The sequence below is a fragment of the Caballeronia sp. LZ034LL genome, assembly GCF_031451215.1.
In the GTDB taxonomy this organism is placed as follows: domain Bacteria; phylum Pseudomonadota; class Gammaproteobacteria; order Burkholderiales; family Burkholderiaceae; genus Caballeronia.
Window position 1 is genome coordinate 2,997,107 of the sequence record NZ_JARUXR010000001.1, and the last position, 56,780, is coordinate 3,053,886.

Below are 56,780 nucleotides of genomic sequence, written 5' to 3' on the forward strand. Positions count from 1 at the left end.
TGCATGCGGAACAGGCGCTCAGTTCACGCGATCCCGCCAAGGCCGTGGAAGCGGTCAAGGAACTGCGCGCATCGGCTGACCGGGCGGTGCGGCTGTCGAATCAATTGCTGTCGCTGGCGCGGGCAGAACCGGGCGAACAGGCCGCGCGCTTCACCGATTTCGACTTTGCCGCGCTCGCCTTCGAGACGGGTGCCGAATGGGTGCCGCGGGCGCTGGCATCGAACGTCGATCTCGGCTTCCAGCGCCTCGACGATCCCGAGAACGAACATGCGCTGATCGTGCGCGGCAATATCGTGCTGACGCGCGAGGTGATTGCGAATCTGATCGACAACGCGCTCAAGTACATTCCGCCGTTCCGCGCGGAAGGCGCGCGCATCACGCTGACAGTCACCGAATGGCATGACGGTGACCGGCGTGCTTTCGCCGAAGTCGTGGTGGAAGACAATGGACCGGGCGTACCGCCCGACCAGCAAGCCGACCTCTTCAAGCGCTTCTTCCGTGGCGATGGCCAGAACGTCGAAGGCGGCGCCGGCCTGGGTCTGGCGATCGTGCATGACATCGTCGTGCTGCACGGCGGCTCGGTGCATTACGAGGATGCGCCCGAAGGCGGCGCGCGCTTCATCGTGCGCATTCCGCTCAAGCAGGAACCCGTAGCGCAGTCGTGAAAAGAGCCACGGTAAGATCACCGTGGCTCTTCTCGAAGACGACCGTCGTTGCCAGACCGGCTACTTCTTTTTCTTTTCCTTCTTCACGGCCAGCATCGTGCCGCGGCATTTCTTCGCGCCGCACCGGCACTCGTATTCCTTCTTGAGCTTCTTCGTGATGCGGCCTTCGATGACGAGGCCGTAGTCGTAATTCAGCTCTTCTTCCGCCTCGATATCGCGCAGCGCGTGAATGAAGACACGCCCTTCGATTTCCTCGGCTTCGCAGTTCGGCGCGCACGAATGGTTGATGTACTTCGCGCTGTTGCCTTCGATCTTGCCGTCGATCACGCGGCCGTCGTCGAGTGCGAAATAAAAGGTGTGATTGGGCTCGTCGGGATTGTGCGGATGGCGTCGCAGCGCTTCCTTCCACGAGATGCGCTCGCCCTTGTATTCCATCACCTTCTCGCCGGCGGCGATCGGCTTGACAGCAAACACGCCCTTGCCGTGCACGCCTGAGCGGCGAACGGTGACCCTGCGTGAACTCATCGACTGAATCCTTGAATGACGCTTCGCTCCCGCGCGCTCGGGATGAACATCGGGGATAAAAAAAACGCGGTGGCCTTCGAGGCGCCGCGTTAGCTTGGTTGAACGCTCACAGGTCCAACACACCGGTATCCTACACTCCCGGCGCGCGAATGCTCAACCGTCTCGACGATGCTCGATACTTTTCAACGTTGTCCGATCGTGATCTCGCCGAACAGGTTCTTCTGGTCGCGCGGCTGCGAGCGCCAGTATTGCGGCGGCGCCGTGACGGCCGCGCCGAGCTCGGCGGCGGCGTGCCATGGCCAGCGCGGATCATAGAGCATGCCGCGCGCGATCGCGACGAAGTCCGCCTGGCCGCCGGCCACGATCTTCTCCGCGTCCTTTGCTTCGGTGATGAGGCCGACCGCGATGGTCGTCACGCCCGTCGCTTCCTTCACGGCCTGCGCGAACGGCACCTGATAACCGGTGGCAAGCGGGATCTTCTGCAAGGGCGACACCCCGCCCGACGAGACATCGATCCAGTCGACGCCGCGCTTCTGCAACTCGGATGCGAACGCAATCGTGTCCTCGATGCCCCAGCCGCCGTCGACCCAGTCGGTCGCGGACACGCGCACGCCGACCGGCTTGTCGGCGGGAAACGCGGCGCGCACCGCGTCGAAGATTTCGAGCGGATAACGCATGCGGTTCTCGCGCGAGCCGCCGTATTCGTCGGTGCGGTGGTTGGCGAGCGGCGAGAGAAACTGATGCAGCAGATAACCGTGCGCGCAATGCAGCTCAATCCCGTCGATGCCGAGCCGCGCCGCCCGTCGCGCCGATGCTGCGAAGGCTTCCTTCACGCGCATGAGTCCCGCGGTGTCGAGCGCGAGCGGCGGCGTTTCCTCGGGCTTGTGCGGCACCGCCGACGGCGCGTAGGTCATCCAGCCGCCCTCCGCGACCGGGATCAGCTGGCCGCCGTCCCAGGGCGCGTGACTCGATGCCTTGCGGCCCGCATGCGCGAGCTGCATCGTCACGGCGATGTCCGAATACTGGCGGATCGCGGCGAGCACCGGACGCAAGGCGGCTTCGGTGACGTCGTCCCACAGGCCGAGATCGCCAGGCGTGATACGGCCGTCAGGCTCGACCGCCGTGGCCTCGATGAACAGCATCCCTGCGCCGGACAGCGCGAGCTGCCCCAGGTGGATCATGTGCCACGCCGTGGCCTCGCCGCGCTCGGCCGAGTACTGGCACATCGGCGAAACCATGATGCGATTGGGAAGCTGCAGGCTGCGCAGGGTCGCGGGTGTGAACAACGCGCTCATGTCGTGGGCTCGGGGAAGGAAGGATGCGGTCGAGAATAGCATCGCGTTTTGTTCGATGCAGAACGTGCCGCGAATGCTTGCGCCACGCTCAGGCGTGCGGGTCCTTGCGGGCAAAACGGTCGAGCCATTCGCCGAACATCGCACGCGCGGCGCGTTCGAGAGCGGGTCCGTGCCGCGCGGTGTCCTCGCGCAACGCAGTGACGGTCGTGCCGCTGCGCGCGACATCGCCCGGATAGGCAACCAGCCAGCTTTCGAAGCGGCTGGCCAGGACTTCGGGATGGCACTGTAGCGCCAGCACATGCTCGCCCCAGGCGAAGGCCTGATGCGCGCACTGCGCAGTCGATGCGAGCAGTGTGGCGCCGGCGGGAAGATCGAAGGTATCGCCGTGCCAGTGGAACACGGGAACGGGCGCGCCGTCGGCTTCGAGATGGCGCAGCGCGGACGCACGTCCCGCGTCGGTCAGCGTGAGCGGCGACCAGCCCAGTTCGGGCGAGCCGGATGGATAGACCCGTGCGCCGAGCGCGCGGGCAATCAGTTGCGAACCGAGACAGATGCCGATGGTCGGCAAGCCCGCCGCAATGCGCTTTTCGAGCATCGCGAGCAAGGGAGAAAGATGGGGATACGCGGCGTCCTCATAGGCGCCGATCGGCCCGCCGAGCACGACGAGCAGTGAAGGATCGAGCGGATTGGGCGCATCGATGCGACCGCGTCCGACATCCAGATAGCGCACGAGATGGCCGCGATCGCCCAGCACGAGTTCGAGGCTGCCCAGATCTTCGAAATAGACGTGGCGAATCGCCAGGACTTCATCTTTCATCGGCGGCTTCCGTGAGCGGGCTGTGCGTGTCGGGCAAGTGATGACGAGCCGCGCCTCGCGGGGAGGCGCGACGGGCACAGTCTAACCGACTCGCCGCGGCCTCACAGCGTTGCTGCCGCCGGATGAATCACTCTCCTTGCCCGATGTCAGGCAAGCTGAGCGAAGACCTTCCAGCTCTTCTTCTGCGTCGCGGGATCGGCTTCTTCGTAGACCGAGCAGTCGAGACGCAGATCGGTATCCGCCATGTCGATCTGCAACAGCGCGCAATGATGCGGCGCCTTCTTCGGATTCTTGCTGGCCTGGAAGTGCGAGCAGGACAGGCACATGCGGTGCGCCGGCATCTGCTGCTGCGATTCGAGATGGCGGATGGTCTTCAGCAGCGTGCGATAGAACGCCACCTGCTCTTCCTCGCGCAGCGTGCCGACCGCCTTCGCCAGGAAGTCCGGCCATTGCACCGCCTTCTTCGCCGCCGTGCGGCCACGTGCGGTCAGGCGCACGGCCAGCGCGCGGCCGTCGTCGAGCGCGCGGCGCTTCTCGACCAGCCCCTTGCCTTCGAGCGTGCTCACCGCATCGCTCGTCGTGGCCGCCGTCAATGCCGTTTCACGTGCGATCTCGCCAAGGCGCATCGGCCCCCTGCGCTGCATCAGCAAAACGAGAATTTCACCCTGGGTCGGCGTCAGCCCCGCGCCTTCTGCCCATTCCCAAGCCTGGCTGCGCATCGCCGTGCTCAGCCGCAGCAGACCGTGGGTCACCCGCCCCGTCGCCTGCTCTCCGTAAACGCCTTCATTCATAGTCTTTCGCTTGTTGTTCCGCTTATGTGTTTTGACGGCACGTTCGCGTGACCACGCGAACACCGTTCCCGAAACGCTTCCGCAGAAAACGACTTGCAACCCCTTGCGGAACACGCTCGTTCCCGGTCCCCGCCGTCTCAAAATTCAGGCGTGCCAAGCCTCACGGCGACACCTGAATGGGGACACTGCTACCCTCTTGTTTATGCGCCCTCTTATGGTCTGCTTTGCGGCGCTACGTATTTGCCGACTATAACGCCCCGCCAGCAAAGTCGCCATTCTAAGCGACATGGAACAAACGTACACCTTAATTGTCCGTGCGAGACTGTGGATAACTCTCGAAATCGCCTCACTCGCTGATTGCCGACTCGTTTTGATTAACTCTATACGAGTCGTAAGTCGTCTTCACGTCACTGAAAGTTCCGCCAGAGGTTGCTTGCGTAGCCCAAGGCACGCCCATGAAGTGCGTGCAACCATTACGCCCGTATCCGGTTTGTTTGAGGCAAACCTTAGAAGCGGAAGTTTGAACCTGCTTCAAACGATGGCATGAGACAGTTATTCCCGATTCACGCTCACGTCCTTGTTTCATAAAGCGCAAAAGAAAAAGGCTGCATGCATATTCAAGCAGCAGCCTTTCCTGTTCATTGAATGCCGATTACCAAGGCAAGCCTTACGGTAAGCAACATGCTACGCGTCGCGTCATTGGCGCCATTGCAAGCATTGCTGCCTGACGGCTTCGTGCAGCGATTTTTCCTTGTCGAATACGCTGCGCAGCCAGGTGGCGTCGTTCATGCCGCGCGCGATGTCGGCGACCTGCGCCAGCGCCGCCTGCGAGCCGAGCGCTTCGGCGTGCGGTGCGAGCACGTCGAGCGTCGCCAGGATGTCTTCGCCGATGGTCCTGCGTTCGCCCGTCTGCGGATGGATGCAGGTTCCCTCCAGTCCGAAGCGGCACGCCTCGAAGCGATTGAACGTGTAGACGAGGTAGTCGTCCTCGTGGGGCGTGAGCGGCTTGTCCAGCAACAGGTAGCGCGACAGCGTCTGGATATAGCACGCGATCGCGGCCGCCCGATCCACCGACAGCGGCGTATCCATCACGCGGACTTCGATCGTGCCGAAACCCGGCTTCGGCCGGATGTCCCAGTAGAAGTCCTTCATGCTGTTGACGACGCCGGTATGCACCATCTTCGAGAAATACTCCTCGAAGCTGTCCCAGGTCAGCACGAACGGCGCGCGGCCCGACAGCGGGAACGCAAACACCGAGTTCAGGCGTGCCGAATGAAAGCCGGTATCCACGCCCTGAATGTACGGCGACGAAGCCGACAGCGCGATGAAATGCGGAATGTAGCGCGACATCGAATGCAGCAGGAACAGCGCGCTGTTCGGATCGGGGCAGCCGATATGCACGTGCTGGCCGAACACCGTGAACTGCTTGGCGAGATAGCCGTACAGCTCGGAGATGTACTGGAAACGCGGCGCATCGTAGATCTGCCGGTCGCTCCATTGCTGGAATGCATGCGTGCCGCCGCCCGCCAGGCCCACGTTCAGCTGGTCTGCCGCAGCGACCAACGTGTCGCGGATGGTGCGCAGATCGGTGACGGCCTGTTCGTGCGTCGTGCAGATGCCGGTCGACAGCTCGATCATGCTTTCGGTGATTTCGGGCGTGATGTTGCCCGGAATCTTCTCGTCCTTGATGAGACGCATGAGGTCCGACGCCGCGCGGGTCAGATCGTAGTCGTGCGTATTGACGACCTGGATCTCAAGCTCGACGCCGAACGTAAAGGGTTCGGAGTTGATGAAGGGTTCGAGTGCCATGGCGCCTCTGGAAAAATCGATTACTCGCGCCGCTCGCCGACCGCCGACAGGCTGCGGTACACCACGAACGGCGACACGATCTGCAGCACCACGATGGAGCACATGACGATCGCGCGCAAGGTGGGATCGTAGTTGGGATAGAGCACGTACATGTCGTCGACCAGCAAGTACGCGAGCGCGGACATCGGCGACAGCGCGACGCCCAGCGCCGCACCCTGCTTCCAGTTCAGGCCGCTCGGCTTCGCGAAGATCAGCACGCCGGCAAGCTTGCCGATGAAGCGCGCGACAATCAGTCCCAGTGCCGCGATGCCGCCCAGCGCGATGTCGCGCCAGTGAAACGACGTCAGCGTGAGCGCGAACAGGATGACGGTAAGCAGCCACCCGGCGGAGCCGAAGTGCGACGGCCATAGCTGCGGACGTTCGTCGGCGTTCTTCACGATGATGCCGGCCGCGAGCAGCGCGAGGATGGTCGACAGCTTGAAGATGTGGGCAATGGCGATCGCCAGCAGCACGAGACCGAACAGCGCGACGAACGAATGCTCGTCGTTGGCGGGCAGGCGCCGGACCAGCAGGTTGCAGGCGCGCGCGAGCAGGAACGCCAGCACCAGCGAGCCGATCAGCAGATACAGCGGCTGCAGGATGGTGGCGAGCGTATTGCCGTAGATCTCCTGATGCAGCACGCCGGCCGCGAGCTTCTCGACGATCACCGCATACATGCTGTTGAGCGCGGTCAGCGTGAGCAGCCGCTGCGTGACCTGGCCTTCCGAACGCAGCTCCATCTTGAGCTGGATGACCATCGCGGGCGAAGTGGCCATGGCGATGGCGGCGACGACGACCGAAGGCATGGTCGGTACGTTGAGCAGGGTCAGCGCGATCAGCACGAGGCCAAAGGTCAGCGTGGCTTCCGCGATGCTCGACAGGATCAGATACGGATTGCGGCGGATCCAGCGCAGATCGAGCCGGCCGCCGAGTTCGAACAGCAGCAGGCCGAGCGCGACATCCAGCAGCGGCCGCGACAGGCCGGCTGCGCTCGAGTCGATCACGCCGAGCCCCGCATTCCCCGCGATCAGCCCGATCACCGCGTAGCCGGTGATGCGCGGCAGGCGCCAGGCGCGCCACAGCAGTTCACCGGCCAGGCCCGCCGTGACGAGCGCGAGACCTGCCCAGAGAATGGCGTCGGGTTCGAGCGGCCACGCGGGCAGAAATGAAAACGCCGAGTTCATCGTATTGGCTTCTCCTTCGTTGCTGCTATCTGTTCTTGCTATCCGGGCACGCGCGTCCGTAGCGTGACCTCGCCTGAGGGCGCCGCGCTCGCAGGCGGCGCGCGTCCCTCACGTGAGCGGACGTCAGTTCATTCAGGCGAAACGAAATACGAACGAACACGGTGTCACGGTCTGGCCGTGCACGAGTTAGTCGACGTGTCCGGTGTGAGGCTGCATGCCGCGGCGGTTCAGCGAAACACCGAGCCTACATGCGGCACTCATTCGATGGCCGGCCGGACACAGAAAACGACGACGCGGCTTCGTTGATCAGATTCTTGGCGCGCGGCCATCGTTCCGTTGAAAGCGCTCGCCGCATGCACGGCGCGACGCAGGAAGAAGCGCGATTGTGCCATACCTGGATGTCCCTGACAGAAAGACCAAGCTCATGATTCCTTTGAGGTAAAAGCGACTGCCATGCATTGGAGCGGATTGGCAATGCTGACCGGCTGCATGCAGCGGCAGGGTGAAATGGTCCGGCTGGCTGCCGCCTGACGCCTCCGCCTTCAGGTGTTTACAGGTTTACTGTATATACAAGTAGTAGTAGTTAACAAGCGCTGCCGCGCACTGTGGATAACCGCGATTTTGTCTTTCCAAACAACGAATTGAGAGAAGCACAAAGGCACGGTAAACATGTTCGTCCGCGGCGGTTAACCTGGAACAACTTTGGGCGGGTAAACCGGAGTCCGCGGGTTGTCCCGTTTACATGCACAACGAGTTCACACGCGTTTCACCGGCAATCGGCCGCGTTATCCACAGACCGGTGGGGACAACTCATCAGGGCCGATCTCGCCATGGCGCAGCTGCCGCAACAGGAAGCGAGCGGGATCGACGGCCTCGGCGAGGTCGCGCTCGATGGGCCAGGGCTCGCCTTCGATCTGCGCCGCCACGAGTTCAGCGGCGAGGCTCGCCCAGATCAGTCCGCGCGATCCGAACGCGAACGCGCCGTACAGACCCGGCATGCGCGGCAGGTCCAGCGGCCACGCGCCGGACAGCCGTCGCGCATCGCGGCGGGCGGCGGCTTCATCGGCGAGCTGGCCAATCATCGGCATGCGGTCGCTGGTCACGCAACGGAACGCGACGCGCCCGCCGCGAACCGTGTCTTCGGTGAACGCCATGCCGGGCAACATGCCGGCGACGCGCTCGCGGTTCTCGACATCTCCTTCGGCACGCATCTCGGGATCGGGATCGTCGATGTCGTAGGTCGCGCCGATCAGCGTGCTGCCCGCGCCCAGCGGCACCGCGTAGCCTTCCCCGATTACCGGCACACGCAGCGCATCGAAGCCGGGTGACTCGAGCATGCTGAGCTGGCCGCGCACGATGCGCGTCGGCTGCCCGTAGAGACCGGCCAGGCGCGCGGCATCGCGCGCATTGGCGAGGATCATTGCCGGCGCGCGGGCGATCTCGTTGCCGCTGCTATCGAAGGCTCGCCACAGCCCGTCTTCACGAGCGATGCTCGCCACTTCGGTATTCATGCGCATCGCGGTTCGTGTGGCAGAGCCGGCCAGTTGCGCGGCGCATAACGCAGCGGGCGAAATCGCGCCGCCTTGCGGGAAGAACCAGCCGCCGCGCGCAACCTCGACGCCTGCTACGCGCGAAGCGTCGCTTCGCGTCATCGGCTGCACATACTCGGATGGATACGCAAAGCGCGCGATGGCAGCCGCGAGGGCATCGGCGTCTTCGGGCGTATCGGCGATCTGGAGCAGGCCGGCGTTGCTTCGACGCAAGTCGTGACCGGCCTGTTCGAGCGGGCGCCATCGCTGCAGCGCGCTGAGAAAGCCGGCGCGGGTGAGGCGAGCGGCGACGCTGTCGTCGCGCCAGACGATCGGATGGAACACGCCTGCCGGATTGCCCGATGCATCGCGCGCCGGCTGTTCGTGGCGGTCGATGAGCGTCACGCGGAAGCCGCGCGCGGTCAGCCGCGATGTCACCGCACAGCCGGCCAGTCCCGCGCCGATGACGATGGCGTCGCGCGTGCCGTCGCCGTCGGGCCGCGGCGGTTCATGCCGACGCACGCGCCAGCGCGGCGCGAAACGTCCCGTGACTTGCTTGCTGGCACCCGACGAGTGGCATGTGAAACCGGCGGCTTCTAGCGCGCCTTGGAACGTTGCATGGGTGTCGGCGGGTGCGTTGATGCAGGCGGTCGCATCGTCGCCGGCAAGACGCGCGAGCGACTTGCACAGCGTGCGTGGATCGCCTGGATCCGCTTTGGTCACATCGACGTTGAAGGCATCCGCGCGCAGCCATAGCTTCGACAGCATCTCCTGGCGATCGCCGACCGCGAGCGTCAACACGACCCGTCCGTCCGCGAACTCCAGGCGATGCAGGCCCGTTACGCGCATCGGCCACGCGCGCTGCAGCTCGGCTTCGAGCGGCGAGCCCGTGTTCGCCGGGGGATGATCGAGTGCGGCGAGCGGTGCGACGGCAACGACATGGAGCCGCTCGCAACGCGCGTCGTCGTCCAGCCAGCCTTGCCACGCGGCAAGAAAGCTTTCGGCAGGCGTGAAGGTCAGATCGACGATCGTAAAGACGCGCCGGTTGCGCCAGCGTGCGGGCAGATCGTGCGACGCGAGAAGCAAAGGCTCAGTCATGGGGATGGAGGAAGGCCCGTTGGCGAACCAGGGATTCGACGAAGATCAAGTGCGGCATGGGTTGTGCGGCTCGCCCTGGGCTTGCGACGCGCTTGCACCTTCCCGAAGACTGGGACCGACCGACGGCCGGGCTCATGGCCTTGGTGAAAGTGCTTGCAAGAGCACTGCATGGACCCGGGCCACAGCCGTCAAACCCAATGTGGGCAAGGCTGAGAGCGGGAGCAGGGGCAGTGGGCGGGAACGTTGGCAAAAACCAACGGCACCTTGTGATGAGGGATTCGTCCTTGCCACAAGCATCGAAAGTCGATGTCCCACGCTGAAAAACCCCGCCGGAAGCCCGAAAAATATAAGGGTAAATCTTTGAAACCCTTATCCTGATTGGGTTTGCGCTGCGCTATCATACCAAGCGCTGCCTACAGAGGCGGCGTGAAGGCGACGAAGTGGAGCAACGTCCGTGAAGTGGCGCCGGAGAACGTCAAATCGTCGGGCGGGCCTGTCAGAAGGCCGTCCCTACTCGACGGCACGGCTTGCGCACGTATAATCGGCGCGTTCGCGCTGTTCGTGTCAACCTAAACTGATAAAGGAACCTTAATGAACAAACAGGAATTGATCGACGCCGTAGCCGCTCAGACCGGCGCCAGCAAGGCTCAAACCGGCGAAACGCTGGACACGTTGCTCGAAGTGATCAAGAAGGCTGTCTCGAAAGGTGACGCAGTGCAGTTGATCGGCTTCGGCAGCTTCGGTTCGGGAAAGCGCGCAGCGCGCACCGGCCGCAACCCGAAGACTGGCGAGTCCATCAAGATTCCGGCCGCAAAGACGGTCAAGTTCACGGCTGGCAAGGCATTCAAGGATGCAGTGAACAAGCGGTAAGTTTCTTGCCGATTGTCCGGCTACCCGCGGTAGCCAGTGATACATGACCCGCCTTCGGCGGGTTTTTTTTCGTCTTTGTATGGGTTTGCCGGTCGCCGGCACGCTGCGCAGGCGTGCCGTCTTGCCGGTCAATGCCGATGATCTTCGCAACCGCAGTCGGGACCATGTTCATGGTCATCGTGTTCATGATCGTGGTCTTCGATATCCCACGCAGGGAACGGATCGGCCAGATGCTTCCAGCCATCCGCGCCGAGCGCCCATTCATCGTCGGTGAGGAGACACGCGTCGAAGGTGTCCTGCCAGTACGCCCGATCGAGATCCAGGCCGATGAGCACCAGTTCCTGCCGACGGTCGCCGATGCTGTTGTCATCCGGATCGCCAACCCATTCCGCGACGATCTCCGCTTCGAGCTCGGGGTCATCGGTCGGCCATTCGCTGCGATCCTGCGCCGCCCACCACACGCCCGCCGGGCCATGCCGGCACGTGCCGCCCGCCTGCGACAGCGAACCGCCGACCTCACTGCGCGTCGCGAGCCAGAAGAAGCCCTTGGCGCGCAGCACGCCGGTCCATTCGCGATGCAGCAGGTTCCATAGACGCTCGGGATGGAACGGCCGGCGCGCCCGATATACGACATGACCCACGACATGACCGACCTCAGTGACGTCCGCTTCATCGTCCGTCGTCGATGGCGCTTCGTTGAGAATGGCAAGCCAGCCCGGCGCGCTTGCAGTGGCATCGAGATCGAAACGTCCCGTGTCGAGAATTTCTCCCGGCGAAACGATGCCGGATTGCGTCGTGATCTGAAGCGCGCGCGGATTCAACGCGTGGAGGATTCGCGCGATCTTCTCCGTCTCCGCGGCATCGACGAGATCGGTCTTGTTGATCACGATCACGTCGCAGAACTCGATCTGCGCGATCAGCGTTTCCACGACCGTCCGGTCTTCTTCATCGTGCGCGCCCGTCTGCAGTCCGCGTTCGGCCAGCGAATCCGGAGAGGTGTAGTCACGCAGGAAATTCGCGGCATCGATCACGGTGACGAAGGTATCCAGTGCCGCGTGGCCGGCGAGCGTGGCGTCATCGTCGTCGCCGAATGCGAGGTTCTCGGCGATCGTCATCGGATCCACGGCATGCGATGTCTCGACGAGGATCGCATCGAAACGCTGCTGTTCGGCAAGCCAGGTGATGGCGCCTTCCAGCGCGGACATCGATTGATCGCTCAAGGTGAGCAGCAGTCCGCCGTTGGGAAGCTCGGTCGTTTCCTGGTCGGCGGCCGGCGGGGCCTTGCCGCACGTGATCGCGCCGATGCGTACGGCTTCGGTATTGGCGAGCAGTGCATCGACGAGCATGGTTTTACCCGCGCCTGTGAATCCCGATAGCACGGTGATCGGAAGGGGGGATGGGTTCATTGCAGTGGACCGGACGGGGAAGAAGGCGCGCGAGCGCGGGTCCGCTGCGCTGCGCGCGGCGCGGACGATCGAAGAGGGGATTTTGCATCAATTGCGCGGGACGCGGATGCGGGCGCGGGTGACGTCAGCGATGAAAGACCGCGCGGCCGCTCAGCGCTTGGCTTCGACCAGCTTCCAGCGGCGCAGGATCTCGATGATCTGGGCCGAGTACTTGTCGCGCAGCGCAGGCGTTTCGGAATGGTAAGCGCCGACCGCCTGCCACGAATTGCCGTACTTGTTCATCTTCTGGCGCAGATGCCACGCAGCGACGTAGACGCTCTTGCACGGCTGCATCAGCGTGCCGCTGGAGATGCCGTATTGAGCCAGTGTGTCGAGGTGGATGGAGTTGATCTGCATCAGGCCGTAATCGGTGGACCCGTTTGCGTTCTTGTTGATCGCGTCCGGCTTGTTGTGCGATTCCTGCCAGGCGATGGCGCGCAGGATGAGCGGATTGACCTTCTGATATTTGGCGGCTTCGTCGAAGCAGTCCGCGTGTGCGGAAGCAGCCGCCAGCAGCGAGCCGCATAACGCGACGCATGACACAAGTCTGCGCGTGATTCTCTTCATCTTCTTCTGCTCCATCCGCCGATGCGAAACGTCATGCCGCCGTTGCGGCGCCTTGGCGCCAACGCCAACCAACACACGTCCGCGGCCGGGTTCGTGTTCTCGGAGGGAATCATTGTTTCGGGAAAACCCACCCTTTTCGAGACAGCCCGTAAAGCGGAACCGACCGTATCATACCGGCTGATGTTTCTGGTCATAAGTTGGCTATCAGACATACGCCAATGCGCACGCAAGACGGCTGTTCGCGTGCAAGTGTGCCAGACCTGCTGGCGAGTGTGCTCTAAATGTATGAATATTAAGAGTTCCGGACGCGCTACAATTCGGCTCCCGCGCGCATCGACCCGTCCTCGGAACCTGTTACGAGCATGGTCTATCGGCAAGTTCCTTGAAAGCTTGAGCGCTGGAACGTATCGCGCGACGCAGCTTCAGACAGATTTCGATCTGGTACGAATTGGCATAATTTCGTTACATAAAGCTGTTATCGTCATATTTTTTTACCCGACTGCAGACCGTGCGCCCTCGCGCCCGATCGTGGTCGGCGGCGCTTCCCGCAGACGGGGAGCGCTGCCTTGGCCGGCTTCCCGGTGATCCGGCTCTGATATCACATCCATGAGAAGACAACCTATGGCACTGCGTCGCATCGCGACGGCACTGCTGGCGGCGGGACTCATCGTCGCCCAAGCCGCGCACGCGCAAGTGACGTTGAATTTCGTCAACGCGGATATCGACCAGGTCGCCAAGGCGATCGGCGCCGCCACCGGCAAAACCATCATCGTCGATCCCCGCGTCAAGGGGCAACTGAACCTTGTTTCGGAAAATCCGGTTCCCGAAGATCAGGCGCTGAAGACGCTTCAGTCGTCGCTGCGCATGCAGGGCTTCGCGCTCGTGCAGGATCACGGCGTCCTGAAGGTCGTGCCCGAAGCCGATGCCAAGCTGCAGGGCGTGCCGACCTACGTCGGCAACACGCCCGGCGCGCGCGGCGACCAGGTGATCACGCAAGTCTTTCAGTTGCGCAACGAATCGGCGAACAACCTGCTGCCGGTGCTGCGCCCGCTGATCTCGCCGAACAACACCATCGCGGCCTATCCGGCCAACAACACGCTGGTGGTCACCGATTACGCCGACAACATTCGCCGCATCGCGGGCATCATCGCGGGCGTGGATACGGCGGCGGGCCGCGAGGTCGATGTCGTCACGCTGAAGAACGCGAACGCCATCGATGTCGCCGAGCAGATGAACAAGCTGCTCGATCCAGGCACGATCGGCAGCACCGACGCGACGCTCAAGGTCACGGTCACGCCGGATGCGCGCACCAACTCGCTGATGTTCCGCGCGTCGAGCAGCGCGCGGCTCGAGGCCGCCAAGGCGCTCGCGAAGAAGCTGGATGCCCCGACCGGTCAGCCCGGCAACATGCACGTCGTCTCGCTGCGCAACGCCGACGCGGTGCGCCTCGCCAAGACGCTGCGCGGCATGCTCGGCAAGGGCAGCGGCTCCAGCGACAATTCCAGCTCGTCGAGCTCGAACTCGAATAATGGCTACGGCAACAGCGGCGGCGGCCTCGGCAGCAGTTCGTCGATGTCCACTGGCCAGTCCGGCGTGCCTCCGCTGCCGGGCGGCCTCGGCTCGTCCAGCTCGGGCAGCGGCAACAATCCCTTGACGGGTGGCAGCGGCAACCGCGACTCGAACTTCTCGTCGAACAAGGACAGCGACAACGGCAACGATCAGGGCGGCGGCATGATCCAGGCGGATTCGGCGACGAACTCGCTCATCATCACCGCGCCCGATCCGATGTACCGCAACCTGCGCGCCGTGATCGACCAGCTCGACGTGCGCCGGCCGCAGGTCTATATCGAGGCGCTGATCGTCGAGCTGAACGCAACCTCCAATGCAAGCCTCGGCATCCAGTGGCAGGGCGCGCTGCTGTCCAACAGCGGCAATAACGCGCTCTATGGCAGCACGGGCTTTCCGACCGTCTCGGGTACGAGCAACAACATCGTCGATCTGACGCTGGCGGGCGGCGCTGCCGCGCAGAATACGTCCGCGCTCACGGCGGCGACCGGCTTGCTCGCACCGGGCCTCAACATCGGCTTGCTGCACCGCTTCGGCAACCTGTTCGGACTGGGCGGCCTGCTGCAGGCGCTGTCGACGTCCTCGGACGCCAACGTTCTCTCGACGCCTAACCTCATCACGCTGGACAACGAAGAAGCGAAGATCATCGTGGGCCAGAACGTGCCGGTGGCGTCGGGCTCCTACTCCACGCCGACCGCGAATACGACGGCCGGGATCAGCGCCTTCAACACGTACGATCGTCGCGACGTCGGCGTGGTGCTGCACGTCAAGCCGCAGATCACCGACGGCGGCGTGCTGAAGCTCCAGGTCTACCAGGAAGACTCGAGCGTCGACGCCACGACGGTGAACAACGTGTCCGGGCCGACCATCAACACGCGTTCCGTGCAGTCCACCATCATGGCGGACGACGGCGAGATCGTCGTGCTGGGCGGCCTCATGAAGGACGAGTACGACAGCAGCACCAGCAAGATTCCGCTGCTCGGCGACATTCCGTTCATCGGCAGCCTGTTCCGCAGCGAAAGCAAGGTGCGCTCGAAAACCAACCTGATGGTGTTCCTGCGGCCGGTGATCGTGCGCGACCAGGCAACGTCTTCGCAGATCGCGAACACGCGCTACGACTACATGCGTCAGCAGCAATACGGCGCGACCTCCGACAACCGCCTCATCAAGGACACCAACATCCCGGTGATTCCGCCGAAGCCGCTCGGCCCGAGTGAAGGCGGCGGCGCGCCCGCGGACAACCTGCTTGACTGGAGCAGCATGACGCGCGGTCCGGGACCGAGCACGACGTTGCCGCAGAACCCCGATGCCGGACAGGCGCCGCAACCGGTGCAGATCGCGCCGCAGTCCACCTTGCCGTCGCAGAACAACTATCCGGCGCCCACCGGCGCGGGCAACGGCCAGACCGGAGTACGGCCGTGAGCACCGTGAACGGCGCGGAAGGCGCGCACGACCACGCGAGCACGGCGGCATCGCCGCTGGCGGCGCGGCTCGTGCCCTACGGCTTCGCGCGCAGCGGACAGATCCTGCTGGCGCACCAGCATCCGGACGGCATCGAGGTCTGGATCAGCGAGCGCACCAGCGACGCCGCGCTCGCCGAGGTCGCGCGCAACTTCGGCGCGCTGTCCATCGTGCGCAAGTCGTCCGACGAACTCGCCGCGGCCATCAACGCCGCCTACGCGCGCAATGACGGCAGCGCGGCGCAGGTGGTGGGCGAGGTGGAAGGCGAGGTCGATCTGTCGCGCCTGATGCAGGACATTCCGGAAGTCGAGGACCTGCTGGAGTCGGAAGACGACGCGCCGATCATCCGCATGATCAACGCGCTGCTCACGCAGGCGGCGCGCGAGCAGGCGTCGGACATTCACATCGAGCCGTTCGAGAATGCCTCGGTCGTGCGTTTCCGGGTGGACGGCACGCTGCGCGATGTCGTGCGCCCGAAAAAGGCGCTGCACGGCGCGCTGATCTCGCGGATCAAGATCATGGCGCAGCTCGACATCGCGGAGAAACGTTTGCCGCAGGACGGGCGCATCACGCTGCGCGTCGGCGGACGTCCGGTGGACGTGCGCGTCTCCACGCTGCCCACCGGCCATGGCGAGCGCGCAGTGCTGCGTCTGCTCGAAAAGGACGCACAGCGCCTGAATCTCGAAACCCTCGGCATGGCGCGCGACACGCTGGTCCACTTCGACAAGCTGATTGGCCGGCCGCACGGCATCGTGCTCGTGACGGGGCCGACCGGCTCCGGCAAGACCACCACGCTGTATGCGTCGATGTCGCGACTGGAGACCACCACCACCAACATCATGACGGTGGAGGATCCGATCGAGTACGACCTGTCGGGCATCGGCCAGACGCAGGTGAACGAGCGCATCGGCATGACCTTCGCGCGGGCGCTGCGCTCCATCCTGCGTCAGGATCCGGACATCATCATGATCGGCGAAATCCGCGACCTCGAAACCGCGCAGATCGCCGTGCAGGCGTCGCTGACCGGCCACCTGGTGCTCGCGACGCTGCACACGAACGATGCCGCCTCCGCCGTCACGCGTCTCACCGACATGGGCGTGGAGCCGTACCTGCTGGCGTCGTCGCTGCTGGGCGTGCTGGCGCAGCGGCTCGTGCGGCAGCTGTGTCCGGTGTGCAAGGAAGAGCGCGTCGAAGAAGACGGCGTGCGCCACTGGCATCCGGTGGGCTGCGAGCGCTGCGGCCAGTCGGGCTATGTGGGCCGCCGCGGGGTCTATGAATTGCTGCTGATCGACGACACGATCCGGCCGCTCATCCACCGCAACGCCGCCGATGCCGAGATTCTCGAAGCCGGCCGCAAGCAGGGCATGCGCACGCTGCGCGAGGACGGCGACCGCTGGCTGGCCGCAGGCGTTTCGTCGCTCGAAGAAGTGCTGCGCGTGACCGGCGGCGATTAAGAGCGAACCAGCGCGGAGAACCCACGTATGCCGGCTTTTCGTTTTGAAGCCATTGATTCAGCGGGCAGGACCCAGAAAGGCGTGCTCGACGCCGACAGTGCCCGCGCCGCGCGCAGCCAGTTGCGCACGCAAGGGCTGACGCCGCTCATCGTCGAAGCGGCGGGTTCGCGCACGCGCGGCGAACGGCAGCAGCGGCTGTCGCTCGGGCGCCGTCTGTCGCAGCGCGAGCAGGCCATCCTGACGCGCCAGCTGGCGAGCCTGCTGATCGCCGGCCTGCCGCTCGGCGAGACGCTCGCCGTGCTGACGGACCAGTCCGAGCGCGATTACATCCGCGAACTGATGGCCGCGATCCGCGCCGAAGTGCTCGGCGGCCATTCGTTCGCCAATGCGCTCGCGCAGCATCCGAAGGACTTTCCGGAGATCTATCGCGCGCTAGTGGCGGCGGGCGAGCATACCGGCAAGCTCGGCCTGGTGCTGTCGCGTCTGGCGGACTACATCGAACAGCGCAACGCGCTCAAGCAGAAGATCGTCCTGGCGTTCACCTATCCGGGCATCGTGACGATCATCGCGTTCGGCATCGTGACCTTCCTGCTGAGCTATGTCGTGCCGCAGGTCGTGAACGTGTTCGCGAGCACGAAGCAACAGCTGCCATTCCTCACCATCATGATGATGGCGCTGTCCGCCTTCGTGCGCAGTTACTGGTGGGCGATGCTGATCGGCGTGGCGCTGTTCGCCTGGATCGTGAAGAGCATCCTGGCGCGGCCCGGGCCGCGCATGTCGTTCGACCGCTGGCTGCTCGGCGCGCCGCTGGTCGGCAAGCTGGTGCGCGGCTACAACACGGTGCGCTTCTCCAGCACGCTCGCCATCCTCACCGCCGCCGGCGTGCCGATCCTGCGTGCGCTGCAGGCCGCCGGCGAAACGCTCAGCAACACGGCGATGCGCGACAACGTCGAAGACGCCATCGTGCGCGTGCGCGAAGGTTCGTCGCTGTCGCGGGCGCTCGGCAACACGAAGACCTTTCCGCCGGTGCTGGTCCACCTGATCCGCTCGGGCGAGGCGACCGGCGACGTCACCACGATGCTCGACCGCGCCTCCGAAGGCGAAGCGCGCGAGCTCGAACGCCGCACGATGTTCCTGACGAGCCTGCTCGAACCGCTGCTGATCCTCGCGATGGGCGGCGTGGTGCTGGTGATCGTGCTCGCGGTGATGCTGCCGATCATCGAACTGAATAATCTGGTGCAGTAAATGAACGCCCTGCAAACCCGACTGTTATCGCTGGCCGCCCTTGCGCTCTTCTGCGTGACGATCACCTACTGGGTCGTCACGCTGACCGCGCGCCAGACCACGCCGCTGCCCGGCGCGGCCGCGACGCGCACGCCTTCGGTCGAGCAGGCCGCGACCATCTTCGGCGGACGGCTCGAGCGTCAGGCCAACTCCGACGTCCACCTGTTCGGCATCCTGGCGCTGCAGGGCGGCGCCGCGGCCATCGTGAGCTACGGCGGCGAGCCGGCCAAGGCGGTGTCGCTCGGCGGGCCGCTCACGCAGGGCGTGAAGCTGTCGGAAGTGCGCGCGCGCTCGATCATCATCGAGCGCAACGGCGTGAAATCGGAGATCTTCCTGCCGCAGAATCCGCCCGGGCCGACCATCTGGGTGCGCTGAACGCGGCGCGGTCCGGCTCGCTGCGACGCGATGCCCGCATGCGGCGGCAACGCATGATGAAAGCGGATCGATAGAATGAGCGGCGGCGGCGTCCCACGCACGGCCGCGCGATTGTTTCGAAACACCGGACGCGGACGTCCGGAACGTTATTTTCAATTGAAGAGGGTGGTGTTATGCATATGTTGACCCAATGCCGCATGCGGCTTCAGCAAGCCCAGGCGCAAGGTCGTCGCCAGCGCGGCTTCACGCTGATCGAAATCATGGTCGTGATCGCGATTCTCGGCATTCTCGCCGCGCTGATCGTGCCGAAAATCATGAGCCGTCCGGATGAAGCGCGCCGCGTCGCCGCGAAGCAGGACATCGGCACGATCATGCAGGCGATGAAACTCTATCGCCTCGACAACGGCCGTTATCCGACCCAGGAGCAGGGCCTGCGCGCGCTGATCGAGAAGCCCTCCACCGAACCCGTCCCGAACAACTGGAAGGACGGCGGCTATCTGGAGCGCCTGCCTGCCGATCCGTGGGGCGGCCAGTATCAGTATCTGAATCCCGGCGTGCACGGCGAGATCGACGTCTTCAGCTACGGCGCGGACAACAAGGCGGGCGGCGAGGGCAACGATGCCGACGTCGGCTCGTGGCAATGACCGTCCGGCGGTAGGAAGGAACGCAGCGTGAACAGGCACGGCAGGCACATCGACGCACGGCGCAACGCCGGCTTCACGCTGCTCGAGATGCTCGTCGTGCTGGTCATCGCGGGTTTGCTGGTGTCGCTCGCGTCGCTGCAGCTGACGCGCAATCCGCGCACCGATCTCAACGAGGAAGCGCAGCGGCTCGCGCTGCTGTTCGAAGCCGCGGGCGACGAAGCCCAGGTGCGCGCCCGGCCCATTTCCTGGCAGCCGCAGGACGGCGGCTTTCGCTTCGACATCCGCACCGAAGACGGCTGGCGCCCGTTGCGCGACGATCTGCTGCGCGCGCGCCGCTGGGAAGGCGGCGTGACCGGCGTGAACATCCAGTTTCTCGACTCGGACAAGTCGGTGAGCCGGCTCGTGTTCGGCACCGAGGCGATCGACACGCCGATGGAAATCACGCTGTTCTCGGCCGTGGGCCGCGCGACCATCGTGGGCAGCGGCAACGGCCGCTTTCAGGTGCGATGATGCGGCGCCTTGATCGAAGAAAGCATCAACGCGGCTTCACGATGATCGAAGTGCTCGTCGCGCTGGCGATCATCGGCGTGGCGCTGGCGGCGTCGATCCGCGCGGTGGGCGCGCTCGCGACCGGCGAGGCGGACCTGCACCGGCGTCTGCTGGCGGGCTGGAGCGCGGACAACGAACTCGCGCAGCTGAGGCTCTCGCATCAGTTTCCGCCGCTCGGCTCGCGCACCTTCGACTGTTCGCAGGGCAATCTCAAGCTCACCTGCACGCAGCGCGTGAGCCAGACGCCGAACCCGATTTTCCGGCGCGTCGAAATGTTCGTCTCGACGCCGGGCCGCTCCGGCAATCTCGCGCAAATGGTCACGGTGGTGGCGAATGAAACGAATCGCTCGCTCTGACCGCCGGCCACTGACCGGCAAACGCGGGCAGCGCGGTTTCACGCTGCTCGAGATGCTGATCGCGATCGCGGTTCTCGCGGTGATCGCGGTGCTGTCGTGGCGCGGACTGGACTCCGTGATCCGCGCCCGCGCCACCATCGAGAATGCGATGGAAGACGAGCGCATCGTGGCGCAATTGTTCGACCAGATGCGTATCGACGCCCGCCAGGCCGCCACCGACGACGAAGCCGGCCAGCCCGCCGTGCAGATCGGCAACGGCGCGCTGCAGATCGTGCGCGGCGTGTTCGCGGCGAATGTGCCGCCGCGCCTGCAAGTGGTTCGCTACCGGCTGTCGAACGGGCGTATCGTGCGCTATGCGTCGCCGCCGCTGGCGAACGTCGGCGAAGTGCGGCGCGCGTTGTCCGGCGACACCGGCGGCTGGAGCTCGATTCCGCTGATGGGCGGCGTGGGGTCGCTCGCGACGCGCGTGTTCATCCCGGAGAAAGGCTGGACGACGCGCATGAGCGACGTGCTCGCGCAGATCAACCAGAACGACAACAACCTGAAGGTGCCGCAACTGGGCAACGCGCCGCTGCCGCGCGCGGTGTCGGGCATTCAGGTGGCGGTCGCCGCGCAGACGCTGAAAGCGCCGCTCACACGCGTGTTCCTGGTCGGAGAATGACAATGCGCCATCGTTCGAACCGTCGGCTGGAAAGGAAGCAACGCGGCGTCGCCATCATCACCGCGCTGCTGGTCGTGTCGCTCACGGCCATCCTCGTGTCGGGGCTGCTGTGGCGCCAGCAGGTGCAGATCCGGCGCATCGAGAACCAGCGGCTGCTCGCGCAGGCGCAATGGATTTCGCGCAGCGCGCTCGACTGGACGCGCCTCATCCTGCGTTCGGAGGCGGATACCTCGCCCACCGTCACCTATCTCGGCGGTGTGTGGGGCGTGCCGATTGCGCGGACCAAGCTGTCGGACTTCCTCGGGCAGATCGGCGAGGTGCGCGCGCAGCAGGGCGCATCGACTTACCTGTCCGGCTCGATCGAGGATGCACAGGCGAAGTTCAACCTGCGCAATCTGGTGTCCACGCCGACGCCCGGCGTGCTCACCGTCAACGTCGAGCAGATCCAGGCGTTCCAGCGGCTCCTGACGATGCTCGGCATCAACGGCTCGCTCGCGAAGACCGTCGCGCTGCAGATCCGCGCGGGCCTGCAGCCTTCGGCGACGCGCTTCCAGACGCAGACCGGCACCACCGCGGGCACCACGAGCGGCACGACGGCGGAAGCGCAGATCGCCGCGCTCGCGCAGGGCGGCGGCACGGGCGGCGGCAACTTCACGGACGATCCGGGCCTCAAGGACTCGGATGACAACTCGCCGGTCGCACCGCTGCAGATGATCACGGTCGATTCGCTGCTCGACGTGCCGGGCTTCTCGCCGGAGGCGGTCGCGAAGCTGCGGCCGTTCGTGACGGTGTTGCCCACCACGACGGCCGTCAACATGAACACCGCGCCGGCGGAAGTGGTGGCGGCGATGGTGCCGGGCATGAGCCTGTCGCAGGCGCAGGCGTTCGTCGCGCGCCGCGAGACGGTGTTCTTCCACGACGTGGGCAACGTGCAGCTCGCGCTGTCCGGCGCGGGCATGAAGACGACATCGATCGACCCGAACGAACTCGATGTCACGACGAAGTACTTTGTGATTCACGGACGCGTCGATCATGAACGCGCGCAGCTCGAGCGCACGACGCTCGTCTATCGCGATCCGACGACGCATGCGACGCGCATCGTCTATACGCGCGACTCGACCTGATGGTCGTGTCGCAGTCATTGTTGAGGGGAAGTGTCGCTTGAGCACACTGATCGTTTCATTACCGCCGCGCGATCCCGCGGTGCGCTCGGAAGAGTGGCACCTGCCGGATCTGCCTTTTCTGCTGCTCGACAAGCGCGGCGAGCCGCAACGCATTGGCCGCGCGGCGCTCGGGCTTCTGCCGCGCGCGAGCGCGACGGTGCTGATCGTCGCCGCGCGCGACACGCTGCTGCTCGCCGCCGCCATGCCGCCGCTCAAGGGTCCGCGTTTGCGGCAGGCGCTGCCGAACGTGGTCGAAGACCAGCTCATCCAGGATCCGCAGACATGTCATATCGCCGTCGATCCCGTCGCGCTGGCGGATGGACGGCGCGTCGTGGCCGTGATCGACCGCGGCTGGTTCCGCTTCGTTGTCGGCGCCTTCTCGGGCGCGGGGCATCGCAACGTGAAGGCGGTGCCCGCGATGCGTTGCCTGCCGGTGCCGGCGGCCGCGGCTGCGCCTGTTGAGCCTGATGCCGCGCTCGATGCCGACGTCGATGAGGCCGCCGTGCCCTCGACGCCGTTCATCGCCGGCCTGCTGGGCCCGGTGATCTCGACCGCGCCCGCGCTCATCGGCGAGATGGCCGCGCCCACGCCGGCGTCGCTCGGCGCGCCGCGCATCGAGATCGCGATCGCGCGCGGCGAACGCGCGGCGCTCGGCGAAGGCCTCGCGCTGTCCGCCGAGTCGATCGTGCCGACGCTGACGGCGCTCGCGGGCGATCATCCGGCGACGCTCTATTCGCTCGTTGACCTGCCCGGCGACGAGCCGCGTCTCGCCAGCGTTCGCCCCGTCGCGGGCCATGTGGACATCCCGGGCGCGCAGCCCATCGCCTTCGAAACGCTCGCACGCAACGCGCTCGCCAGCCGGTTCGACCTGTGCCAGTTCGAGTTCGCCGCGCAGCCGTGGAAGCTCGATCGCGCGACCGTGCGGCGGCTGCGCGTGCCGATCGCGCTCGTGGCGCTGTCCGTGCTGGTGTCGATCATCGGCATCAACGTGCAATGGCTGCAACTCGCCCGCCAGCGCGACGCGATCAACGCGCAGATGACCGAGCTGCTGCTCAACGCGTTCCCGAAGACGACCGTCGTGCTCGATGCGCCCGATCAGATGACGCGCAACCTCGACCGCCTGCGCACGGCGTCGGGGGAACTGTCGCCGGCGGATTTCCTGTCGCTGGCCGACGGGCTCGCGCGGTCGCTCGGTCCTGTGCCGGTGAACGGCATCGCGGGGCTCGACTATCGCGACCGTCATCTGGAAGTGACCTTCAAGCCCGACACCAAGGTCGATCCCGATCTCACCAAGCGCCTCGCCGCCAACGGCCTGAGCGGTTCGATCGACAGCAATACCGGCAAATGGACCATCGGGAGCGGCCAATGAAAGCGGAACTCCTCCGTTCCCTGGCGGAATTCTGGGAAGCGCGCACGCCGCGCGAAAAAACCATGCTGATGTGGGGCGGCCTCGCGCTCGGCATCCTGCTCGTGTATCTGGTGCTGTGGGCGCCGGCGTTCGAAGGCCGCGCGCGGCTGCGCGACTCGCTGCCCGGGATGCAGCGCCAGCTCGCGACCATGAACGCGCAGGCCAATGAAGCGCGCTCGCTCGCGCCGGCCGCGGAAGGCATGACGCCGACCGGCGGCGCGCTGCGCGACGCGTTGCAGAAATCGCTCGCCGACAACGGCATGCAGCCGACGCAGGTGCAGGTGATCGGCGCGGCGGTGCAGATCCAGTTGAAGAACGCGTCGTTCCCGAACTGGACGATGTGGCTCGACGACGCGCGCAAGCAGTTCAAGGTGCAGGTGTCGGAGGCGCACATCACCGCGCTGAAGCCGGATGGCCAGGTGGACCTGACGGCGTCGCTGCAACCGGCCGGCGTGAAATGAGCTACTGGACCCGACGCATCCGGCTGGCGGTGCCGGCGCTGCTCGTGATGATCGTATCGATCGGCGGGACGCTGCTCGTGATGATGCCGGCCGCGTGGATCGTGCCGCAGTTTTCGAAGGCCACCGATGGACACGTGAACCTGGTCGATCCGTCCGGCTCGCTGTGGCGCGGTTCCGCGACGCTGATGCTCGCCGCCGGCAGCGATGGTTCGGGCGCGACGCTGCTGCCGGGGCGCATCGAGTGGAGCACGGCGTTCTGGCCGCTGTTCACCGGCCGCGTGCACATGACGATGCGCCAGACGCAGGCGATGCCCGATGCCGTGATCGTCGACGCCAGTCCGCGCGGCGCGACGCTCAGCGCGAGCGAGATTGCCGTGCCGGCCACGCTGCTGTCGGGCCTGGGCGCGCCGTTCAATACGCTGAATTTCGACGGCAACGTGCGGCTCGCCTGGACTGAACTGCGCCTGTTGAACCGCAATGCCTACGGGCAGGTGGTGGTGACGCTCGACGACATGGCATCGAGCGTCTCGCGGGTGAAGCCGCTCGGTTCATATCGCGTGGCGTTGCAGGCGCAGGGCGGGCAGGCGAGCATCGATCTGTCGACGAGCAAGGGCCCGCTGATCCTCAAGGGCAATGGCTCGATCTCGCAGGAATCGACGTCGTTCCAGGGCACCGCGACGTCCACGCCCGAACAGCGAGAGAATCTGGCCGGGCTGCTGAATCTGCTCGGCCGTCACACGGATCCGGATACCGTCGCGCTCGTGTTCGTGCGCTGAGGCTGAAGCTGAAGTTGTGGCGTTCAGCGCGCGACGGTGCGGCTTGCGTCCGCCGCTTTCGCCACGGGAGCCGATGCAGCCGCGGGCGCTTGCGCGTCGCCGGTTTCGTGGTCCATCTGCGCGACGTCCCAGCCGCCGCCCAGCGCCTTCACGAGTCCCACCGACGACACCATCCGCTGCCCCGCAATATTCGCGAGCTTCTGCTGCGCGGTGAAGGCGGTGGTCTGCGCGGTCAGCACGTTGATGTACGCGACCGTTCCCGCCTTGTACTGGTTGTTGATGATGGCCAGCGCCTGCTGCGCCGATTCGACCGCCTGTTGCTGCACGACGATTTCCTTCTCCAGGATGCGCAGCGACGCGAGGTTGTCTTCGACATCCTGGAACGCCGTGAGCACCGTCTGGCGATAGGTCGCGACGTTCTGGTCGTAGGCGGCGCGCGCAGCGTCGGTGCGGGCGGAGCGCAGGCCGCCGTCGAACAGCGTGGCCGCGATATCCGGCCCGAGCGTCCAGAAGCGCGACGGCGCGCGCAGCAGTTGCGACAACACCGAACTCTCGAAACCGCCTTGCGCCGACAGCGTCAGGGTCGGGAAATACGCGGCCATTTCCACGCCGATCTGCTCGTTCGCCGCGGCGGCCTTGCGTTCCGCGGATGCAATGTCCGGACGCCGCTCGAGAATGGCCGACGGCATCTGCACCGGGACGGTCGGCGGGGTGGCGTCGAGCGGAATGGGCGGGATGGAGAAGGTCGAGGCCGGCTCGCCGACCAGCACGGCGATCGCGTGCTCGTACTGGGCGCGCGCGACGCCGTTGTCGATCGCCGATGCCTGCGCCGATTGCAACTGCGTCTGCGCCTGGATCACGTCCGAGCGCGCGACGATGCCCTGTCCGTACTGGTTCTGCGTGAGCTTGAGTGATTGCTCGTAGGCGGCGACGGTGTCGTCGAGCAGCTTTTGCTGGGCGTCGAGCGAGCGCAGCTGGAAGTAGGTCTGCGCGAGCGTGGCCTGCGCGGAGAGCCGGGCGTTGGCGAGATCGGCGGCTGCGCCCTGTTGTCCCGCTTTCTGCGATGCCACCGTGCGCGACACGCTGCCCCACAGGTCCGGCTCCCACGAGGCATCGAGCGAAGCGCTGAACTGGTTGTTCACGGAGCCTTGCTGGCCGAAGCTGGAACTGCTGGTCGAGCGGTTGCCGGCGCCGGTACCCGATCGCGAGCCCGACGCGGACGCGCCGATGGTCGGGAAATAGGCCGCGCGCGCTTCACCGACGAGCGCGCGCGCCTGCCGATAGGCGGCGGCATATTGCGCGACGGTCTGGTTCGATTGATTCAGCTGAGCTTCGAGCGCGTCGAGGCGCGGGTCGGTGTAGACGGTCCACCAGGTGCCGCGGTCCGACTGATCCGCCGGTTGCGCGACCTTCCAGCCTTCGGGCGCTTCCTTGTAGCTTGCCGGGAGCGTCACGGACGGACGCTGATAGTCGGGCCCGACCGCGCATCCGGCGATCAGCATCGCGAGCGTGGCGGCGAGCGCCGTGGCAGTGAGCCGGCGCGGGCTGAGGGAAGCGGAGAGGGCGGTGCGGTGCGGCATCTGCGGGTCGGAAGTCCTGTCGGCGCCGCGCCGTTCAAAACGACGGACGCGGCAAGCCGGGATGATAGTGGAGCACTCGTGGAACGCCAACGCCATGCACTCGGCGCGTGGTCAAGGCGCTTTCTGCGCCTGAACAGACCTGGCGGGCGTATCGGGCAGACGTTAGCGTACCGGGTTCGCCGTAAGCCGGGTGTTACGCGACTGAGGAAATCGGTTACGACGCGTTACTGGCTGGAGTCACGCCTTGAACTCAGGCGCCGGTGGCGCCGCCGTTTCCGGGGCAGGGCGAGCAGGGCGGCTGGAGCAGCGGCCGCGAGGCCACGGAAGACGCTGCAGGAGTTTTCGCGGGCGCGGCTTCCTTGCGCCGATGCCGGTTCTCGTACCAGCCCAAGCCCAGCACGATGAACGATCCGCCCGGCAGCAGGAAAACGATCAGATACAGCGCAAATTTCCACGAATTCAACTTCGGCGGGACGAAGTGACGGGAAGCGTGGGCGATCGTGCTGCTGACAGTGCCGAAACGTCGGCGGGCGGTGCGTACGAAGCGGGTCATGGGAGGGATCCTGGGGGCGTCGGCGGCCGACGCTGCGGGCGATCAGAACATGGTCTCGGGTGGCGCGGGAAGCGCGTAACTCGTTGCATGAAATAATATTGACTGTGCAAGTATTTTTCAAGATACTTCCGACGGCTTTTTCGTGAGTGTGGCCCCTTTGTAACGCGGTGCAGCATCGCGGGCTTCGCATTATCAGCAAGACATGAGCCGCGTGCTCGAGGCCACCATGAACAGCGACCCGCTCTACGATCCATCGACCATCCGGCTCGAAACGAGCCTCGGCTATCTGCTCGCCAAAGCGCGTAACGTGCTCGTCGCGCGGACGGATCAAGCGCTCAAGCCGCTCGATCTCACCGCCCAGCAGATCGGCGTGATGCTCGCGCTGGCTTCGGGTCGCGCGCGGTCGCCGCTGGAGCTGTCGCGCGAGATGTCCTATGACAGCGGCTCGATGACACGCATGATCGACCGGCTCGAAAAGAAGGGCTTCGTCAGCCGGTCGAGAAGCGAGGCGGACCGCCGCATCGTCGAACTTGCGCTGACCGAGCGCGGGCGCACTGCGGCGGGGCAGCTTCCGGCGATCGGCGCCGCCGTGCTCAATGAGCAGCTCGACGGCTTCAGCCGTGCGGAACTGGATCAGTTGACCGGACTGCTGGCGCGCTTCATCGGCAATGCGCCGGCTGGCGACTGTCCGGCCTGTTCCGTCGACGACGAATAGCACTCAGTCCAAATCAGGGTGTTTGAATGCTCTAATTACTGTCTGGGCAGAGAATGTCGCGACAAGAGAAAGATTGCATGCGATGCGAGCCTTCACCCTCACCACGCTGCTGGAGCTAAAAAACGATGTCAACAACGGCAACCTCCGCACCACCCGCGCCCATGCCGCTCAAGGGCGGCATCCTGGCCCTGCTGACACTGGGCCTCGCGCTCGGCACCTTCATGGAGGTGCTCGACACGTCCATCGCGAATGTCGCGGTGCCCACGCTTTCCGGCAGTCTCGGCGTGGCGACGAGCGAAGGCACCTGGGTCATTTCCTCGTACTCCGTGGCGTCGGCGATCGCGGTGCCGCTGACCGGCTGGCTCGCCCGGCGCGTCGGCGAAGTGAAGCTGTTCACGATCTCCGTACTGCTGTTCTCCGTCGCCTCGGCGCTGTGCGGCCTCGCGCACAACTTCGAATCGCTGATCGCCTTCCGGCTGCTGCAAGGGCTCGTGTCCGGGCCCATGGTGCCGCTCTCGCAAACCATCCTGATGCGCAGCTATCCGCCCGACAAGCGCGGCCTCGCGCTCGGACTCTGGGCCATGACGGTGATCGTCGCGCCCATCTTCGGCCCGATGATGGGCGGCTACATCACCGACAATTTCACCTGGCCGTGGATCTTCTACATCAACGTGCCGATTGGTGTGCTGTCGGCGGCGCTCGCGTGGTTCCTGCTGCGCGGTCATGAAACGAAAACGACGGCGCAGCGCATCGACGGCGTCGGGCTCACGCTGCTCGTGATCGGCGTCGCGAGCCTGCAGATGATGCTGGACCTCGGCAAGGACCGCGACTGGTTCAGCTCGCATCTGATCACCACACTGGCGATCGTCTCGGCCATCTCGCTCGCGTTCATGTTCGCGTGGGAGCTGACCGAGAAGGAACCGGTGATCGACCTCTCGCTGTTCCGCGACCGCAATTTCGCGATGGGCGTGCTCATCACGTCGCTGGGCTTTCTGGCGTTCTTCGGTTCGGTCGTCGTGCTGCCGCTGTGGCTCCAGACCGTGCTCGGCTACACGCCGTGGCTCGCGGGTCTCGCCACCGCGCCGGTCGGCTTGCTCGCGCTCGTGCTGTCGCCGCTCATCGGGCAGAACATGCAGCGCCTGAACCTGCGAGTCGTGGCGAGCTTCGCGTTCCTGACCTTCGCGTTCGTGTCGCACTGGAATTCGACCTTCACGCTCGATACGCCCTTTCATCAGATCATCATGCCGCGTCTGATCCAGGGCATCGGCGTCGCCTGCTTCTTCGTGCCGATGACGACCATCACGCTCTCCAGCGTCTCCGACGACCGGCTCGCGGGCGCGGCGGGATTGTCGAACTTCCTGCGGACGCTGTCGGGGGCCATCGGCACGGCGGTCAGCACGACCTTCTGGGAGAACGACATGATCCGTCATCACGCGCGGCTCACCGAGTCCGTCACGCCGTATGCGAGCGGCACGACGGCCTATTCGGACCTGCTGTCGGGGCTCGGGCTGGGCGGCCAGGCGCTCACCGCGCAGCTGGATCGCGTGGTGTCGGCGCAGGCGTACATGATGTCGACCAACGACTTCTTCCGCATTTCGTACTATGCGTTTCTCGTGCTGGCCGCGATGGTCTGGCTGACGCGGCCGAAGAAGGGCGCGTCAGCCTCGATGGGGCATTGAAGGGCGTTACTGCGGCGTGAGCGGGGTCGCGGATTGACCCGGCTGGCTCTCGAGATTGAGCGGCGGCGGCGTGTCGAGCGGACTGACCTGCACGCCGCCCGGCACGGGAGCCGGCACCGGTGCGGGCAGTGTTGCGCCCGACTGCACGGCTTGCGGCGTGGCGGACTTGCGCAATCCTGGACCATTGCGGATGAACTGCTTGAAATCCGCGCCCGCCTGCCACGGATTCGGCTCGCAGCCGAGCGGGTTGTCGCAATGCGCAGCAAAGCCGATGGTCGCGGTGCCCTCGTTGGTCGGCGTCTTGGTGACCTGGTAGGCAAGCGCGCGTTTGCCGCTCGACGGACCGGCCGTCATGATGATCGAGTCGGTCACGGTCTGGATGCGGTACTCCGAATGATTCGTGACCCAGACCTGTGCGCGGGCCCACCAGGCGTCGCATTCCGGCTTGCTCATGCAGGTGAGCGGCTGGGTGGCCTGCTCCATCGTCGTGCTGCTGACCTGATCCTGCACCGCGCAGCCGCCCAGTAACGCGAGCGACGCAGCCCCCAGCGCGGCCGCGCCGAAGAACTTCTTGTTCATTGCTCCCCCGATCGTCGAAAAATGAGCCACATTTTGACCCGCCAGACCGGCCGATGTTGCGCTGCGTTGCGCACTGTTGCACACGCCGGTAAGCGTTGCCGTCGGCGACTGACACCGGCGTGGCAATTCTGCCAGTGAACGGCCAGCGGCCCGTTCAGACGCTTTCGGTGTCCGGCTTGTAGGCCTGATAGGCGGCGACGAAGGCCTCGAACGATTCGCTGTCGCGGCTTTCGAGCTCGACCTGTTCCACCAGCGACTTCGCCGCGAGCTCTTCCATCCTGCGTTCCTCGTCCGCATCAAGCGGCCGTTCGCGGAACGCCGCTGCGTGGCGCGCGCTGAGTTCGAGCGCGAATGCGTCGAAGGATTGCTGCTTGTCGTGCATGGTGCGCAGCACGCGCGCCGACGGCGTGAGCGACGCATCCGCCAGCCGCGGCCGCAACGCCGCGAGTGCGCGCGCGTGATCGCCACGGCCCGCGAGGGCGTCGAGCGTCTTCGCCACGGGCTCGATGGCATCGAACAGTTCTTCGGCCCATTGCCGCATCGGCACGCTGGCGCCGTCGCGTTGCAAGGCCAGACCCGGCTTGCGGCCTTCCTTCGCCACCGCGCTGAAGTTGGCGTTGGCTTCGAGATTCGCGTCGGGCGGCAGCAGCGGACTGTCTTCCAGTGCGCAGTAGAGCAGATAGGCATCGAGGAAACGCGCGGTTTCGAGCGCGATGCCGGTCGGCTCGAACGGATCGATGTCCAGGCAACGCACCTCGATGTACTGCACGCCCCGCTCGCACAAGGCGTGCAGCGGACGTTCGCCGGAATGCGTGACGCGCTTGGGACGGATCGTCGAGTAGAACTCGTTTTCGATCTGCAGCACGTTGGTGTTGATCTGCACCCATTCGCCGTCGCGTTGCGTGCCGATCTCCTCGTACGGCGCATACGGCTGGCTGACCGCGCGGGAGAGCACGCGCAGATAGGCGCCGAGATTGTCGTAGCTCGGCAGCAGGTCGGCCTGTGCGGGATTGTTGGTGTAGCCGAGATCGCTCATGCGCAGGCTGGTGGCGTGCGGCAGGAAGAACGTGTCGGCGTCGAAGGATTCGAGATGATGCGCGCGGCCCTCGACGAAACGCCGGTTCAACGCCGGCGATGCGCCGAACAGGTACATCAGCAGCCAGCTCGTGCGGCGGAAGTTGCGGATCAGCGCGAAATAGCGCTCGGACTGGAAATCCTTCGCCGACAACGTGCTGGCCGGATCGAGCGCCTGCCAGGCGCGCCAGACGTTTTCGTTCAGCGAATAGTTGTAGTGGATGCCGGCGATGCATTGCATCGTGCGGCCATAGCGCAACGCGAGGCCGCGCCGGTACACGTGCTTCAGCTTGCCGATGTTCGACGTGCCATACGTGCCGAGCGGAATGTCGTCTTCCGGCGGCAACGTGTTGGGCATCGAGTTGTTCCACAGCAGCTCGTCGCCCATGCGCGAATACACGAAGCGATGCAGCTCATCGAGCCGATCGAGCGTGATCGACACATCGGTTTCGGCGGGCGTGATCAGCTCGACGAGCGCTTCCGAGTAATCGGTCGTGAGCAGCGGATGCGTCAGCGCGGATCCGAACGCGCGCGGATGCGGCGTCATGGCGAGTTCGCCCAGCGGCGTCACGCGCAAGCTTTCTTTCTCGATGCCGCGCAGGCCTTGACGCAAGGCGTCGGCATGCGTGCCGGACGCGAGCGCGGCGAGCCTGCGCTGATAGGCGCCGGCTTGGGGATCAGCGGGATTCTGGTTTGCCATGAAACGATCTGCGAGGAGCGCGAGCGATGAAGCCCGGGTCGTATTTTTAGGGTAGCGGGCACTTTAACATCTCGGTGTAAGGCGTGCTTGAGCGCAAGACCAGCAAGGGTTTGCGGCTTTTTCGGGATGTTCGCGGCAGGGTGCGCGGAGAGTGTCGGAGCCGTCTTGCGCGGCTCGCGAGGAGAACGAAGCGCCGCCGGGCGCTTCGTTTGCAACGATGACGAGCGTGTCCGGAACGATCAGGCGATTTCGTCGGCGGCGTGCTGCGTGCGCTCGGTGTGGAGCAGCGTTTCCTTGCGCGACGCGCCCCAGCGATAGCCCGCAATCGCACCGTCCTTGCCGATCACGCGATGACACGGAATCGCAAGCGCCACCGGATTCGAGGCGCACGCGTTCGCGACAGCCCGCACCGCGCGCGGCGAGCCGAGCGTTTCCGCGATGTCGGTATAGCTGCGCGTCTGCCCGTACGGAATGTGGCGCAGCGCATCCCAGACGCGCCGCTGGAACGCGGTCGCGCCGATGTCGAGCGGCAGGTCGAAGCGCTCGCGCGTGCCTTGCAGATAGGCGCGGATCTGCGCGACGAACGGCTCCATTCGCGCGGCGTCCTCGAGGCGCTCGGCCTGGGAGAAATCGGCGGCGAGCTGATCGACGAGCGTGGTGGCGTCGTCGCCGAATGCGATCTTGCACACGCCCTTGTCCGTGGCCGCGACGATCACGATGCCGAGCGGCGTGGCGGCGGTCGTATAGCGCACGGTCAGGCCCGCGCCCTGGCGCTTGTAGGCGGAAGGCGTCATGCCCAGTTCGGCGGGCACGGCGTCATACATCCGCGACGGCGAGGCGAATCCGGCGTCGTGCGTGGCGCGCGTGACGTCGCGGCCGCGCTGCAACGCGTCGCGCAGCACGCCCGCGCGCTGTGCCGCCTGATACTGGCGCGGCGAAATGCCGACGATCCGCGAAAACAGCCGTTGCAGATGGAACGGGCTGACGTGCACTTCATCGCTCAGTTGGGCGAGCGTCATGCGCTGCTGCAGGTTGGCGTCAAGCACCTTGCACGCACGTTCGACGATTGCCAGATCGCGCGGCAGACGGGTCGGCTGACAGCGCTTGCAGGCGCGATAGCCGGCGGTTTCCGCGGCGTCGGTGGTCGCGAAGAATTCGACGTTCTCGCGGCGCGGCGCCCGCGATGCACACGACGGCCGGCAGAACACGCCTGTCGTGCGCACGGCGAAGAAGAAGACGCCGTCGGCGTGGGCGTCGCGCTGGACGACGGCTTGCCAGCGGCTGTCGTCAGAGGAAAAAACGGGGGCGGTTTCGGTTTTCATCACAAACCTCGGTGGCGCAGTGGGTATGGGACCACTGTAGAGCCGTGCCGATGAGGTTACGCGCCGATTCTTGCGCTGTCATCGAATGGCCGGGCGCGAAATCTCAGGGGCAGATACCACATAGTGACGCCATAGGGGTTTTTACTAAAATTTCTATTGCGTCGCATCAAGGGGCTGTGTATTATTGGAACTGTCTCCTCCATGTCTCCTCCTGATATGGATTCAGCCCGCCAACCTAGGCGGGCTTTTTTTCGTCCGTACGTTCCTGCTGCTTTCTTGCCGGGTTCGTGCCGGGCACCAATGACAAAGCCGGGCACACCGGCCCGGCTTTGCTGGATCACCTTCCTGAAAGTCCGCTCAATCCCTTACAGCACGTAACGCGACAGGTCTTCGTCCTGCGCCACGTTGCCGAGCGCGCGATCCACATACGCCGCATCGATCCGCACCGGCTGGCCCGCGTGATTGCCGGCCGCGAACGACACTTCTTCCAGCAGCTTCTCGATCACCGTGTACAGCCGTCGCGCGCCGATATTCTCCGTTTTCTCATTAACCGAGAACGCGATCTCGGCGAGACGCCGGATACCTTCCTCGGTGAAATCGAGTTCGACGCCTTCGGTCGCGAGCAACGCCTTGTATTGCTTGACGAGGCTGGCGTCGGTGGAATTCAGGATCGATTCGAAATCGCCCACCGACAGCGAATCCAGCTCGACGCGAATCGGGAAACGGCCCTGCAATTCGGGAATCAGGTCGCTCGGCTTGGCCAGATGGAACGCGCCGCTCGCGATGAACAGAATGTGATCCGTCTTGATCATCCCGTACTTGGTGTTGATGGTCGTGCCTTCGACGAGCGGCAGCAAATCGCGCTGCACGCCCGCCCGCGACACCTCGGCCCCGCCGGCCTCGCTGCGCGACGCGATCTTGTCGATCTCATCCAGGAACACGATGCCGTTCTGCTCGACGTTCTGCACGGCGCGGCTCTTGACCTCTTCGTCGTTGAGCATCTTGCCGGCTTCTTCGTCGGTCAGCAGCTTGAGCGCTTCCTTCACCTTCACCTTGCGCCGCGTCTTCTTGCCGCCGCCCATGTTCGCGAACATCGAACGGATCTGCTCGGTCATGTCCTCCATGCCCGGCGGCCCCATGATGTCCATGCCCGTCTGCGGCATCTCGATGTCGAGCTCGATCTCCTTGTCGTCCAGCGCGCCTTCGCGCAGACGCTTGCGGAAGGTCTGCCGCGTGGCATTGTCGCCTTCGCCCGACGACGCGCCGGCCGACGCATCCGCCGTGCCGAAGCCCACCGGACGAGCGCCCGGCAGCAGGATGTCGAGAATGCGGTCTTCGGCGCGATCTTCGGCCTTGGTGCGCACCTTCTTCATCTCCGACTCACGCGTCTGCTTGACCGAGATTTCGATCAGGTCGCGCACGATGCTGTCCACGTCGCGGCCCACGTAGCCGACTTCGGTGAACTTGGTCGCTTCGATCTTGATGAACGGCGCGTCCGCGAGCTTGGCGAGACGCCGCGCGATTTCGGTCTTGCCGACGCCGGTCGGTCCGATCATCAGGATGTTCTTCGGCGTGATTTCCTGACGCAGCGGCTCGGCCACCTGCTGACGGCGCCAGCGGTTGCGCAGCGCGACGGCGACGGCCTTCTTCGCGCGGCCCTGGCCGATGATGTGTTTGTCGAGTTCCGAGACGATTTCGGCGGGAGTCATGGTGGTCATCGTCATAGTCCTTTATTCGATCGTCTCGATGACGCGATTGTGATTGGTATAGATGCACATGTCGCCGGCGATGGTCAGCGCCTTCTCGACGATCTCGCGCGGCGAGAGGTCGGTGTTCTCCATCAGCGCCTGCGCGGCGGCCTGGGCGTAGGCGCCGCCCGAGCCGATTGCGGCGATGCCGTGTTCGGGATCGAGCACGTCGCCGTTGCCGGTGATGACGAGGGTGGCATTCGCGTCGGCGGTGATGAGCATGGCTTCCAGGCGGCGCAGCATGCGGTCGGTGCGCCAGTCCTTCGCGAGCTCGACGGCGGCGCGCGTCAGGTTGCCCTGATGTTTCTCGAGCTTCGCCTCGAAGCGGTCGAGCAGCGAGAACGCGTCGGCGGTGCCGCCGGCGAACCCGACGAGGACCTTGCCGCCATAGATGCGGCGCACCTTCTTCGCGCCCCCTTTCATGACGATGTTGCCGAGCGTCACCTGACCATCGCCGCCCAGCGCGACCTTGCCGTCGCGGCGCACGGAGACGATGGTCGTGCCGTGAAATTGTTCCATGTGCGTTCCTTAAGAAAACCGGATGAACGCGGGGCGGTTTCGTGTCGTCGAAGGCCGCCACGCAGTCGAGAATTCGATGGAGTGCACGGCGCGGGGTTCCGTCTGCGAGTGGTCACGGACGAACGGCGCCGCGCACGCGCCCGGCCGCACGGATGCGTACCGTGCGTTTGCGAGGCGCGTCGGATTGATTTTAGGGCGAGGGAGGAATAATCAAGACGTGCGGAAACGATGCATCCGCTTTTTACTGGCAAAAAGCAAAAAAGGCACACGTTCGACGTGTGCCTTTTTCGTTGTGCGCGTGGCCGCGGCCCGGTTTTTCGCGGCGGCGTGTTCCCCGCTGCGGGCGGTCCCGCAACGAGCGCCCGGTTGCGGCGGGATCAGTCGCCGAAGAGCTTCTGGCGCAGTTCGCGGCGTTCCTGGGCTTCGAGCGAGAGCGTAGCGGTCGGACGCGCGAGCAGGCGCGGAATGCCGATCGGTTCGCCCGTTTCCTCGCACCAGCCGTAGTCGCCGGATTCGATGCGCGCGAGCGATTGCTGCACTTTCTTCAGGAGCTTGCGTTCGCGGTCACGCGTGCGCAGTTCCAGTGCATGCTCTTCCTCGATGGTCGCGCGATCCGCCGGGTCCGGCACGATCACCGTTTCCCGGAGATTTTCGGTCGTCTGGCCGGCATTCTTCAGAATGTCCGCTTGCAACTGTTCGAGCCGGTTCTTGAAGAAGGCGAGTTGATCCTCGTTCATGTAGTCCTTCTCGCTCATCTTCAGGATTTCGGCTTCGGTCAAGAGTTTCGTTGTCATCTGCTTGCTTCTTCAATGTGAGGCGCTGTCTTCGCAACGCCCGCAACTGCGTTACCCGCATGCAGCGCACCGGTACGCGCGAGCATCAGGCGACACGCCCATGCGGGGCCGAACTCCTCTGGAAACCGATCTTGGATGATGCTCCGGACTGACTGGCGCGTGCTGCAAGGCCCGACATGACCGGCCCCGGTGCTTTGACTTGATTCGCCTTCCCCCGGCGAATCGAGGCATCGTCCCGACGGGACATCCTTTCTCCTGGTCCGCTGGCCGAACATCCGAAGATGTACGCCTGGCGAAACTGCCCTTCTCCAGTGGGGCTGTATTGTAACTGAACCGCAATTTCCGACGACAACCGAGGAAAACCCTGTCGATTAGTGCCGGAATCCCAAAAATATAACGCCTGGTCGTTCAAAAAGCGATGCCGAAGCGTGCCCGCGACTACATATCCGTGCCGAAAGCCGATGTCGAAAAAAACGCCGCGCGCGAATGCCCGCGGCGGCGTCTGGTCTTTCGAGGCTGCTTGCGCCGCGCGGGACACGCGCAGGTCAAGCGAGATGCATGCCGGTTTATTTGACGAGGCAGGCGTCGAGACCGTCGGTGATCAGATCCTTCGGCAATTCAATGCCGATGAACACCATCTTGCTGTTCTTCTTCTCGATCGGCAGCCACTTGCTCGCGAGGTCGCTGCCCATCATCTGGTGCACGCCCTGGAAGACGACCTTGCGATCGACACCCTTCATGTAGAGCACGCCCTTGTAGCGCAGCAGGCGTTCGCCATAGATCTGCAGAATGCCGCCCAGGAAGTCTTCGAGGCGGTTCGGGTCGAAAGGCTTGTCGCTGCGATACACGAACGACTTGATCTTGTCGTCGTGATGCGCGTGATGATGGTTGTGGTGATGATGCCCGTGCTCGTGATCATGGCTGTGATCGTGACCGCAGGTTGCGTGGTCATGGTCGTGATCGTGATCATGCGCGTGATCGTGCTCGTCTTCGGCGAGGAAATCCGGGTCGATCTCGAGCTTCGCGTTCAGGTTGAAGCCGCGCAGGTCGAAGATTTCCTTGATGTCCGCTTCGCCGAAATTGACGACCTTGATCGCCGCGCGCGGATTCATGTGCAGCAGGCGATGCTTGAGCGCGTCGAGCGCGGCGGCATCGACGAGATCGGACTTCGTGATGAACAGGCGGTCCGCGAAACCGACCTGGCGCTGCACCACTTCCTGCTGGTCGAGCTGCTGGTTCGCGTGCTTGGCGTCCACCAGCGTGATGATGGCGTCGAGCAGGAATTCGTCGGCGACGGTGTTGTCCATGAAGAACGTCTGCGCCACCGGACCCGGGTTCGCGAGACCGGTGGTTTCGATCACGACGCGGTCGAAATCCAGCGTGCCCGCCTTCTTGCGGTTGGCCAGGTCTTCCAGCGCGCGCGCCAGGTCGCCACGGATCGTGCAGCAGATGCAGCCGTTGCTCATCTGGATGATCTGCTCGTTCGTTTCCTGCACGAGAATTTCGTTGTCGATGTTCTCTTCGCCGAACTCGTTCTCGATCACGGCGATCTTCATGCCGTGCTGCTCGTTCAGGATGCGCTTGAGCAGCGTGGTTTTGCCGCTGCCCAGAAAGCCGGTCAGGATGGTTACGGGAATCATGGAGTCGCCTGTGTCCTTGTCTGTGTTCGGAGATGCGCGGCGGCGCGTCGAACTGTTTATTGAAACATATTTGTCAAGCGCACGCCGCAGCGGTCCGCGCGGCCGTCAATTGCGCGTAGGTGGAGACGCTCACGCGATTTGCAACATCAGGCCCTTCAGGTATTCGCCTTCCGGAAACGCCGTCAGCAGCGGATGATCGACGCCGGCGCCCAGCCGCTTCAGGATCCGGGCATCGACGCGGGCGTCCGCCGCCGCGCCCGCGACGATCTTCTGGAACAGGTCCGAGTCGATCGCGCCGGAGCACGAATACGTGAACAGCAGGCCGCCCGGACGCAGCAACTTGAAGCCGCTCAGATTGATGTCCTTGTACGCGCGCGCGGCGCGATCCACGGTTTCCTTCGACGGCGCGAACTTCGGCGGATCGAGCACGATCAGGTCGAAGCGCCGGCCTTCGTCATGGAGGCGGCGCAGGGTCTTGAACGCATCGGCGTCGAGCCATTCGGCCTTGTCGGCGTCGAAGCCGTTCGCCTTGACGTTGTCCTTCGCGAGCGCGAGCGCATCGCCGGACGAATCCACCGAGGTCACGTGCGTCGCGCCGCCCTTGAGCGCCGCGAGCGAGAAGCCGCCCGTGTAGCAGAAGCAGTTCAGCACCTCACGGCCCGCCGCGCTCTGGGCGACGAGCACGCGGTTGTCGCGCTGATCGACGTAGAAGCCGGTCTTGTGGCCATGGCGCACGTCCACGTGATGACGCACGCCGCACTCATTGGTGATGAGCGTCTCGGGCGGCGCGGCGCCGGCGAGGACGCCGGTGATCTGTTCGAGTCCTTCCTTCTGGCGGATCGAGACGTCTGAGCGCTCATAGACGTTCGGGCATCCGGTCGCGCCGGTCAGCGCCTGCACGATCGCGTCCTTCCAGGCTTCGACGCCCGTCGCCATGAACTGGCAGACGAGCTGCGCGTGCGCGCCGTCATCGGCGATGTAGCAATCGACGATCAGGCCCGGCAATCCGTCCGCCTCACCGAAGACGAGCCGGGTCGCGCCGGTGTCCTTCACCAGCGTGCGCCGATGCTCGACCGCGCGCTGCACGCGGCGCTTGAAGAACGCGTGATCGACGGGTTCGTTCTCGTCGAAGGTCCAGACGCGCGCCCGGATCTGCGACTGCGGACTGTACGAAGCGCGCGCGAGAAAGCGGCCGTCGGCGGCGCGCACGGTCACGGTGGCGCCCGGCGCCGGATCGCCGTCGATGCGCGCGATGGCGTTGGCGTAGATCCAGGGATGTCGGCGGGCGAGCGATCGGTCCTTCGCCGGTTTGAGGGTGATGGTGTTCATGGCCATGCGGATGAGCCGCGCTTCAACGCGGCTGGATTAATCGTGCAATCGTGCGCTCAGTCGCGTTTCTTGGCGCGCGGATGCGCCGAGTCATACACGCGGGCGAGATGCTGGAAGTCGAGCGAGGTGTAGACCTGCGTCGCGGTGATGCTCGCGTGGCCGAGCAGTTCCTGTACGGCGCGCAGATCGCCGCTCGATTGCAGCACGTGCGTGGCGAACGAATGGCGCAGCACGTGCGGATGCACGTTCGACGGAATGCCCGCCAGCAACGCCAGCCGCTTCACGCGCGTGCGCACGACGCCCGGCGCCATGCGGTTGCCGCGCACGGAGAGAAACAGCGCGTGCGGATCGAGCTTGACGAATTCGCCACGCACGGCGATCCACGCGCGCAGTGCCTCGATCGCCTTGCGTCCGACCGGCACCGAGCGCCGCCGGCTGCCCTTGCCGAGCACGGTCACTTCCTCGTGCTCGAGATCGAGCCAGCCCGCCGAGCGGTAGCCGTCCTGTTCGACGAAGCGCACGTCGAGGCCGACCAGTTCCGCGAGCCGCAAGCCCGACGAGTAGAACAGTTCGAGGATCGCGTGATCGCGCAGCGCTTCGGTCGTGCCGGCTTGCGGCGCGTCCATGAGCGCCATGGCGTCGTCGACGGAAAGCGCCTTCGGCAAGGTCTTTTCGCCCTTCGGCGCGCGCACGGTCGACACCGGATTGGCCGGCATCTCGACCCGCTCGGCGAGCCAGCGATAGAACGCGCGCCAGGCCGACAGCCGGTGCGCGATGGAGCGCGGCGACAGTCCGCCCGAATGCGCCCGCACGACGGCGCCGCGGATATCGGCGGCCGTGAGCGTTTGCAGAGGACGTTCCTTGGCCAGCGCGCGCAGTTCGCCTAGCTCGTAAGCGTAGGCGCGCAGCGTGTGCTCGGACAGCCGCCGCTCGTGTTCGAGCATCGCGAGATAGGTGGCGATGGCCTCGGCGGTGTCCATGGCTCAGTGCGGCAGCAGGCGGGACACGGCTGCGCTCGCGAGCGCGCCGATCTGCATCAGGAAGTCGGTCGCCATGCCGTCATGGAAGCGGCGCGGGTCGGGCGAACCCATGACCAGCAAGCCGATGCTCGGCGCATCCGGACCGGCCTGCGGGTCGCGCAGCGTGACCAGCGCGACCGATTCCACCTTGCGTTCGATGTCGGACGGACCGTCACCGGGCGCGACCGTTGCCGAGGCCGAGTTCTCGACGCCGAGCCATTGGGCCGCCGCGAAATCCGTGTTCGCGCCGCAGTACGGCGCGGTCAGGCTGTTCGCGAAGATGCGCACTTCCTCGCCCACCTGCCGCGCGAAGTCCGCCTGGCGATACGCTTCGTCGATGTCCCACAGACGCAGCGCCGCATGCGGCACGTCGAAGACTTCGCACAGGCCCGCGCTGATCGTCTTGGGCAGCGCATACGGATCGCGCTGCGAGATCACGCGCACGGTCCAGCGGTTGAACTTGGTCGAGATGCTGTCGTTCTCGTGGCCGTAGCGCAGCAGTTCGGCGAGGCGCCGTTCGAGCTGCTTGTTCTTGTCGCGGAGCATTTCCATCTGGCGCTCCTGCAGCGACACGGCGGCCTTGCCATGCGGATTCGAGAGCCGGATGCTGCCGAGCAGTTCCGCGTGCTCGGCGAAGAAATCGGGATTGTCGAGCAGGTAGTCGGCGACTTCGCGTGGATTCATGATCGATAGGGTTGCGTTAGACGATGCGATCGAGCTCGATTTCGCCTTCGAAGACCGTCGTGGCCGGGCCCGCCATGAACAGCGCGGCGGAGGCGTCGCGCGCGCCGTCCCAGCTGATCGTGAGCGTGCCGCCGTGGGTCTCGACGCGCACCGGCGAGTCCAGCACGCCGCGGCGAATGCCTGCCGCCACGGCGGCGCAGGCGCCCGTGCCGCACGCGAGGGTTTCGCCCGCGCCGCGCTCGAAGACGCGCAGCTTGACCGAATGGCGGTCGATGACCTGCATGAAGCCCGCGTTCACGCGCTTCGGAAAGCGCGTGTGGCGTTCGATCAGCGGTCCTTCAGTCAGCACCGGATACGCCTCGACGTCCGCGACGATCTGCACCGCGTGCGGATTGCCCATCGAGACGGTGGAGATCCAGCGCGTTTCACCGGCGACGTCGAGCGGCCAGAGCGTGTCGTTGCCTTCGCGGCGGCCGTCGAGCCCGTGGGCGTCGAACGGCACCTGCGGCGGATCGAACACGGGCGTGCTCATGTCGACGACGACCTCGCCGTTGTCCTGCATCGTCAGCGTGATGACGCCGTTCTGCACCTGCACGCGCACGCTCGACGCATCCGTCAGCCGCCGCTCGCGCACGAACTTCACGAAGCAGCGGGCGCCGTTGCCGCAATGCTCGACTTCGCCGCCATCGCAATTGAAGATGCGGTACTTGAAATCCACGCCGCCGATGGTCGGCTTCTCCACGAGCAGCAGTTGGTCCGCGCCGATGCCGAAATGACGGTTGGCGAGCGCGCGCACCTGCGCAGCGCTCAGGTCGAGCGCCTGCGTATAGCCGTCGAGCACGACGAAGTCGTTGCCCGCGCCCTGCATCTTGGTGAATTTGAGTCTCATGGCCGCTATTGTATGTGAGGCGTCGCGCGGCGTTTCCTGCCGCGCCCGCTTCAGTGCCGCTCTTCAGTAGAAGCCGGGCTCGCCCGGCGGCCGCGTCTTGAAGCGCTTGTGTACCCAATAGTATTGCTCGGGCATGTCGGGAATGTGCTCTTCGAGGAACGCGTTCATGCGCCGGGCATCGGCTTCGTCGTCGCCGGTCGGATAGTTGTCCCACGGTGCGAAGATCTTGAGCCGGTAGCCCTTGTAGTCGGGCAGCACTTCGCCGATGAACGGCACCACCTGCGCGCGCCCCGTCTTGGCGAGCCGGCCGACCGCCGTCAGCGTACACGTCGGAATGCCGAAGAACGGCACGAACGCCGAGTTGCGCATGCCATAGTCCATGTCCGCGCCGAGCATCACCGGCTTGCGGTCGCGCAGCCAGCGCAGCACGATGCGCGCGCTGTCGGCGCGGCTGGCCATGTCGGCGCCGAAGCGGCCGCGCTGCTTCTTCGCCATCTCCTCGACCTGCGGGTTCGAGAACGGCTGGTAGAGCGAGCCGCATTGCCGGTGCAGCGAATAGTTGAGAAAAATGGAGCCCGCCTCGATGCCGACGAAATGCAGTCCGCGCAACAGCGTGGGCGGCAGGTTGGGGTCGGTGAGGTCGACGGCGCTGTCGACCTGGATCAGCTTTTCGAGCTTCTTCGCCGAGCCGAACCACTGCACGCTGCGCTCAACGTAGCTGCGGATCGCGTGGCGGAAGTGCTTCTGCGCGATGTCCTCGCGCTTCTCCTCGGACCACTCGGGAAAGCACAGCTTGAGGTTGGTGTGGACGATGCGCTTGCGGCGGCTCGGAATCTGATAGAGCAGCCAGCCGAGACCATCGCCGAAACGCGCGGTGATGCCGTATGGAATGATCGCGAGGAACTTGAGAAAGCCAATCGCAAGGGCGACCCCGATGCGCCCTAGCATGATGTGCTCCAGCGAACATACGGGTGGCCGCGAGGTGCGGAGGATTGATGCGGGGCGATTGGCGTCAAGCGGTCGGCTCTGAAAAAATAAGGGAAACCGGTATAATAAAACCTTCGCCGAGTTAATGGACAACTTGCGGGGCGAAGCGGGCGCGGGGCTTCATGCAGTCATGAAGTTGCCAGCCTGGTAAGGATATCCGCTAAAGCGTCGCCGCTTCAGACTCCAAACGAAGTCGGCTACGTGAATACCAACCGTACTCAAACTGGAGTCTGAAGCGTGTCGAACGACTATCTCTTTACTTCCGAATCTGTTTCCGAAGGCCACCCGGACAAGGTCGCCGACCAAATCTCCGACGCCATCCTCGACGCCATCCTGGCTCAGGACAAGTACTCGCGCGTCGCAGCGGAAACCCTCTGCAACACCGGCCTCGTCGTGCTCGCCGGTGAAATCACCACCACGGCCAATGTCGACTACATCCAGGTCGCGCGCGAAACCATCAAGCGCATTGGCTACGACAACACGGATTACGGCATCGATTATCGCGGTTGCGCGGTGCTCGTCGCTTATGACAAGCAGTCGCCCGATATCGCGCAAGGCGTGAACAAGGCGCACGACGACAACCTCGATCAAGGCGCGGGCGACCAGGGCCTGATGTTCGGCTACGCATGCGACGAAACGCCCGAACTCATGCCGCTGCCCATCCATCTCTCGCACCGACTGGTCGAGCGTCAGGCGAACCTCCGCCGTGACGGCCGCCTGCCCTGGCTGCGTCCGGATGCGAAGTCGCAAGTCACCGTGCGCTACGTGGACGGCAAGCCGCATTCCATCGACACCGTGGTGCTCTCCACGCAGCACGCACCGGACATCGACCTGCCGCAACTGCGCGAAGCCGTGATCGAAGAAGTGATCAAGCCGACGCTGCCGAAGGAACTCATCAAGGGCGACATCAAGTTCCTGGTGAATCCTACTGGACGCTTCGTGATCGGCGGTCCGCAGGGCGATTGCGGTCTGACGGGCCGCAAGATCATCGTCGATACGTACGGCGGCGCGGCTCCGCACGGCGGCGGCGCGTTCTCGGGCAAGGATCCGTCGAAGGTGGACCGTTCGGCCGCGTATGCGGGCCGCTATGTGGCGAAGAACATCGTCGCGGCGGGCCTCGCGTCGCGCGCGCTGATCCAGGTGTCCTACGCGATCGGCGTGGCGCGTCCGACCTCGATCATGGTCAACACGTTCGGCACGGGCCGCATCTCGGACGCCGAGATCACCAGGCTCGTGCAGGAACACTTCGATCTGCGTCCGAAGGGCATCATCCAGATGCTCGACCTGCTGCGTCCGATCTACGAGAAGACCGCCGCCTACGGCCACTTCGGCCGCGAAGAGCCGGAGTTCTCGTGGGAAGCCGCCGACAAGGCGCTCGTGCTCGCCGAAGCGGCAGGCACCGAGCCGGTCGCGAGCGTCGCGTAACGGCGTTCATCGCACCGTCGTACAAGTAGCAAGACAACCGGCAGGCAACGCGCCTGCCGGTTTTTTTTGCGCACGTTTCTTGCGCCTTCATGCGCGGATGATCTGATCTTCCGGAGCCGCCATGTCGCATGAAACGCTCTTCTCGCCACTTGGCCTCGGCCGTCTCGAACTGCCGAACCGCATCGTCATGGGACCGTTCGCGCGGCATCGCGCCGCGCAGCCCGGCGACGTTCCCGTCGAGATGAATGCCCGATATTACGCGCAGCGAGCAAGCGCCGGCCTGATCATCACGGAACCCACGCAGACTTCACCCGCCGGATGCAGCGGCTTCGCCACGCCCGGCATGTTTTCGGATGCGCAAGAAGCGGGATGGAAAGCCGTCGCGGGCGCGGTGCATGCCCGGCATGGGCGCATTGCGCTGCAACTGGCGCACGCCGGGCGTCTGTCGCATCGGCGCCTGCAGGAAGATGGCGCGCCGCCCGTCGCGCCCTCGGCGATCCGGGCGCGCGACGCGAAGATCCTCGTGCGCGAGGACGACGGCGCGTTCGCCTTCGTCGATGCCGACGACCCCCGCCCGCTGGAAACGAACGAAATCGCGAGCGTCGTGCTGCAGTACGTCGATGCCGCGCACCGCGCCGATCGGGCGGGCTTCGACCTGCTCGAGATCGACGCGTCGGACGGCGCGCTGCTGCATCAGTTTCTTGCGACCGGCACGAACCGCCGCAGCGACGAATACGGCGGCAGCGTCGAGCGCCGGGCGCGGCTGGTTGTGGACGTGCTCGAGGCGGTGTCGGGCGTGCTCGGCGCGGATCGCATCGGCGTGCGGCTGTCGCCGCTCTTCGCAGGCGCGGATATCGAGGATGCCGAAGCACGCGAATCGGCGGCTTACCTCGCGCATGCGCTCGAACGGATCGGCATTGCGTATCTGCAACTGGCCGATTTCGACGACGCCCTGCTTCACAGCGTGCGCGATGCGTATAGCGGCGCGCTCATCGCGGCCGGCGACTGGCGCATCGACGAAGCGAATGCGCTGATCGGACGCGGCGCCGCCGATGCCGTGGCATTCGGCCGCGCCTTCGTCGCGAATCCGGATCTGGTGGAGCGGGTGAGGGAGAACGCGCCGCTGGCAGAGCCCGATTTCGCGACCCTTCGAGGCGGCGGCGAGGCCGGCTACACCGACTATGCGGCGCTGAACGAAAAGAACGCCTAGCGCGCGGCGAATGCGTACCAGCCGGCGCTGCTCGTCGACAGGCGGCGCGGACGGCGGCTCGTCAATGCAGCCGGTTTCGGTTTGGGCGTCGGCGCGCGCAACGACACAGGGCGTCGCAACAAGGCTCGCAACGACACGCGGCGTGATGCCGCACGTACCCGAAGATTGAAGAAAAGTCCGCGGAACCAGGAGCGGATGCCATCGACCGGATGGACCTGCTTCAACTGCTCGGCCAGCAGGCGAGTGCGGGTGGAATGGTGGCGCAGCGCGCGGATCATGCCGCGGCGGGCAGGACGCGCCGCGCGTGATGCTGCACGGGAAAGGCCCATGGCGATTCGGGATTTCATGTCGGCGGGAGGTCGGTTTGCTGGAAGGCAAACCTGACGGTAGTCGTCTCAAAAATAACGTTCAAGCCTTCGATCCAACTCTATTCATCAAGTTGCACCGAATTGATGCGGCCAATGTACAAGAGCTTGATGACCCGGGTAAGTCCGCGTTTTCCCTGCAATTTTCTGAAGCGTTCGCTGACAAGAATCAGGTAAAGCCCGACCGCATGGGCCTTGGCGCCACGACGGAATTACAATTGATGAATTCGAACCAATTCCGGATATAGCGTCATTGGCATGAATGATCGAGCCAAGGCACGCGGAACTGAAATGTCTGATCAAAACTGGCTGAAATCCAAAAAAGAACAGGTGCGCGAGCTGCGCGAAACGGGCTTCGTCATCGTCAAGGGACTTGTTTCCCAGGAACGTTGCGACGCCATGCGCGACGTCGCGCGTCAACAGCTCGCGGAGGCCGCGGCGCCCGTCGAGTTTGAAGCGGACCTCAAGTATCCGGGCGCGCCGGATTCGAAGGAAGCGCCCGGCGGCCATACGGTGCGCCGTCTGCTGGACGCTTATGCGCGGCATCCGCTGTTCGCGGAGTTCGCGACATCGCCGGAAGTGCGCGGCTGGATGGAGCTGTACTTCGGAGAAACGCCGTATCTTTCGCGCGCGCATCACAACTGCATGATGACCAAGCATCCGGCGTACGGCAGCCTGACCGGATGGCATCGGGACGTGCGCTACTGGGCGTTCGAACGGGACGATCTGGTGTCGGCGTGGGTGGCGATCGGTCGCGAGACGGTGGATAACGGCGGGCTGTGGTTCGTGCCGGGATCGCACAAGCTGCCGTTCACGTCGGATCGGTTCGACGACGCCAAATTCTTCCGCTCCGACGTCCCCGAAAACGCCGCGCTGATTCGCACGGCGGTGTCGCCGGAACTCGCACCGGGCGACGTCGTGTTCTTCCACTGCAATACGTTGCATTCGGCCGGCAAGAACCTGACCGACCAGGTGAAGTTCTCGCTCGTCTACACCTATCGCGGGGCGAGCAACGCGCCGTTGCCAGGCACGCGTTCGGCATCGACGCCGGAAGTGGCGCTCGCCTGAGCGGGCGGGGCGGGCTCAGCGCCGCGAAGGAATGGCCAGCCCGATCAGCCCGGCCAGACAGGCGACCACGCCGCCGGCGATCAGCCAGATGGTCTTGTTCGTCGGCGAGCCCGTGAAGAAGCGCGCCACGTCGTTGGACAGCGAGTGGAACGACTGGCCACCGAAGTAAAGCAGCACAATGCCGCCGACAAGCAGCGCAACGGAAATCGCTCGGGTCATGGTCTGGTCTCGTGACTGAAAGGCGCGTCAGGTTAATCGGTTCGCAAGCCGGCGTCCACCCGACGGTTGGCCAGCCGATTCAGACGGCCTGCGCTTCCTCGCGCGTGAGCGGCTGGATCTTGCGCAGCAGGTCGGCCATCACGTTGGCGTGATCGCTCCGGCTCGTCCACGCGCCGAGGTTGTACTTGACGCCGGTATCGGTGTAATCCGTCACCGCGATCCACGGCGCCGACGGCCCCTCCTGCACGATGCGCGCATCCTCGCCGACCAGCCGGCGCAGTTCGCCGAGCACGTGATCCACTTTCAGCCCGTGCTGCGCCTGGAAGTTGATGACGACGCGCCGACGGTCGTTCGCGCTGTAGTTGGTGATGGCGTTCGCCCAGATGAGGCTGTTCGGCACGTACATGACGATGCCGTCGGCTTTCGTCAGACGCGTGGTGAACAGTCCGATTTCGTTGACGGTGCCCGCCGTGGTGCCGACGCCTTCGATGTAATCGCCGACGCGGAACGGCCGCAGCAGCAACAGCATCAGCCCCGCCGCGATGTTCTGCAGCGTGCCCTGCAAGGCCAGCCCGATGGCCAGGCCCGCGGCGCCGAGCACGGTGAGGATGCTGGCCGCCGCGATGCCGAACTTGCCGAGCGCCGCGACGATGGCAACCACGCGAATCGCCCATAGCGCGATGCTGGCGAGCACCGGCGTGAGCGTCGCGTCGACATTAGTGCGGGCCAGCGCACGGCGCAGCGCGTTGGCGACGACATTGGAGATCCACCATCCGGCCAGCAGGATCAACAGGGCCAGCAAGATGTCGATGCCGTACGTCACGGCGATGGCGGTGAAGGAGTCGTAGGCAGGGCGCAGTCGGTCGATGGAATCCATGAGAAGCTCCAGAAACGGGATGAGCATTGGTCCGGCTGGACCGGCGAACGTTCACTGTGGCTGGCAGCGTCCCGGCGCGAGGCGGTGCCAAATAACGGGACGGCGGGAAGGACGCTGCACGCCCGACGTCGATCGGCTTACCATGGACGCCCTTGGCAGGGCGCGTGCCCGCGCGGCGTACGCTGCCATGCCGGTCGCAAGTCCGTTCAACATGCAAATCCGCAGAGGAAATCCGTCATGGCTTACCACGCATCATCCGAGCGCTATACGCAGATGCAGTACCGCACCTGCGGCAGAAGCGGGTTGAAGCTGCCGGCGCTTTCGCTGGGCCTGTGGCATAACTTCGGCGACACCACGCCCATTTCCACCCAGCGCGAAATCCTGCGCACCGCGTTCGACCTGGGCGTCACGCACTTCGATCTCGCCAACAACTACGGCCCGCCCTACGGCAGCGCCGAAACCAACTTCGGACGCCTCTTCAAGGACGATTTCCGGCCGTACCGCGACGAACTGCTGATTTCGTCGAAGGCCGGATGGGACATGTGGCCGGGACCGTACGGCCAGGGCGGCGGCTCGCGCAAGTACGTGCTCGCGAGCCTGGACCAGAGCCTGAAGCGCATGGGCCTTGATTACGTCGATATCTTCTATTCGCATCGTTTCGACGCCGACACGCCGCTCGAGGAAACCGCCGGCGCGCTCGCCACCGCGGTGCATTCGGGCAAGGCGCTGTACGTGGGCATTTCGTCGTATTCGGCGACGAAGACGCGTGAAATGGCGAAGCTGCTCGCCGAACACAAGGTGCCGCTGCTGATCCATCAGCCGTCCTACAACATGCTGAACCGCTGGATCGAGAAGGAACTGCTCGACACGCTCGACGACATCGGCGCCGGCAGCATTGCGTTCACGCCGCTCGCGCAGGGTCTGCTGACGAACAAGTATCTCAACGGCGTGCCGCAGGACGCCCGCGTCAACAAGCCGGGCGGCGGGTCGCTCAAGCAGGAGCATCTGAGCGACGCCAATCTCGCGCACGTGCGCAAGCTCGACGAACTGGCGCAGAAGCGCGGCCAGAGCCTCGCGCAAATGGCGCTGGCGTGGGCGTTGCGCGGTTCGCGCGTGACGTCGGTGCTGATCGGCGCGAGCCGTGCGGAGCAGGTCACGGAGAACGTCGCCGCGCTGAAGAACCTGGAGTTCACCGCCGAGGAACTCGCCGAAATCGACCGGCATGCGCAGGAAGGCGGCATCAATCTGTGGGAGAAGCCTTCCACCGACCAGCGCATCTGATCGGCGCATTCGCGTCCAAGCCTTTCTGCGGAAAGGGGTTTTTCCAGCCGGCGACGGTTCCGTTGCTATCATGCGGGCTCGGCGGCTTCCGGCGATCCGATCATTGCCAGGAAGCCCGCTGAAGCCCGCCGCCCGCCAGCCACACGCCAGCCAGCGAGATTCGTACAGCGCGCTTTTTCGTCCGCGGGTTACGTCTGGAGACAGACGTGCGCGACCGTGCCGCAGCGGCGTCCCGCGCGGCCCCGGACGACGCGGATTCGCTATCGGGTTAAAATGCACGACTCCGCCGGGCTGTCGCGCTGCCTGGGTTGTAGCCTGAGTCGTACCGAAGCGCCTGGGTCGTACCGATCCGCGGCCGTCACCACTCGATCGTCCTTTCGCGCAGCGCAGCGCCTTCGTCGTGCGCGCGTTTGCAGCGCGGCCCCGGCGTGGCGATGGTTGCCGCAAGCCGGCCGCGATCGTCGGAGCGCCACCGTTTTCGCACAGTTCAAGAAGCCATGAGCAACCTTAACTCTCAAACCGTCCTGAGCGTCCATCACTGGACCGACACGCTTTTCAGTTTCACCTGCACCCGCGACAGCTCGTTCCGCTTCGAGAACGGCCAGTTCACGATGGTGGGCCTCGAAGTCGAAGGCAAGCCGCTGCTGCGCGCCTACAGCCTCGCGAGCGCCAACTACGAAGAGCATCTCGAATTTCTGAGCATCAAGGTGCCGGACGGTCCGCTGACCTCGCGCCTGCAGCACTTGAAGGTGGGTGATTCCGTGCTGATCGGCAAGAAGCCGACGGGCACGCTCATGGCCGACAACCTGCTGCCCGGCAAGACGCTGTGGCTGCTGTCGACCGGCACGGGGCTCGCGCCGTTCATGTCCATCATCAAGGATCCGGACGTGTACGACCGCTACGAGAAGATCGTGCTCACGCACACCTGCCGTTTCGTCGATGAGCTCGCGTACAAGGATTTCATCACCGAGCATCTGCCGGCGCACGAGCACATTGGCGAGATCGTGTCGGAGAAGCTGGTCTACTACCCGACCGTCACGCGCGAGGAATTCGCCAACCGCGGCCGCATCACGGATCTCATCGAAACGAAGAAGCTGTTCGCGGATCTGGCGGTGGAGCCGTTCTCCGTCGAAAACGACCGCGTCATGCTCTGCGGCAGCCCGCACATGCTCCGCGACACGCGCGAACTGCTCGACGCCATGGGCTTCAAGGAAGGCAGCAACAATCATCCTGGCCACTATGTCGTCGAAAAGGCGTTCGTCGGCTGATCGTTACGCCGCAGTCGCCCTGCAAGAACCGGAGCCACGCGCTCCGGTTTTTTTTTGCCTTGACTCACCGCTGCGCAGTTACAAATTAGCCATCGGCGCCAGCGTGTCGTAGGTGTTTTTCCTACGTATTGTGTGCGCCGGACTTGGCAAACGACATGAAGTTCACCGTTCCAGGCCTTGTCGGACATGGATTTATCATATTTTTGAGATATGATCCGTTTACGCCTGAGATGGCGCGCGCGCCGCGCGCCCCGTCTTCGATGTTACAGAGTGTAAATTCAGTTACGCCGCTCGCGGGTCAGCAGAGGACGTAGCTCCAGTTGCGCTCAAAGCGAGGAATGTGAATGAACCCGCCGGCCACGATCTCGCTTGACGAGACTCCGATTCGCCGCGCCCAGTTGCGCGGGGTATCGTCACCGCCGCCGGAATGTCCCGGCGCGTCTTTTAGCCTTCCGTCTTCGTCTCCCTGGTCCGCGCTGATCGACGCCAAGCTCAAGGGCGACCGGCAGATCCAGCGTCTCACTGCGCGCGTACAGGAACTGGCCGCGCTGCTCGCTGCCACCGAAGAACGCGCGCGCCAGGCGCTTGCCCAGGATCTCCACGACGAAACCGGCGCGGCGCTCACCGTCGCCAATCTGGCGCTCGCGCGCGCCGGACACTGGCTTCCCGCCGACGCCCCCGCCGCACTCGACGACGCGCTGCACCAGGCGCGCGCCGCGCTGGCCGAGGTCAGCGAAACGAGTCATCGGATTGTCGAGGGTCTGCATGTGCCGACCTTCGCAGCTGGTCTCGGCGCCGAACTGGTCAGCTGGATCGAAAGCTTCCGCGTCCGCACGACGCTCTCCGTGACCTTTGCCTGCGCGCAAGACGCGCATCTCGACCGCCTGTCCGATGACATGTCGCTCGCGCTGTTTCGCGTGGCGCAGGAAGCGCTCGGCAATGTCGCGCGCCACGCCGGCGCGACGCGCGCGAACGTCACCCTCGACGCCGACAACGACGCCGTCACGCTGACCGTCGAGGACGACGGCATCGGCATCAGCGCGGCGGCGCGCCGCAAGAGCGGGCGCTTCGGCCTTTCCGGAATGCGGGCGCGCTGCGAGTCGCTGTGCGGCAGCCTGCGCGTCGTGGCGGCGAAACCGACGGGAACCATCGTGCGCGCGCGTCTGCCGTGGGCCGCGGCGCGACCGGCGCTGTTCGCGGTCGGCGTCATGAGCGCCTGAGGCCGCCGATGCTCAAGGTCCTGCTCGCTGACGACCACGCCATCGTGCGCCGCGGCGTCGCGCAATTGCTGGTGGAGCGCGGTGTCGCCGCTGAAGTGTCGGAGGCGGAAACGGGCATGCAGGCGCTCGCGCTCGTCGCGCGCCGGCCATTCGATGTCGCGATGCTCGACATCTCGCTGCCCGACGTCAACGGTATCGACCTGCTGAAGCGCATCAAGCGCGACGCGCCGCGCTTGCCGGTGCTGATGTTCTCGATGTACCGGGAGGATCAGTACGCGGTGCGGGCGCTGAAGGCGGGCGCGGCGGGCTACCTGTCGAAGACGGCCGACCCCGCGCTGATGCTCGGCGCGATTCGCCAGGTGGCGGAGGGCCGGAAATACGTGAGCCCGGAGATGGCCGAAGCGCTCGCCACCTACGTTTCTCTCGATACCGAACGGCTGCCGCACGAAAAGCTGTCGGACCGCGAGTTCCAGACGCTGTGCATGCTGGCTTCCGGTAAGCGCCTGACGGATATCGCAAATGCCTTATCGCTTTCGGTTAAAACCGTGAGTGTTTATCGCGCGCGGTTGCTGGAGAAGATGAAGCTCGCCAACAACGCCGAGCTTACCTTTTATGTGATGAGCAACCGTCTCGTCGACATGAATCCAGGCATTGCCGGCTGATGATTTATCTTGCTCAAGATAAATTCGTAAAATTTCGCCGCAGCATGCGTGACGTGCCCCATCTCAGGGCAATCTCTGAGTCTCCGATAAAATGCCGGGTTTTCCCGCAGCAGGGCGCCCGCGCGCCAGAAGGAGATTCATCGCAATGTCGTTGTTCCGCAGGAAGAATGTCGAGCACATGCTGGCCGGTGCGTCCGGCACGTCGCTCAAGAAAACACTCGGCGCCCTCGATCTGACCTTTCTCGGCATCGGGGCCATCATCGGCACCGGGATTTTCGTGCTGACCGGCACGGGCGCCGTGCAAGCGGGCCCGGCCCTGATGATCTCGTTCATCGTCGCGGCCGTCGCCTGCGGTTTCGCGGCGCTGGCCTACGCCGAATTCTCATCGACGATTCCCGTCGCCGGCTCCATCTACACTTATTCCTACGCGACACTCGGCGAACTGGCCGCGTGGGTCATTGGCTGGGATCTGATGCTCGAGTACGGGCTCGCGTCGTCGGCCGTGTCCGTGGGCTGGTCCGGCTACCTGCAATCGCTGCTGTCCGGCTTCGGCGTCGCCTTGCCCACCGTCCTGACCGCCGCGCCTGGTGCGCTGCCCGGCCAGGTCACCTGGTTCAACCTGCCCGCGTTCCTGGTGATGATGGCCATCACCACGCTGCTTTCGGTCGGCATCAAGGAGTCCACCCGCGTCAACAACCTCATGGTCGCGATCAAGGTGACGGTCGTGTTGCTGGTTATCGCCGTGGGCGTGTTCCACGTCAAGCCCGCGAACTGGCATCCGTTCATGCCGCGCGGCTGGTCCGGCGTGTTCGGCGCGGCCGCCGTGATGTTCTTCGCTTTCATCGGCTTCGACGCGGTGTCGTCGGCGGCGGAAGAAGTCAAGAATCCGAAGCGCGATCTGCCCATCGGCATCATCTCGTCGCTGGTCGTGTGCGCCGTGTTGTACGTGGCGGTGGCAGGTGTCGTGACGGGGATCGTGCCGTCGGCGCAGTTCGCGAACAATCCGCACCCGGTGTCGTTCGCGCTGCAGGTGGCGGGGCAGAACTGGGTGGCCGGCTTCATCGACCTCGGCGCGGTGCTCGGCATGCTCACCGTGATTCTCGTGATGAGCTACGGCCAGACCCGCATCATCTACGCGATGTCGCGCGACGGTCTCCTGCCCGCGCGCCTGTCGAAGGTGCATCCGCGCTTTTCGACGCCTTTCTTCACCACCTGGCTCGTCGGCATCGTCTTCGGGCTGATCGGCGCGCTTGTGCCGCTCAACGTGCTGGCGGAACTCATCAATATCGGCACGCTGGCTGCGTTCTCGCTGATGTCCGTCGCGGTGCTGATCCTGCGCCGTACGCACCCCGACCTGCCGCGTGCGTTCCGCTGCCCGGGCGTGCCGGTGGTGCCGGTACTGGCCGTCGCCTCGTGCCTCTTCCTCATGGCCAACCTCCAGGCGACCACCTGGATTGCCTTTCTCGTGTGGCTGGTGGCCGGCCTGGCGATCTATTTCGCCTATTCGCGCCGTCACGCACTGCTGGGCCGCGCCCCGTCCGAAGCACCGGGCGCGTCTGCCCACCCGAAAGAGCGCGAAACCGCCACGCACTGAACGCCCTGCACAAGCATCCGAACGCCGCCTCCGGGCGGCGTTCTGCATTGCGGCGGGCTGAACCGGACGTGCGTTCGCGCGGATGGCGACGCCCGTCGATTTGTGTTTTACTCGACGTCACAAACACAACACCCAACCCAGCTGAACGCTCACGGCGGCAGTAAGGCAGGTGCAACGGCGTGAAGCTGGTCCGTCCTCACATGGAGACAGTGAAATGGCGCTCAGCATCAGCCTGACGGTCAACGGCAAGCCCGTGACCGCCACCGTCGAACCGCATCTTCTGCTGGTCCAGTTTCTCCGCGATCAACTCCGCCTCACCGGCACCCACATCGGCTGCGACACCGCCCAGTGCGGCGCGTGCACCGTGCACCTCGAAGGCCGCGCGGTGAAGTCGTGCAACATGCTCGCCGTGCAGGCGGACGGCATGGAGGTGACGACCATCGAAGGCATGGCGCAGGACGGTCAGCTTCATCCGATGCAGGCGGCATTCAAGGACTGTCACGGCTTGCAGTGCGGCTTCTGCACACCGGGCATGGTGATGAGTGCGAGCGCGCTGGCCGCGCAGTCGGCCGACCTGTCCGAGGAAGAAGTCCGAGAGCAGCTCGACGGCAACCTGTGCCGCTGTACGGGCTATCACAACATCGTCAAAGCGGTTCTCCAGGGCGCGCAGGACATGAAAGCGGGCGCCTGACCCCGGCTCCGATCCCCCTCCGAAACGATGAATCGCGCCTGAACAGGAGACCGCGATGAATGCCCCTGAGCAACAGAAATTGATCGGCGCCGGCGTCAAGCGCAAGGAAGACTATCGCTTCCTGACCGGCGCGGGCCAGTACACGGACGACGTGGTCCTGCCGCAGCAAAGCCATGGCGTGTTCCTGCGCTCGCCGCATGCGCACGCGCGGATCACGCGCATCGATATCGAGGCGGCGAAGGCGTCGCCGGGCGTGATCGGCATCTTCACGGGCCGGGATCTGGCGGGCGAGAACGTCGGCGGCCTGCCGTGCGGCTGGCTGATCCACAGCACCGACGGCTCGCAGATGCACGAACCGCCGCATCCGGTCATCGCCCACGACAAGGTGCTGCACGTGGGCGATCAGGTGGCGCTGGTGATCGCGGAATCAGTGAAGGAGGCGAAGGACGCGCTCGAACTGATCGAGGTGGACTACGACGAGTTGCCCGCCACCGTCGATACCGGCAGCGCGTCGGACGCCGGCCAGCCGCTGGTACACGACAGCGTGCCGAACAACATCTGCTACAACTGGGGCCACGGCGACAAGGCCCGGACCGACGCCGCCTTCGCGCAGGCTGCGCACGTGACAACGCTCGATATCGTCAACCAGCGGCTCGTGCCGAATGCCATCGAACCGCGCGCCGTCAACGCGAGCTACTCGAAGCACGACGAAAGCTACACGGTCTACGTCGCGAACCAGAACCCGCACGTGGAACGTCTGTTGATGGCGGCGTTCGTGTTGCAACTGCCGGAGTCGAAACTGCGCGTGATCGCGCCGGATGTGGGCGGCGGCTTCGGCTCGAAGATCTTCCTGTATCCCGAAGATGTCGCGCTGACGTGGGCCTCCCGGAAAGTCGGGCGGCCGGTCAAGTGGACGGCGGAACGTTCCGAAGCCTTCCTCTCCGACGCGCACGGCCGCGACCACGTGACGAAGGCGGAACTCGCCATCGACAAGGACGGCAAGTTCATCGGCATGCGCGTGCATACGACGGCGAACATGGGCGCGTATCTGTCGACCTTCGCCTCGTCGATCCCGACCGTGCTCTATGCGACGCTGCTCGCCGGCCAGTACACGACGCCCGCCATCTACGCCGAAGTCAAAGCCGTGTTCACGAACACCGTGCCGGTGGATGCGTATCGCGGGGCGGGGCGCCCGGAAGCCACTTACGTGGTCGAGCGGCTGGTGGAAACGGCGGCGCGCGAGCTGAACATCGACCCGGTGGAACTGCGGCGCCGCAACTTCATCCGCGAGTTTCCGTATGCGACGCCGGTCGGCCTGACCTACGACACCGGCGATTACGACGCCTGCCTCGATCGCGCGCTGGAACTCGCCGACGTGAAGGGTTTCGCGGCGCGGCGCGAGGAATCGAAGCAAAACGGCAAGCTGCGCGGCATCGGCTATTCGTGTTACATCGAGGCCTGCGGACTGGCGCCGTCGAACGTGGCGGGCGCACTCGGCGCGCGCGCCGGCCTCTTCGAAGCAGGCGAGGTGCGCGTGCATCCCACGGGCTCGGTCACCGTCTTCACCGGCTCGCACAGTCACGGCCAGGGCCACGAAACCACTTTCGCGCAAGTGGTCGCGGACCGGCTCGGCATCGCGATCGAAAACGTCGAGGTCATTCACGGCGACACCGGACGCATTCCCTTCGGCATGGGCACATACGGTTCACGTTCGATCTCGGTCGGCGGCTCGGCGATCATGAAGGCGCTCGACAAGGTCGAGTCGAAGGCGAAGAAGATCGCCGCGCATCTGCTGGAAGCGGCGGTGGAGGACATCGAGTTCCAGAACGGCGTGTTCCGGGTCGCGGGCACGGACCGCACCAAGACCTTCGTCGATGTCTCACTCGCCGCCTACGTGCCGCACAACTTCCCGCTCGACCAGATGGAGCCGGGCCTCAACGAGAACGCGTTCTACGATCCGACCAACTTCACCTATCCGTCCGGCGCCTACGTGTGCGAAGTGGAAGTGGATCAGGACACGGGCGAGACGCGCATCCAGAAGTTCACCGCCGTCGACGACTTCGGCAACGTGATCAATCCGATGATCGTCGAAGGCCAGGTGCACGGCGGGCTGGGACAGGGCATCGGGCAGGCGATGCTCGAACGCTGCGTGTATGACGACAGCACCGGCCAGTTGCTGTCCGGCTCGTTCATGGACTACGCGATGCCGCACGCCGTGGATCTGCCGAACTTTACCGTGGAAACCGCGAAGGGCACGCCGTGCACGCACAATCCGCTCGGCGTGAAGGGCTGCGGCG

Annotated in this window: 53 protein-coding genes (2 of these 53 running past the window's edge); 27 read left to right on the forward strand and 26 right to left on the reverse strand. The window is 65.1% G+C overall.

The window, feature by feature from the left end; all coding sequences use genetic code 11:
* Positions 1-665, forward strand: the 3' portion of a protein-coding gene (locus QCE83_RS13800) for a sensor histidine kinase N-terminal domain-containing protein (protein ID WP_309811760.1). It extends 790 nt beyond the left edge of the window; 665 of the gene's 1,455 nt are visible here — the last part of the coding sequence; its start codon lies off the left edge, out of view; its stop codon occupies positions 663-665.
* 60 nt (positions 666-725) lie between these two features.
* On the opposite strand, the gene QCE83_RS13805 is transcribed toward QCE83_RS13800, so the two are convergent.
* The 7 genes from QCE83_RS13805 to mnmC all read right to left on the reverse strand — a co-directional run bounded on the left by QCE83_RS13805 (position 726) and on the right by mnmC (position 9,752).
* The gene (locus QCE83_RS13805) at positions 726-1,190 is read right to left on the reverse strand and encodes an SET domain-containing protein-lysine N-methyltransferase (protein ID WP_309810958.1); all 465 of its coding nucleotides are present in this window, start codon (positions 1,188-1,190) and stop codon (positions 726-728) included.
* Positions 1,191-1,372: 182 nt separating this feature from the next.
* Entirely contained in the window at positions 1,373-2,485 is a 1,113-nt protein-coding gene (locus QCE83_RS13810) for an NADH:flavin oxidoreductase/NADH oxidase (RefSeq protein ID WP_309810961.1), read from the reverse strand.
* 88 nt (positions 2,486-2,573) lie between these two features.
* Positions 2,574-3,302, reverse strand: a complete 729-nt coding sequence (locus tag QCE83_RS13815; protein ID WP_309810964.1) for a glutamine amidotransferase — start codon at positions 3,300-3,302, stop codon at positions 2,574-2,576.
* 146 nt (positions 3,303-3,448) lie between these two features.
* Positions 3,449-4,093, reverse strand: coding sequence for a MarR family winged helix-turn-helix transcriptional regulator (locus tag QCE83_RS13820; protein WP_309810967.1), 645 nt, complete (start codon positions 4,091-4,093; stop codon positions 3,449-3,451).
* Positions 4,094-4,789: 696 nt separating this feature from the next.
* Entirely contained in the window at positions 4,790-5,902 is a 1,113-nt protein-coding gene (locus QCE83_RS13825; RefSeq protein WP_309810973.1) for a YbdK family carboxylate-amine ligase, read from the reverse strand.
* 20 nt (positions 5,903-5,922) lie between these two features.
* On the reverse strand, positions 5,923-7,125 hold the full coding sequence (locus tag QCE83_RS13830) for a cation:proton antiporter (RefSeq protein ID WP_309810976.1): 1,203 nt from the start codon (positions 7,123-7,125) through the stop codon (positions 5,923-5,925).
* Positions 7,126-7,910: 785 nt separating this feature from the next.
* Positions 7,911-9,752, reverse strand: a complete 1,842-nt coding sequence (mnmC, locus tag QCE83_RS13835) for a bifunctional tRNA (5-methylaminomethyl-2-thiouridine)(34)-methyltransferase MnmD/FAD-dependent 5-carboxymethylaminomethyl-2-thiouridine(34) oxidoreductase MnmC (RefSeq protein WP_309810979.1) — start codon at positions 9,750-9,752, stop codon at positions 7,911-7,913.
* A gap of 591 nt (positions 9,753-10,343) precedes the next feature.
* Here mnmC and QCE83_RS13840 point away from each other — a divergent pair.
* Complete coding sequence (locus tag QCE83_RS13840; RefSeq protein WP_008352404.1) at positions 10,344-10,622, forward strand: HU family DNA-binding protein; 279 nt, start codon at positions 10,344-10,346, stop codon at positions 10,620-10,622.
* A gap of 128 nt (positions 10,623-10,750) precedes the next feature.
* Here the strand turns inward: QCE83_RS13840 and QCE83_RS13845 are convergent, their stop codons facing one another.
* Both QCE83_RS13845 and QCE83_RS13850 read right to left on the reverse strand, forming a co-directional pair.
* Positions 10,751-12,028, reverse strand: a complete 1,278-nt coding sequence (locus tag QCE83_RS13845) for a GTP-binding protein (RefSeq protein ID WP_309810983.1) — start codon at positions 12,026-12,028, stop codon at positions 10,751-10,753.
* A gap of 150 nt (positions 12,029-12,178) precedes the next feature.
* Positions 12,179-12,634 carry a lytic transglycosylase domain-containing protein gene (locus QCE83_RS13850; RefSeq protein WP_309810986.1) on the reverse strand — a complete coding sequence of 152 codons (456 nt, stop codon included), beginning with the start codon at positions 12,632-12,634 and terminating at the stop codon, positions 12,179-12,181.
* A 621-nt stretch (positions 12,635-13,255) separates the two neighbouring features.
* Here QCE83_RS13850 and gspD point away from each other — a divergent pair.
* The 12 genes from gspD to QCE83_RS13910 all read left to right on the forward strand — a co-directional run bounded on the left by gspD (position 13,256) and on the right by QCE83_RS13910 (position 24,792).
* Entirely contained in the window at positions 13,256-15,622 is a 2,367-nt protein-coding gene (gene gspD, locus QCE83_RS13855) for a type II secretion system secretin GspD (RefSeq protein WP_309810990.1), read from the forward strand.
* Positions 15,619-17,115: a type II secretion system ATPase GspE gene (gene gspE, locus QCE83_RS13860; protein ID WP_309810993.1), complete on the forward strand. Its 1,497-nt coding sequence runs from the start codon at positions 15,619-15,621 to the stop codon at positions 17,113-17,115. The genes gspD and gspE overlap by 4 nt, the downstream gene beginning before the upstream one ends.
* Before the next feature lie 27 nt (positions 17,116-17,142).
* A complete protein-coding gene (gspF, locus tag QCE83_RS13865; RefSeq protein ID WP_309810998.1) occupies positions 17,143-18,360 on the forward strand; it encodes a type II secretion system inner membrane protein GspF in 1,218 nt (405 codons plus the stop codon).
* Positions 18,361-18,774 carry a hypothetical protein gene (locus tag QCE83_RS13870; protein ID WP_309811001.1) on the forward strand — a complete coding sequence of 138 codons (414 nt, stop codon included), beginning with the start codon at positions 18,361-18,363 and terminating at the stop codon, positions 18,772-18,774.
* A 197-nt stretch (positions 18,775-18,971) separates the two neighbouring features.
* Positions 18,972-19,418 (forward strand): type II secretion system major pseudopilin GspG, encoded by a 447-nt coding sequence (gene gspG, locus QCE83_RS13875; RefSeq protein ID WP_309811004.1) that lies wholly within the window; start codon positions 18,972-18,974, stop codon positions 19,416-19,418.
* A 27-nt stretch (positions 19,419-19,445) separates the two neighbouring features.
* The gene (locus QCE83_RS13880; RefSeq protein WP_309811007.1) at positions 19,446-19,928 is read left to right on the forward strand and encodes a GspH/FimT family pseudopilin; all 483 of its coding nucleotides are present in this window, start codon (positions 19,446-19,448) and stop codon (positions 19,926-19,928) included.
* Positions 19,925-20,323, forward strand: coding sequence for a type II secretion system minor pseudopilin GspI (gene gspI, locus QCE83_RS13885; protein ID WP_309811010.1), 399 nt, complete (start codon positions 19,925-19,927; stop codon positions 20,321-20,323). The genes QCE83_RS13880 and gspI overlap by 4 nt, the downstream gene beginning before the upstream one ends.
* Positions 20,301-20,984 (forward strand): prepilin-type N-terminal cleavage/methylation domain-containing protein, encoded by a 684-nt coding sequence (locus QCE83_RS13890; RefSeq protein WP_309811013.1) that lies wholly within the window; start codon positions 20,301-20,303, stop codon positions 20,982-20,984. Before gspI ends, QCE83_RS13890 begins: the two co-directional genes overlap by 23 nt.
* On the forward strand, positions 20,981-22,108 hold the full coding sequence (gene gspK, locus QCE83_RS13895) for a type II secretion system minor pseudopilin GspK (protein WP_404984662.1): 1,128 nt from the start codon (positions 20,981-20,983) through the stop codon (positions 22,106-22,108). The genes QCE83_RS13890 and gspK overlap by 4 nt, the downstream gene beginning before the upstream one ends.
* 37 nt (positions 22,109-22,145) lie before the next feature.
* A complete protein-coding gene (gene gspL, locus QCE83_RS13900) occupies positions 22,146-23,516 on the forward strand; it encodes a type II secretion system protein GspL (RefSeq protein WP_309811022.1) in 1,371 nt (456 codons plus the stop codon).
* Entirely contained in the window at positions 23,513-24,016 is a 504-nt protein-coding gene (locus QCE83_RS13905; protein ID WP_309811025.1) for a type II secretion system protein M, read from the forward strand. Before gspL ends, QCE83_RS13905 begins: the two co-directional genes overlap by 4 nt.
* On the forward strand, positions 24,013-24,792 hold the full coding sequence (locus QCE83_RS13910; protein ID WP_309811026.1) for a type II secretion system protein N: 780 nt from the start codon (positions 24,013-24,015) through the stop codon (positions 24,790-24,792). The genes QCE83_RS13905 and QCE83_RS13910 overlap by 4 nt, the downstream gene beginning before the upstream one ends.
* A 23-nt stretch (positions 24,793-24,815) precedes the next feature.
* Here the strand turns inward: QCE83_RS13910 and QCE83_RS13915 are convergent, their stop codons facing one another.
* Both QCE83_RS13915 and QCE83_RS13920 read right to left on the reverse strand, forming a co-directional pair.
* A complete protein-coding gene (locus QCE83_RS13915; RefSeq protein ID WP_309811029.1) occupies positions 24,816-26,372 on the reverse strand; it encodes an efflux transporter outer membrane subunit in 1,557 nt (518 codons plus the stop codon).
* A gap of 250 nt (positions 26,373-26,622) precedes the next feature.
* Positions 26,623-26,925, reverse strand: coding sequence for a hypothetical protein (locus QCE83_RS13920; protein WP_309811032.1), 303 nt, complete (start codon positions 26,923-26,925; stop codon positions 26,623-26,625).
* 226 nt (positions 26,926-27,151) lie between these two features.
* Between QCE83_RS13920 and QCE83_RS13925 the strand changes: the two genes are divergently transcribed.
* Positions 27,152-27,640, forward strand: coding sequence for a MarR family transcriptional regulator (locus QCE83_RS13925; protein ID WP_309811035.1), 489 nt, complete (start codon positions 27,152-27,154; stop codon positions 27,638-27,640).
* A 125-nt stretch (positions 27,641-27,765) separates the two neighbouring features.
* A complete protein-coding gene (locus QCE83_RS13930) occupies positions 27,766-29,319 on the forward strand; it encodes a DHA2 family efflux MFS transporter permease subunit (RefSeq protein ID WP_309811037.1) in 1,554 nt (517 codons plus the stop codon).
* A 6-nt stretch (positions 29,320-29,325) separates the two neighbouring features.
* Here the strand turns inward: QCE83_RS13930 and QCE83_RS13935 are convergent, their stop codons facing one another.
* The 12 genes from QCE83_RS13935 to QCE83_RS13990 form a co-directional block, all read right to left on the reverse strand.
* Positions 29,326-29,898 carry a hypothetical protein gene (locus tag QCE83_RS13935; protein WP_309811040.1) on the reverse strand — a complete coding sequence of 191 codons (573 nt, stop codon included), beginning with the start codon at positions 29,896-29,898 and terminating at the stop codon, positions 29,326-29,328.
* A gap of 154 nt (positions 29,899-30,052) precedes the next feature.
* Positions 30,053-31,672: a glutamate--cysteine ligase gene (gene gshA, locus QCE83_RS13940; protein WP_309811044.1), complete on the reverse strand. Its 1,620-nt coding sequence runs from the start codon at positions 31,670-31,672 to the stop codon at positions 30,053-30,055.
* A 239-nt stretch (positions 31,673-31,911) separates the two neighbouring features.
* Positions 31,912-32,994, reverse strand: coding sequence for a bifunctional DNA-binding transcriptional regulator/O6-methylguanine-DNA methyltransferase Ada (gene ada, locus QCE83_RS13945; RefSeq protein WP_309811047.1), 1,083 nt, complete (start codon positions 32,992-32,994; stop codon positions 31,912-31,914).
* Positions 32,995-33,359: 365 nt separating this feature from the next.
* The gene (gene hslU, locus QCE83_RS13950) at positions 33,360-34,712 is read right to left on the reverse strand and encodes an ATP-dependent protease ATPase subunit HslU (protein ID WP_309811050.1); all 1,353 of its coding nucleotides are present in this window, start codon (positions 34,710-34,712) and stop codon (positions 33,360-33,362) included.
* A gap of 12 nt (positions 34,713-34,724) precedes the next feature.
* Positions 34,725-35,261, reverse strand: a complete 537-nt coding sequence (gene hslV, locus QCE83_RS13955) for an ATP-dependent protease subunit HslV (RefSeq protein WP_309811053.1) — start codon at positions 35,259-35,261, stop codon at positions 34,725-34,727.
* 377 nt (positions 35,262-35,638) lie between these two features.
* Positions 35,639-36,055, reverse strand: a complete 417-nt coding sequence (gene dksA / locus QCE83_RS13960; protein WP_008352366.1) for an RNA polymerase-binding protein DksA — start codon at positions 36,053-36,055, stop codon at positions 35,639-35,641.
* A gap of 566 nt (positions 36,056-36,621) precedes the next feature.
* Complete coding sequence (locus QCE83_RS13965; RefSeq protein WP_309811055.1) at positions 36,622-37,695, reverse strand: GTP-binding protein; 1,074 nt, start codon at positions 37,693-37,695, stop codon at positions 36,622-36,624.
* 129 nt (positions 37,696-37,824) lie between these two features.
* Positions 37,825-39,024 (reverse strand): class I SAM-dependent rRNA methyltransferase, encoded by a 1,200-nt coding sequence (locus tag QCE83_RS13970; protein WP_309811058.1) that lies wholly within the window; start codon positions 39,022-39,024, stop codon positions 37,825-37,827.
* Between the two features lie 56 nt (positions 39,025-39,080).
* Positions 39,081-40,004 carry a tyrosine recombinase XerC gene (gene xerC / locus QCE83_RS13975; RefSeq protein ID WP_309811061.1) on the reverse strand — a complete coding sequence of 308 codons (924 nt, stop codon included), beginning with the start codon at positions 40,002-40,004 and terminating at the stop codon, positions 39,081-39,083.
* A 3-nt stretch (positions 40,005-40,007) separates the two neighbouring features.
* Positions 40,008-40,727 carry a DUF484 family protein gene (locus QCE83_RS13980; RefSeq protein WP_309811064.1) on the reverse strand — a complete coding sequence of 240 codons (720 nt, stop codon included), beginning with the start codon at positions 40,725-40,727 and terminating at the stop codon, positions 40,008-40,010.
* Between the two features lie 16 nt (positions 40,728-40,743).
* A complete protein-coding gene (dapF, locus tag QCE83_RS13985) occupies positions 40,744-41,616 on the reverse strand; it encodes a diaminopimelate epimerase (protein WP_309811067.1) in 873 nt (290 codons plus the stop codon).
* 63 nt (positions 41,617-41,679) lie between these two features.
* Entirely contained in the window at positions 41,680-42,564 is an 885-nt protein-coding gene (locus QCE83_RS13990) for a lipid A biosynthesis lauroyl acyltransferase (RefSeq protein ID WP_309811071.1), read from the reverse strand.
* A 276-nt stretch (positions 42,565-42,840) separates the two neighbouring features.
* On the opposite strand from QCE83_RS13990, the gene metK reads away from it, so the two are divergent.
* Positions 42,841-44,028 carry a methionine adenosyltransferase gene (metK, locus tag QCE83_RS13995; RefSeq protein ID WP_309811073.1) on the forward strand — a complete coding sequence of 396 codons (1,188 nt, stop codon included), beginning with the start codon at positions 42,841-42,843 and terminating at the stop codon, positions 44,026-44,028.
* A gap of 121 nt (positions 44,029-44,149) precedes the next feature.
* Positions 44,150-45,238, forward strand: coding sequence for an alkene reductase (locus QCE83_RS14000; RefSeq protein ID WP_309811076.1), 1,089 nt, complete (start codon positions 44,150-44,152; stop codon positions 45,236-45,238).
* Here the strand turns inward: QCE83_RS14000 and QCE83_RS14005 are convergent.
* Entirely contained in the window at positions 45,235-45,516 is a 282-nt protein-coding gene (locus QCE83_RS14005; protein WP_309811079.1) for a hypothetical protein, read from the reverse strand. The genes QCE83_RS14000 and QCE83_RS14005 overlap by 4 nt on opposite strands.
* Before the next feature lie 26 nt (positions 45,517-45,542).
* On the opposite strand from QCE83_RS14005, the gene QCE83_RS14010 reads away from it, so the two are divergent.
* Both QCE83_RS14010 and QCE83_RS14015 read left to right on the forward strand, forming a co-directional pair.
* A complete protein-coding gene (locus QCE83_RS14010) occupies positions 45,543-45,851 on the forward strand; it encodes a hypothetical protein (protein WP_309811082.1) in 309 nt (102 codons plus the stop codon).
* A 43-nt stretch (positions 45,852-45,894) separates the two neighbouring features.
* Positions 45,895-46,671 carry a phytanoyl-CoA dioxygenase family protein gene (locus QCE83_RS14015; protein ID WP_309811083.1) on the forward strand — a complete coding sequence of 259 codons (777 nt, stop codon included), beginning with the start codon at positions 45,895-45,897 and terminating at the stop codon, positions 46,669-46,671.
* Positions 46,672-46,686: 15 nt separating this feature from the next.
* Here the strand turns inward: QCE83_RS14015 and QCE83_RS14020 are convergent, their stop codons facing one another.
* The gene (locus QCE83_RS14020; protein WP_309811085.1) at positions 46,687-46,890 is read right to left on the reverse strand and encodes a DUF3185 family protein; all 204 of its coding nucleotides are present in this window, start codon (positions 46,888-46,890) and stop codon (positions 46,687-46,689) included.
* Positions 46,891-46,969: 79 nt separating this feature from the next.
* Positions 46,970-47,767: a mechanosensitive ion channel family protein gene (locus QCE83_RS14025; protein WP_309811089.1), complete on the reverse strand. Its 798-nt coding sequence runs from the start codon at positions 47,765-47,767 to the stop codon at positions 46,970-46,972.
* 237 nt (positions 47,768-48,004) lie between these two features.
* Between QCE83_RS14025 and mgrA the strand changes: the two genes are divergently transcribed.
* The 7 genes from mgrA to QCE83_RS14060 all read left to right on the forward strand — a co-directional run.
* Positions 48,005-49,048 (forward strand): L-glyceraldehyde 3-phosphate reductase, encoded by a 1,044-nt coding sequence (gene mgrA / locus QCE83_RS14030; protein ID WP_309811091.1) that lies wholly within the window; start codon positions 48,005-48,007, stop codon positions 49,046-49,048.
* A 497-nt stretch (positions 49,049-49,545) separates the two neighbouring features.
* Entirely contained in the window at positions 49,546-50,316 is a 771-nt protein-coding gene (locus tag QCE83_RS14035; RefSeq protein ID WP_309811093.1) for a ferredoxin--NADP reductase, read from the forward strand.
* A gap of 344 nt (positions 50,317-50,660) precedes the next feature.
* The gene (locus QCE83_RS14040) at positions 50,661-51,536 is read left to right on the forward strand and encodes a sensor histidine kinase (protein WP_309811096.1); all 876 of its coding nucleotides are present in this window, start codon (positions 50,661-50,663) and stop codon (positions 51,534-51,536) included.
* Positions 51,537-51,544: 8 nt separating this feature from the next.
* Positions 51,545-52,198 (forward strand): response regulator transcription factor RqpR, encoded by a 654-nt coding sequence (gene rqpR, locus QCE83_RS14045; protein ID WP_309811100.1) that lies wholly within the window; start codon positions 51,545-51,547, stop codon positions 52,196-52,198.
* 145 nt (positions 52,199-52,343) lie between these two features.
* Complete coding sequence (locus QCE83_RS14050; protein ID WP_309811103.1) at positions 52,344-53,792, forward strand: amino acid permease; 1,449 nt, start codon at positions 52,344-52,346, stop codon at positions 53,790-53,792.
* Between the two features lie 214 nt (positions 53,793-54,006).
* Positions 54,007-54,483, forward strand: a complete 477-nt coding sequence (locus tag QCE83_RS14055; RefSeq protein WP_309811106.1) for a 2Fe-2S iron-sulfur cluster-binding protein — start codon at positions 54,007-54,009, stop codon at positions 54,481-54,483.
* Between the two features lie 55 nt (positions 54,484-54,538).
* On the forward strand, positions 54,539-56,780 hold the 5' portion of the coding sequence (locus tag QCE83_RS14060; RefSeq protein ID WP_309811109.1) for a xanthine dehydrogenase family protein molybdopterin-binding subunit. Its footprint extends 140 nt past the window's final position; only the first 2,242 of its 2,382 coding nucleotides appear in the window; the start codon lies at positions 54,539-54,541; the stop codon falls past the right edge of the window.

What these genes read in the sequence shown, in the direction of transcription:
- QCE83_RS14005 (WP_309811079.1), bottom strand. Translation starts at nt 45,516, where the DNA reads ATGATCCGCGCGCTGCGCCACCATTCCACCCGCACTCGCCTGCTGGCC.
- QCE83_RS14055 (WP_309811106.1), top strand. Translation starts at nt 54,007, where the DNA reads ATGGCGCTCAGCATCAGCCTGACGGTCAACGGCAAGCCCGTGACCGCC.
- QCE83_RS14035 (WP_309811093.1), top strand. Translation starts at nt 49,546, where the DNA reads ATGAGCAACCTTAACTCTCAAACCGTCCTGAGCGTCCATCACTGGACC.
- hslV (WP_309811053.1), bottom strand. Translation starts at nt 35,261, where the DNA reads ATGGAACAATTTCACGGCACGACCATCGTCTCCGTGCGCCGCGACGGC.
- QCE83_RS13845 (WP_309810983.1), bottom strand. Translation starts at nt 12,028, where the DNA reads ATGAACCCATCCCCCCTTCCGATCACCGTGCTATCGGGATTCACAGGC.
- mgrA (WP_309811091.1), top strand. Translation starts at nt 48,005, where the DNA reads ATGGCTTACCACGCATCATCCGAGCGCTATACGCAGATGCAGTACCGC.
- QCE83_RS13925 (WP_309811035.1), top strand. Translation starts at nt 27,152, where the DNA reads ATGAACAGCGACCCGCTCTACGATCCATCGACCATCCGGCTCGAAACG.
- QCE83_RS13980 (WP_309811064.1), bottom strand. Translation starts at nt 40,727, where the DNA reads ATGAATCCACGCGAAGTCGCCGACTACCTGCTCGACAATCCCGATTTC.
- QCE83_RS14015 (WP_309811083.1), top strand. Translation starts at nt 45,895, where the DNA reads ATGTCTGATCAAAACTGGCTGAAATCCAAAAAAGAACAGGTGCGCGAG.
- dksA (WP_008352366.1), bottom strand. Translation starts at nt 36,055, where the DNA reads ATGACAACGAAACTCTTGACCGAAGCCGAAATCCTGAAGATGAGCGAG.
- QCE83_RS13810 (WP_309810961.1), bottom strand. Translation starts at nt 2,485, where the DNA reads ATGAGCGCGTTGTTCACACCCGCGACCCTGCGCAGCCTGCAGCTTCCC.
- QCE83_RS13990 (WP_309811071.1), bottom strand. Translation starts at nt 42,564, where the DNA reads ATGCTAGGGCGCATCGGGGTCGCCCTTGCGATTGGCTTTCTCAAGTTC.
- rqpR (WP_309811100.1), top strand. Translation starts at nt 51,545, where the DNA reads ATGCTCAAGGTCCTGCTCGCTGACGACCACGCCATCGTGCGCCGCGGC.
- gspD (WP_309810990.1), top strand. Translation starts at nt 13,256, where the DNA reads ATGGCACTGCGTCGCATCGCGACGGCACTGCTGGCGGCGGGACTCATC.
- QCE83_RS13825 (WP_309810973.1), bottom strand. Translation starts at nt 5,902, where the DNA reads ATGGCACTCGAACCCTTCATCAACTCCGAACCCTTTACGTTCGGCGTC.
- QCE83_RS13870 (WP_309811001.1), top strand. Translation starts at nt 18,361, where the DNA reads ATGAACGCCCTGCAAACCCGACTGTTATCGCTGGCCGCCCTTGCGCTC.
- gspI (WP_309811010.1), top strand. Translation starts at nt 19,925, where the DNA reads ATGATGCGGCGCCTTGATCGAAGAAAGCATCAACGCGGCTTCACGATG.
- mnmC (WP_309810979.1), bottom strand. Translation starts at nt 9,752, where the DNA reads ATGACTGAGCCTTTGCTTCTCGCGTCGCACGATCTGCCCGCACGCTGG.
- dapF (WP_309811067.1), bottom strand. Translation starts at nt 41,616, where the DNA reads ATGAGACTCAAATTCACCAAGATGCAGGGCGCGGGCAACGACTTCGTC.
- QCE83_RS13920 (WP_309811032.1), bottom strand. Translation starts at nt 26,925, where the DNA reads ATGACCCGCTTCGTACGCACCGCCCGCCGACGTTTCGGCACTGTCAGC.
- ada (WP_309811047.1), bottom strand. Translation starts at nt 32,994, where the DNA reads ATGAAAACCGAAACCGCCCCCGTTTTTTCCTCTGACGACAGCCGCTGG.
- QCE83_RS13910 (WP_309811026.1), top strand. Translation starts at nt 24,013, where the DNA reads ATGAGCTACTGGACCCGACGCATCCGGCTGGCGGTGCCGGCGCTGCTC.
- QCE83_RS14020 (WP_309811085.1), bottom strand. Translation starts at nt 46,890, where the DNA reads ATGACCCGAGCGATTTCCGTTGCGCTGCTTGTCGGCGGCATTGTGCTG.
- QCE83_RS13965 (WP_309811055.1), bottom strand. Translation starts at nt 37,695, where the DNA reads ATGATTCCCGTAACCATCCTGACCGGCTTTCTGGGCAGCGGCAAAACC.
- QCE83_RS13830 (WP_309810976.1), bottom strand. Translation starts at nt 7,125, where the DNA reads ATGAACTCGGCGTTTTCATTTCTGCCCGCGTGGCCGCTCGAACCCGAC.
- QCE83_RS13815 (WP_309810964.1), bottom strand. Translation starts at nt 3,302, where the DNA reads ATGAAAGATGAAGTCCTGGCGATTCGCCACGTCTATTTCGAAGATCTG.
- gshA (WP_309811044.1), bottom strand. Translation starts at nt 31,672, where the DNA reads ATGGCAAACCAGAATCCCGCTGATCCCCAAGCCGGCGCCTATCAGCGC.
- QCE83_RS13820 (WP_309810967.1), bottom strand. Translation starts at nt 4,093, where the DNA reads ATGAATGAAGGCGTTTACGGAGAGCAGGCGACGGGGCGGGTGACCCAC.
- QCE83_RS13805 (WP_309810958.1), bottom strand. Translation starts at nt 1,190, where the DNA reads ATGAGTTCACGCAGGGTCACCGTTCGCCGCTCAGGCGTGCACGGCAAG.
- QCE83_RS14025 (WP_309811089.1), bottom strand. Translation starts at nt 47,767, where the DNA reads ATGGATTCCATCGACCGACTGCGCCCTGCCTACGACTCCTTCACCGCC.
- gspK (WP_404984662.1), top strand. Translation starts at nt 20,981, where the DNA reads ATGACAATGCGCCATCGTTCGAACCGTCGGCTGGAAAGGAAGCAACGC.
- hslU (WP_309811050.1), bottom strand. Translation starts at nt 34,712, where the DNA reads ATGACCACCATGACTCCCGCCGAAATCGTCTCGGAACTCGACAAACAC.
- QCE83_RS13915 (WP_309811029.1), bottom strand. Translation starts at nt 26,372, where the DNA reads ATGCCGCACCGCACCGCCCTCTCCGCTTCCCTCAGCCCGCGCCGGCTC.
- QCE83_RS14040 (WP_309811096.1), top strand. Translation starts at nt 50,661, where the DNA reads ATGAACCCGCCGGCCACGATCTCGCTTGACGAGACTCCGATTCGCCGC.
- QCE83_RS14050 (WP_309811103.1), top strand. Translation starts at nt 52,344, where the DNA reads ATGTCGTTGTTCCGCAGGAAGAATGTCGAGCACATGCTGGCCGGTGCG.
- gspF (WP_309810998.1), top strand. Translation starts at nt 17,143, where the DNA reads ATGCCGGCTTTTCGTTTTGAAGCCATTGATTCAGCGGGCAGGACCCAG.
- QCE83_RS13890 (WP_309811013.1), top strand. Translation starts at nt 20,301, where the DNA reads ATGAAACGAATCGCTCGCTCTGACCGCCGGCCACTGACCGGCAAACGC.
- QCE83_RS13850 (WP_309810986.1), bottom strand. Translation starts at nt 12,634, where the DNA reads ATGAAGAGAATCACGCGCAGACTTGTGTCATGCGTCGCGTTATGCGGC.
- xerC (WP_309811061.1), bottom strand. Translation starts at nt 40,004, where the DNA reads ATGGACACCGCCGAGGCCATCGCCACCTATCTCGCGATGCTCGAACAC.
- QCE83_RS13905 (WP_309811025.1), top strand. Translation starts at nt 23,513, where the DNA reads ATGAAAGCGGAACTCCTCCGTTCCCTGGCGGAATTCTGGGAAGCGCGC.
- QCE83_RS13840 (WP_008352404.1), top strand. Translation starts at nt 10,344, where the DNA reads ATGAACAAACAGGAATTGATCGACGCCGTAGCCGCTCAGACCGGCGCC.
- QCE83_RS14000 (WP_309811076.1), top strand. Translation starts at nt 44,150, where the DNA reads ATGTCGCATGAAACGCTCTTCTCGCCACTTGGCCTCGGCCGTCTCGAA.
- QCE83_RS13935 (WP_309811040.1), bottom strand. Translation starts at nt 29,898, where the DNA reads ATGAACAAGAAGTTCTTCGGCGCGGCCGCGCTGGGGGCTGCGTCGCTC.
- gspG (WP_309811004.1), top strand. Translation starts at nt 18,972, where the DNA reads ATGCGGCTTCAGCAAGCCCAGGCGCAAGGTCGTCGCCAGCGCGGCTTC.
- QCE83_RS13930 (WP_309811037.1), top strand. Translation starts at nt 27,766, where the DNA reads ATGTCAACAACGGCAACCTCCGCACCACCCGCGCCCATGCCGCTCAAG.
- QCE83_RS13970 (WP_309811058.1), bottom strand. Translation starts at nt 39,024, where the DNA reads ATGAACACCATCACCCTCAAACCGGCGAAGGACCGATCGCTCGCCCGC.